The 57,671-nt window shown below is 42.3% G+C and carries 51 protein-coding genes and 1 pseudogene (2 of these 52 only partly in view); 43 read left to right on the top strand and 9 right to left on the bottom strand.

Annotated elements, in window-relative coordinates:
• The 3 genes from MHH63_RS20745 to rlmD all read left to right on the top strand — a co-directional run.
• Positions 1 to 555 carry the 3' portion of a sirohydrochlorin chelatase gene (locus MHH63_RS20745; RefSeq protein ID WP_036680721.1) on the top strand. 216 nt of this gene lie to the left of the window's left edge, so the window shows 555 of its 771 coding nt (coding positions 217-771); its start codon lies beyond the left edge, outside the window; its stop codon occupies positions 553 to 555.
• Positions 556 to 785: 230 nt separating this feature from the next.
• On the top strand, positions 786 to 1,676 hold the full coding sequence (locus tag MHH63_RS20740; protein WP_036680719.1) for a diacylglycerol kinase: 891 nt from the start codon (positions 786 to 788) through the stop codon (positions 1,674 to 1,676).
• Between the two features lie 63 nt (positions 1,677 to 1,739).
• Positions 1,740 to 3,290, top strand: coding sequence for a 23S rRNA (uracil(1939)-C(5))-methyltransferase RlmD (gene rlmD / locus MHH63_RS20735; RefSeq protein ID WP_341172071.1), 1,551 nt, complete (start codon positions 1,740 to 1,742; stop codon positions 3,288 to 3,290).
• A 9-nt stretch (positions 3,291 to 3,299) separates the two neighbouring features.
• Here the strand turns inward: rlmD and MHH63_RS20730 are convergent, their stop codons facing one another.
• The gene (locus MHH63_RS20730) at positions 3,300 to 4,661 is read right to left on the bottom strand and encodes a recombinase family protein (RefSeq protein ID WP_341172249.1); all 1,362 of its coding nucleotides are present in this window, start codon (positions 4,659 to 4,661) and stop codon (positions 3,300 to 3,302) included.
• A 665-nt stretch (positions 4,662 to 5,326) separates the two neighbouring features.
• Here MHH63_RS20730 and MHH63_RS20725 point away from each other — a divergent pair.
• Positions 5,327 to 7,420, top strand: coding sequence for an AIPR family protein (locus MHH63_RS20725; RefSeq protein ID WP_076306664.1), 2,094 nt, complete (start codon positions 5,327 to 5,329; stop codon positions 7,418 to 7,420).
• A gap of 524 nt (positions 7,421 to 7,944) precedes the next feature.
• Here MHH63_RS20725 and MHH63_RS20720 read toward each other — a convergent pair.
• The gene (locus MHH63_RS20720) at positions 7,945 to 9,735 is read right to left on the bottom strand and encodes a flavocytochrome c (RefSeq protein WP_340033937.1); all 1,791 of its coding nucleotides are present in this window, start codon (positions 9,733 to 9,735) and stop codon (positions 7,945 to 7,947) included.
• 272 nt (positions 9,736 to 10,007) lie between these two features.
• On the opposite strand from MHH63_RS20720, the gene MHH63_RS20715 reads away from it, so the two are divergent.
• The 5 genes and pseudogenes from MHH63_RS20715 (at position 10,008) to scfB (ending at position 14,841) form a co-directional block, all read left to right on the top strand.
• Positions 10,008 to 11,594 carry a histidine kinase gene (locus tag MHH63_RS20715; RefSeq protein ID WP_341172070.1) on the top strand — a complete coding sequence of 529 codons (1,587 nt, stop codon included), beginning with the start codon at positions 10,008 to 10,010 and terminating at the stop codon, positions 11,592 to 11,594.
• On the top strand, positions 11,569 to 12,351 hold the full coding sequence (locus MHH63_RS20710; protein WP_339281660.1) for a response regulator transcription factor: 783 nt from the start codon (positions 11,569 to 11,571) through the stop codon (positions 12,349 to 12,351). The genes MHH63_RS20715 and MHH63_RS20710 overlap by 26 nt, the downstream gene beginning before the upstream one ends.
• A gap of 55 nt (positions 12,352 to 12,406) precedes the next feature.
• Positions 12,407 to 12,780 (top strand): annotated as a pseudogene (locus MHH63_RS20705) (SF0329 family protein); the annotation flags it as partial.
• 394 nt (positions 12,781 to 13,174) lie between these two features.
• Entirely contained in the window at positions 13,175 to 13,324 is a 150-nt protein-coding gene (gene scfA / locus MHH63_RS20700) for a six-cysteine ranthipeptide SCIFF (protein WP_076098734.1), read from the top strand.
• 122 nt (positions 13,325 to 13,446) lie between these two features.
• Positions 13,447 to 14,841, top strand: a complete 1,395-nt coding sequence (scfB, locus tag MHH63_RS20695; protein ID WP_341172069.1) for a thioether cross-link-forming SCIFF peptide maturase — start codon at positions 13,447 to 13,449, stop codon at positions 14,839 to 14,841.
• Positions 14,842 to 15,294: 453 nt separating this feature from the next.
• Here the strand turns inward: scfB and MHH63_RS20690 are convergent, their stop codons facing one another.
• Positions 15,295 to 15,540 carry a helix-turn-helix domain-containing protein gene (locus MHH63_RS20690; protein ID WP_341172068.1) on the bottom strand — a complete coding sequence of 82 codons (246 nt, stop codon included), beginning with the start codon at positions 15,538 to 15,540 and terminating at the stop codon, positions 15,295 to 15,297.
• A gap of 151 nt (positions 15,541 to 15,691) precedes the next feature.
• Here MHH63_RS20690 and MHH63_RS20685 point away from each other — a divergent pair, with 151 nt between their 5' ends.
• The 19 genes from MHH63_RS20685 (at position 15,692) to MHH63_RS20595 (ending at position 35,582) form a co-directional block, all read left to right on the top strand.
• Positions 15,692 to 16,189 carry a hypothetical protein gene (locus tag MHH63_RS20685; protein ID WP_341172067.1) on the top strand — a complete coding sequence of 166 codons (498 nt, stop codon included), beginning with the start codon at positions 15,692 to 15,694 and terminating at the stop codon, positions 16,187 to 16,189.
• 248 nt (positions 16,190 to 16,437) lie between these two features.
• Positions 16,438 to 17,127 (top strand): nuclease-related domain-containing protein, encoded by a 690-nt coding sequence (locus MHH63_RS20680; RefSeq protein ID WP_341172066.1) that lies wholly within the window; start codon positions 16,438 to 16,440, stop codon positions 17,125 to 17,127.
• On the top strand, positions 17,124 to 18,146 hold the full coding sequence (locus MHH63_RS20675) for a restriction endonuclease (protein ID WP_076098730.1): 1,023 nt from the start codon (positions 17,124 to 17,126) through the stop codon (positions 18,144 to 18,146). Before MHH63_RS20680 ends, MHH63_RS20675 begins: the two co-directional genes overlap by 4 nt.
• Before the next feature lie 69 nt (positions 18,147 to 18,215).
• Entirely contained in the window at positions 18,216 to 18,365 is a 150-nt protein-coding gene (locus MHH63_RS20670) for a hypothetical protein (RefSeq protein WP_176462595.1), read from the top strand.
• Positions 18,366 to 18,546: 181 nt separating this feature from the next.
• Positions 18,547 to 18,654, top strand: a complete 108-nt coding sequence (locus MHH63_RS20665) for an NERD domain-containing protein (protein ID WP_081382388.1) — start codon at positions 18,547 to 18,549, stop codon at positions 18,652 to 18,654.
• A 110-nt stretch (positions 18,655 to 18,764) separates the two neighbouring features.
• Positions 18,765 to 21,005, top strand: a complete 2,241-nt coding sequence (locus MHH63_RS20660) for an MrcB family domain-containing protein (RefSeq protein ID WP_341172065.1) — start codon at positions 18,765 to 18,767, stop codon at positions 21,003 to 21,005.
• The gene (locus MHH63_RS20655) at positions 20,977 to 23,391 is read left to right on the top strand and encodes a restriction endonuclease-like protein (RefSeq protein WP_341172064.1); all 2,415 of its coding nucleotides are present in this window, start codon (positions 20,977 to 20,979) and stop codon (positions 23,389 to 23,391) included. The genes MHH63_RS20660 and MHH63_RS20655 overlap by 29 nt, the downstream gene beginning before the upstream one ends.
• Positions 23,392 to 23,654: 263 nt before the next feature.
• Positions 23,655 to 24,464 (top strand): ABC transporter ATP-binding protein, encoded by an 810-nt coding sequence (locus tag MHH63_RS20650; protein WP_248549468.1) that lies wholly within the window; start codon positions 23,655 to 23,657, stop codon positions 24,462 to 24,464.
• Between the two features lie 74 nt (positions 24,465 to 24,538).
• Positions 24,539 to 25,309 carry an ABC transporter permease gene (locus MHH63_RS20645; RefSeq protein ID WP_248549469.1) on the top strand — a complete coding sequence of 257 codons (771 nt, stop codon included), beginning with the start codon at positions 24,539 to 24,541 and terminating at the stop codon, positions 25,307 to 25,309.
• Between the two features lie 154 nt (positions 25,310 to 25,463).
• The gene (locus MHH63_RS20640; protein ID WP_341172063.1) at positions 25,464 to 26,471 is read left to right on the top strand and encodes an ABC transporter substrate-binding protein; all 1,008 of its coding nucleotides are present in this window, start codon (positions 25,464 to 25,466) and stop codon (positions 26,469 to 26,471) included.
• A 137-nt stretch (positions 26,472 to 26,608) separates the two neighbouring features.
• Positions 26,609 to 27,967 carry an LLM class flavin-dependent oxidoreductase gene (locus tag MHH63_RS20635; protein WP_341172062.1) on the top strand — a complete coding sequence of 453 codons (1,359 nt, stop codon included), beginning with the start codon at positions 26,609 to 26,611 and terminating at the stop codon, positions 27,965 to 27,967.
• Positions 27,967 to 28,500, top strand: a complete 534-nt coding sequence (ssuE, locus tag MHH63_RS20630) for an NADPH-dependent FMN reductase (RefSeq protein ID WP_076185145.1) — start codon at positions 27,967 to 27,969, stop codon at positions 28,498 to 28,500. The genes MHH63_RS20635 and ssuE overlap by 1 nt, the downstream gene beginning before the upstream one ends.
• Positions 28,501 to 28,783: 283 nt before the next feature.
• Positions 28,784 to 29,362, top strand: a complete 579-nt coding sequence (locus tag MHH63_RS20625; RefSeq protein ID WP_081387731.1) for a sigma-70 family RNA polymerase sigma factor — start codon at positions 28,784 to 28,786, stop codon at positions 29,360 to 29,362.
• Positions 29,355 to 30,212, top strand: coding sequence for a hypothetical protein (locus MHH63_RS20620; RefSeq protein WP_341172061.1), 858 nt, complete (start codon positions 29,355 to 29,357; stop codon positions 30,210 to 30,212). The genes MHH63_RS20625 and MHH63_RS20620 overlap by 8 nt, the downstream gene beginning before the upstream one ends.
• Before the next feature lie 213 nt (positions 30,213 to 30,425).
• Entirely contained in the window at positions 30,426 to 31,538 is a 1,113-nt protein-coding gene (locus MHH63_RS20615) for a helix-turn-helix domain-containing protein (protein WP_341172060.1), read from the top strand.
• 112 nt (positions 31,539 to 31,650) lie between these two features.
• Positions 31,651 to 32,667 carry an ABC transporter substrate-binding protein gene (locus tag MHH63_RS20610; RefSeq protein ID WP_341172059.1) on the top strand — a complete coding sequence of 339 codons (1,017 nt, stop codon included), beginning with the start codon at positions 31,651 to 31,653 and terminating at the stop codon, positions 32,665 to 32,667.
• The gene (locus MHH63_RS20605; RefSeq protein ID WP_341172058.1) at positions 32,664 to 33,485 is read left to right on the top strand and encodes an alpha/beta hydrolase; all 822 of its coding nucleotides are present in this window, start codon (positions 32,664 to 32,666) and stop codon (positions 33,483 to 33,485) included. Before MHH63_RS20610 ends, MHH63_RS20605 begins: the two co-directional genes overlap by 4 nt.
• A gap of 70 nt (positions 33,486 to 33,555) precedes the next feature.
• Positions 33,556 to 34,596: a FecCD family ABC transporter permease gene (locus MHH63_RS20600; protein WP_341172057.1), complete on the top strand. Its 1,041-nt coding sequence runs from the start codon at positions 33,556 to 33,558 to the stop codon at positions 34,594 to 34,596.
• Complete coding sequence (locus MHH63_RS20595) at positions 34,596 to 35,582, top strand: FecCD family ABC transporter permease (protein ID WP_162164281.1); 987 nt, start codon at positions 34,596 to 34,598, stop codon at positions 35,580 to 35,582. The genes MHH63_RS20600 and MHH63_RS20595 overlap by 1 nt, the downstream gene beginning before the upstream one ends.
• A gap of 80 nt (positions 35,583 to 35,662) precedes the next feature.
• Here the strand turns inward: MHH63_RS20595 and MHH63_RS20590 are convergent, their stop codons facing one another.
• Both MHH63_RS20590 and MHH63_RS20585 read right to left on the bottom strand, forming a co-directional pair.
• Positions 35,663 to 36,202: a PadR family transcriptional regulator gene (locus MHH63_RS20590; RefSeq protein WP_076128531.1), complete on the bottom strand. Its 540-nt coding sequence runs from the start codon at positions 36,200 to 36,202 to the stop codon at positions 35,663 to 35,665.
• Between the two features lie 46 nt (positions 36,203 to 36,248).
• Complete coding sequence (locus MHH63_RS20585) at positions 36,249 to 37,436, bottom strand: YhgE/Pip domain-containing protein (RefSeq protein ID WP_341172056.1); 1,188 nt, start codon at positions 37,434 to 37,436, stop codon at positions 36,249 to 36,251.
• Positions 37,437 to 37,605: 169 nt separating this feature from the next.
• On the opposite strand from MHH63_RS20585, the gene MHH63_RS20580 reads away from it, so the two are divergent.
• Complete coding sequence (locus MHH63_RS20580) at positions 37,606 to 38,727, top strand: NAD(P)/FAD-dependent oxidoreductase (RefSeq protein ID WP_341172055.1); 1,122 nt, start codon at positions 37,606 to 37,608, stop codon at positions 38,725 to 38,727.
• Between the two features lie 158 nt (positions 38,728 to 38,885).
• Positions 38,886 to 40,052: a DUF4317 domain-containing protein gene (locus MHH63_RS20575; protein ID WP_076185135.1), complete on the top strand. Its 1,167-nt coding sequence runs from the start codon at positions 38,886 to 38,888 to the stop codon at positions 40,050 to 40,052.
• A gap of 73 nt (positions 40,053 to 40,125) precedes the next feature.
• Here the strand turns inward: MHH63_RS20575 and MHH63_RS20570 are convergent, their stop codons facing one another.
• Positions 40,126 to 40,659: an NAD(P)H-dependent oxidoreductase gene (locus MHH63_RS20570; protein ID WP_076185134.1), complete on the bottom strand. Its 534-nt coding sequence runs from the start codon at positions 40,657 to 40,659 to the stop codon at positions 40,126 to 40,128.
• Between the two features lie 191 nt (positions 40,660 to 40,850).
• Between MHH63_RS20570 and MHH63_RS20565 the strand changes: the two genes are divergently transcribed.
• The 4 genes from MHH63_RS20565 to MHH63_RS20550 all read left to right on the top strand — a co-directional run bounded on the left by MHH63_RS20565 (position 40,851) and on the right by MHH63_RS20550 (position 43,615).
• Positions 40,851 to 41,216 (top strand): winged helix-turn-helix transcriptional regulator, encoded by a 366-nt coding sequence (locus tag MHH63_RS20565; RefSeq protein WP_076282561.1) that lies wholly within the window; start codon positions 40,851 to 40,853, stop codon positions 41,214 to 41,216.
• Positions 41,198 to 41,767: an SF0329 family protein gene (locus tag MHH63_RS20560; protein ID WP_076305255.1), complete on the top strand. Its 570-nt coding sequence runs from the start codon at positions 41,198 to 41,200 to the stop codon at positions 41,765 to 41,767. Before MHH63_RS20565 ends, MHH63_RS20560 begins: the two co-directional genes overlap by 19 nt.
• Before the next feature lie 113 nt (positions 41,768 to 41,880).
• Complete coding sequence (locus MHH63_RS20555) at positions 41,881 to 42,603, top strand: MBL fold metallo-hydrolase (protein ID WP_076305254.1); 723 nt, start codon at positions 41,881 to 41,883, stop codon at positions 42,601 to 42,603.
• Positions 42,604 to 42,856: 253 nt separating this feature from the next.
• The gene (locus MHH63_RS20550; RefSeq protein WP_076305253.1) at positions 42,857 to 43,615 is read left to right on the top strand and encodes a hypothetical protein; all 759 of its coding nucleotides are present in this window, start codon (positions 42,857 to 42,859) and stop codon (positions 43,613 to 43,615) included.
• Between the two features lie 14 nt (positions 43,616 to 43,629).
• On the opposite strand, the gene MHH63_RS20545 is transcribed toward MHH63_RS20550, so the two are convergent.
• Positions 43,630 to 44,571: a helix-turn-helix domain-containing protein gene (locus MHH63_RS20545; protein ID WP_076279451.1), complete on the bottom strand. Its 942-nt coding sequence runs from the start codon at positions 44,569 to 44,571 to the stop codon at positions 43,630 to 43,632.
• 422 nt (positions 44,572 to 44,993) lie between these two features.
• Between MHH63_RS20545 and MHH63_RS20540 the strand changes: the two genes are divergently transcribed.
• A complete protein-coding gene (locus MHH63_RS20540; protein ID WP_076128555.1) occupies positions 44,994 to 46,013 on the top strand; it encodes a glycoside hydrolase family 88/105 protein in 1,020 nt (339 codons plus the stop codon).
• A gap of 12 nt (positions 46,014 to 46,025) precedes the next feature.
• On the top strand, positions 46,026 to 48,188 hold the full coding sequence (gene gnpA, locus MHH63_RS20535; protein ID WP_076279450.1) for a 1,3-beta-galactosyl-N-acetylhexosamine phosphorylase: 2,163 nt from the start codon (positions 46,026 to 46,028) through the stop codon (positions 48,186 to 48,188).
• A gap of 83 nt (positions 48,189 to 48,271) precedes the next feature.
• On the opposite strand, the gene MHH63_RS20530 is transcribed toward gnpA, so the two are convergent.
• Positions 48,272 to 49,795 carry a flavocytochrome c gene (locus tag MHH63_RS20530; protein WP_076279449.1) on the bottom strand — a complete coding sequence of 508 codons (1,524 nt, stop codon included), beginning with the start codon at positions 49,793 to 49,795 and terminating at the stop codon, positions 48,272 to 48,274.
• Between the two features lie 484 nt (positions 49,796 to 50,279).
• Here MHH63_RS20530 and MHH63_RS20525 point away from each other — a divergent pair, with 484 nt between their 5' ends.
• The 3 genes from MHH63_RS20525 (at position 50,280) to MHH63_RS20515 (ending at position 52,602) form a co-directional block, all read left to right on the top strand.
• Entirely contained in the window at positions 50,280 to 51,167 is an 888-nt protein-coding gene (locus MHH63_RS20525) for a spermine/spermidine synthase domain-containing protein (RefSeq protein WP_254848973.1), read from the top strand.
• 141 nt (positions 51,168 to 51,308) lie between these two features.
• Positions 51,309 to 51,698: a VOC family protein gene (locus tag MHH63_RS20520; protein WP_076190099.1), complete on the top strand. Its 390-nt coding sequence runs from the start codon at positions 51,309 to 51,311 to the stop codon at positions 51,696 to 51,698.
• Positions 51,699 to 51,825: 127 nt separating this feature from the next.
• Positions 51,826 to 52,602 (top strand): aminoglycoside phosphotransferase family protein, encoded by a 777-nt coding sequence (locus MHH63_RS20515; protein WP_341172054.1) that lies wholly within the window; start codon positions 51,826 to 51,828, stop codon positions 52,600 to 52,602.
• Between the two features lie 226 nt (positions 52,603 to 52,828).
• Here the strand turns inward: MHH63_RS20515 and MHH63_RS28635 are convergent, their stop codons facing one another.
• Positions 52,829 to 52,903: a putative holin-like toxin gene (locus tag MHH63_RS28635; RefSeq protein WP_370510810.1), complete on the bottom strand. Its 75-nt coding sequence runs from the start codon at positions 52,901 to 52,903 to the stop codon at positions 52,829 to 52,831.
• A gap of 371 nt (positions 52,904 to 53,274) precedes the next feature.
• Here MHH63_RS28635 and MHH63_RS20510 point away from each other — a divergent pair, with 371 nt between their 5' ends.
• From MHH63_RS20510 to MHH63_RS20495, 4 genes are all read left to right on the top strand, one after another.
• On the top strand, positions 53,275 to 54,831 hold the full coding sequence (locus tag MHH63_RS20510; RefSeq protein WP_248549423.1) for a glycosyltransferase family 39 protein: 1,557 nt from the start codon (positions 53,275 to 53,277) through the stop codon (positions 54,829 to 54,831).
• A 31-nt stretch (positions 54,832 to 54,862) separates the two neighbouring features.
• Positions 54,863 to 55,111, top strand: a complete 249-nt coding sequence (locus MHH63_RS20505; protein ID WP_076306694.1) for a hypothetical protein — start codon at positions 54,863 to 54,865, stop codon at positions 55,109 to 55,111.
• Between the two features lie 96 nt (positions 55,112 to 55,207).
• The gene (yaaA, locus tag MHH63_RS20500; RefSeq protein ID WP_076279447.1) at positions 55,208 to 55,960 is read left to right on the top strand and encodes a peroxide stress protein YaaA; all 753 of its coding nucleotides are present in this window, start codon (positions 55,208 to 55,210) and stop codon (positions 55,958 to 55,960) included.
• A 175-nt stretch (positions 55,961 to 56,135) separates the two neighbouring features.
• Positions 56,136 to 57,671: the beginning of a HEAT repeat domain-containing protein gene (locus tag MHH63_RS20495; protein ID WP_341172053.1), read on the top strand. Its footprint extends 1,830 nt past the window's final position; 1,536 of the gene's 3,366 nt are visible here — the first part of the coding sequence; the start codon lies at positions 56,136 to 56,138; its stop codon lies beyond the right edge, outside the window.

The following is a 57,671-nucleotide window of genomic DNA, read 5'->3' as shown; positions in this document are numbered from 1 at the left end:
TCGGGAAGCACACATGTCGATGAAATAGAATATGCACTAGGGGCTAAACCTGCACCTGAACGTGAGACCGATTTAGAGCCGTTCCACGTGAAGGCTAAGGTTCACTATGGTTATCCTGTCGACGATGACCCGGACATCGCTGTGATGATCTGGGACAAGCTCCGTAAGCTGTCTACGGAACCTGAACGTGAGACGATTCTGTTGGTAGGTCACGGCAGCATTTATGATGGCTTCCGCCAGCGTTGGCAGCAGGGCATCTCTTCACTGGCAGGACGTGTACGTGAGGTGAGCGGCGTAGCGGCGGCCGATTATGGTCTGCTGAATCCGGACAGTGTAAGAAGCAAAGTGGAGTATTGGCAGGAGCAGGGTCACGAGGTATTGGTGGCGCCGCTTTTTTTGAGTGAAGGTTATTTCACTAAACATGTGGTTCCGAACAGACTTAAAGGGTTAACCTATAAGTATTCTGGCCAGACGCTTTTGCCGCACCCGCTTCTTCCGCATTGGATTGAGAGACAGGTAGAGACACTCCTCGAACAGATTCGAAAAAAGAGTTAAAAAGCTTCCTTTTTAGCCCACTTAATCATGAAAAATAGTGCCCATTTCCGTGGATAATACGGGATTTGCTGCATAGACATATATATAGTTGTTTTTGCCTAATAAGGTGTCGTGAATTGTTGTATAATGGAATATTTACGATTAATGTCCTCTGACATTGATTGTAGTGGTCCGAATTAGGTATAATCAATTAGGTTATTCTATTATAAAAAACAGGTGGCGTTCCGGTAATGAAAACTGCGAGATTGATTTATAATCCCACTTCTGGACGGGAAGAAATGAAGAAGCGGCTCGCCGACATTTTGGACCGGCTGGATACGGGTGGCATTGAAGCCTCCTGCCATGCAACGACCGGAGAAGGCGATGCTATGTTAGCTGCTGCAGATGCAGTAGAGCGCGGTTATGATCTAATCATAGCAGCCGGTGGGGATGGCACTTTAAATGAGGTTATCAATGGTATGGCGGAGAAACCTAATCTCCCCCCGCTTGGCGTATTGCCACTTGGGACTACCAATGATTTTGCACGTGCGATGGGGATCCCGAAGAATTGGGAAGATTCCGTTGATTTGATCCTTCGTCAAGAGTCGCGTCCGATTGATATCGGTAAAGCCAATGATCGTTATTTCATTAATATAGCAGGCGGTGGCAGTCTAACCGAACTGACCTATGAAGTTCCAAGTAAGCTGAAGACCATGATAGGGCAGCTTGCGTACTATTTAAAAGGTATTGAAAAAATGGTCAGCCTATCTCCTCAGGAACTAATCATTCGTGCCAATGGGCAGGAGGTTATTCATGATGAGTTCATGCTGTTCCTGATTGCAAATACGAATTCTGTTGGCGGCTTTGAAAAGCTTGCTCCCGGCGCTCGAATCGATGACGGTCTGTTAGATGTTATTGCGGTTAAAAAATGCAACCTGGCAGAGTTTGTCCGTTTGGTTAGATTGGCCCTTCGTGGCGAGCATTTGCAGGATAAAAAGGTTGTGTATTTCCGTACGGATGCAATGGATGTAATCTCTCCAGGGCATGTCCAATTGAACTTGGATGGAGAACTTGGCGGAGAGCTGCCGGGTCGTTTTCGGATTTTGCCGCAGCATCTGCGGATTTTTGCTCAGAATAATTAGGGTTGTTTGAAAGTAAGAGTGGGATTATACAGCGATGATAATGAAAGAAGTGAACAATAAATAATGAGTAAACACCGCAGTGGACGCAGCACCAGCCGCCCAGCCGACAAGGCGCCTGTCGCCGGACTGCCTGTGAATAAAAATGATGAGGTTATGCTCGATATTATCGGCATGACCCATGAAGGTGAAGGGGTAGGCCGCGTAGAAGGCTTTACCCTTTTTGTGCAGGGAGCCCTTCCCGGAGAGAAAGTCCGGGCAAGGGTGCTCAAGACCAAAAAGCAGTATGGCTACGCCAAACTGCTGAATATAGTAGAAGCGAGCAGCGCCCGCATCGCGGCGCCTTGCGAGATCTATGACCAATGCGGCGGCTGCCAGCTGCAGCATATGGACTACACTGCTCAGCTGGCGTGGAAACGGCAGCTGGTGGTGGACAACCTGGAGCGGATTGGGAAGCTTCGGGTGAGTGGTGGCGGGGATAGCGGAAAGAGCAAAGAGAATGAAGCTGTTGAGAGTCAGACGGACAGTGCCAACTATGGCGGCATTGCAGATGGTACGACTGATGGCGCTGGAGTAGCTCATACAGATGGCATTCTTGTCCGCCCCACACTCGGCATGGACGAGCCTTGGCGTTACCGCAACAAGGCTCAGGTACCAATTGGTGTAACCGAAGGCGGTCTTGTAGGAGGCTTCTATGCACGCGGAAGTCACCGTATCATCGATATGGAAACCTGCTTAATCCAGCATGAGGATAATGATGACGTTGTGCGCAAGGTGAAAGACATCGGCAGAGAACTTGGCATCTCTGCTTATAGTGAAGAAACCGGTCGCGGCCTGCTGCGCCATGTCGTCGTGAAGAAAGCTTTCCGTACCGGTGAAATGATGGTTGTCCTCGTAACCAACGGCCGCGACATCCCACACCTGGACGCCTGGCTCGGCAGCATCCGCGAACAGCTGCCGGATGTAGTCAGCATCTGCCAGAACGTCAACACTCAGCGTACGAATGTCATCTTCGGTGGCGAAACCCGCGTCCTGTGGGGCAGAGACGTTATCTATGATTACATCGGCGATGTACAGTTCGCTATCTCAGCGCGTTCGTTCTATCAAGTGAACCCGGCACAGACTGAGGTGCTGTACGGTAAAACCGTTGAATATGCCGGACTGACTGGCAACGAAACGGTTATCGATGCCTATTGCGGCATCGGTACGATCTCCCTCTTCCTGGCACAGCACGCAGCCAAGGTATATGGAGTAGAGATTGTGCCTGAGGCAATTGAGGATGCTCGGGCGAATGCGAAGTTAAATGAGATGAAGAATGTAGTGTTCGAGGTTGGTGCCTCTGAGGATGTAATCCCTAACTGGAAAGAGCAGGGGATTACGGCAGATGTTATCGTGGTCGATCCACCGCGTAAGGGTTGCGATCCGCGACTTTTGGAGACGATCCTGGCGATGAAACCGGAGCGTGTGGTGTATGTGTCTTGTAATCCATCGACACTAGCAAGAGACTTGCGGGTGCTCGAAGATGGCGGATACAAGACAGTGGAGGTAACTCCGGTGGATATGTTCCCGCATACGGTGCATGTGGAGTGTACAGTGTGGCTAAAATGGAGGGGATAGGATTAATTCCTATGCCCCCTGTATAAGATTTGGATTAGTGATATTGTAATGTATCTTTAAACTACCATCATCAAAAACTTCAATCTTCTGAATGAGTTTCATAACGATTTGTTTGAGTATCTGCTCATCCTCAATATCAAGATGCAGCAAATTCTTTACTTGTTTCTCAAAGACTTGGATATTTGTATTCAGGTCTTTTTCCTTTTTAACCTGCATCATCAACTCAGACTTACATTCAGAAAGTAATGTGTTCTCATTTCGAACGAGTGTATTCTGAATGCGCCATTCCTCTTGTGTAAGTTCCCCCTCATTTAGAAGATCAAGTAACCTACTCTGCTTTTTTGTGAGCTGGGCGAGTTTGCTTTCAACTTGCCGTAAATCTTTGTCATGGTTGTCAGCACTACATCCAGATTCTTTTTTGAATATGTCAACGAGCCTACGGGTTTTAATCTGGGTTCCGGTAGTTAATGGCTTTAGATGTTGCTTCACTTTAGTGAGTAGATCGTCTGCCTTTATATAGTGCGAGCTACAGTACTTCTTTCCATACTTACCGTATTTCCCACAAGTATATCCGCCCCTGTCCTTTTTAAAATGCATTCCCATGCCGCAATCAGCGCATACGGCGATGTGTGCGAAAAAACTCTCCTGATCGTTACTTCGACGTTCCCCCTCCTTTTTCAGCTTTTGTTGAGCCTCATGAATGTCTTCCATCGAAACGAGTGCCGGATGTGTATTAAGAACAACGGTCTGTTGATCAGAGGGAATCAACTTGCGTTTCTTGGTTCTTAGACTGATAGTCTCACTCCTATTCTGCACCATGTTCCCTGTGTAGAGTGGATTAGTGAGTATCAGCTTTATAGTGCTTTGTTGCCAAAGTAATCCGGCATTTTTAGCCCCTGCTATTGTCCTTGGTGTCGGAATGCCCGCACTATTTAGATACTGTGATAGCCTGTATAGTCCCATATTTTCATATAGATAAAGGCGAAAAATATCCTTTACAACGAGAGAATATCTCGGGTCTAGCTCTAATATACTTTCGTTCCTTATATAACCGAACGGAGGTAGGGAGCCATTAAATTTGCCTTTGGCTGCTTTTTCACGCCTACCGAACTTGACTCGTTTCGAAATGGCTTCACTTTCTTGTTGAGCAACAGACAGGTGGATTGAGAACATCAACTCGCCATCGGCGGTTTTAGTATCAATGTTTTGTTCTATGAAAATCATTCCGATTCCCAGACTGTCTAATTCTCGCTTCATGTTAATCCCATCTTGAATGTCGCGGGCAAATCGGGAGATGAACTTGAACAATACGTATTCAAAACTTGCTCTAGCATCTCTAAGTAGACGCTGTAGATCGCTTCGGTCCTTAATATTCTATCCGCTGACACCTTCATCTTAGTAGACATCGTAAATCATACCAGACCTTTCCTCGATATAACCTTGCGATTTGGTGTCCGATGCTTTCCTTTTGACTATCATGAGCAGTACTTACGTGTGCATAAATGGGGTATCACGTAGGTGTAGTCCTCCTTAGAGAGTTTCTAGTGCCTTATATGTGCTCCCGCTATGAATTTAGTTGGGAAATAAATAGTGGTTGTTAGTGAGGGGGAGTAATTTACAGAAAAATTTAAATTATTTTAACTTAAATCCGACCTCAATCATGGAGGATTTAGATGGAAGTTACTTTTTATGTAGACCTATAATGTATGGAAATTGAAATGAATTGATCATAAAGAATACTATTAAATAATAGTCCATTGAACCAAATTGGTCCCAACATCTGTTATAATATGGAGTATAATGTCGATTTTTAGAAGGGGATTGATATAAACTAAATTTTGCGAATCAACAACAAAATAAATCGGAGTATGTGGGAATTCACGTTCCGTAATATTTATATACTTTATACTCGTTTTAACAAATATGTTATTTTAATTATACTTCGCAACGTTGATTGTGATTTACTCATGGCCAATATAAGTAGTAGCTTATTAGTGGGTTTTTTATAAAAATTTTATAATGATAGGGGTAAAGAAGTGGAATTAATAACAAAAAAGTACTTTCAGTCGTTCCTTTCGGATATGGAGATTATGGGAGGGGAAAATGATAGAAACTTCGAGAAATTTGTAAACTATTCTATTTTATTTCCTAAAAATATTGTTGGCTTTGATATTGCTTCGGTTTCAACTGGAGACGGAGGAGATTGTGCGATAGATGGTTTAGCAATTGTACTAAATAATAAATATGTCTCTAATTTGACTCAACTTCAAGATATATTGAGAACAGGTATGGAATTTACAGTTGAATTTTATTTTATTCAAGCAAAAACATCTGATAAATTTGATGGTAAAGAGATGCTGCAATTTGGACATGGAGTTCTGGACGTATTTAATAGTAGCAGTAATAGCACTACTATTTCAAAAGTGAAGAACATTAAAATAAAAGAGAAATGTAAGATGATCGAGTTATTAATGAAACATTATGATTTATTTAAGGATGCCCCGGTATGCTATTTGTATTATGTTACAACTGGTTTATGGACAGATGATACCAATCTTCTTGTAGATGTAAAAAAAGTGAGAGAAGATTTAATAAAATTGGAAATATTTGAAGAAAACATTGAGTTTTATACATACGGATCAAAAGAACTTCGTAAGCAATATAAATTAACAAAAGAACAAAATAGTGCAACTTTTGATTTAGAGAAGAAAATTGATTTGCCATACATGGAAGGAGTTGAAGAATCTTTTTTAGCAATATTACCAATTAAAGAATACTTGAATATTATTGTTGATGAACAAGGTAAAATTAAAAAAGGTATTTTTGAATTGAATGTTCGAGATTTCAATGGAATAGAGAAAAACAGAGTTAATCAAGATATTATAAATACAATTCAATCTAAACAGAGCATTTATTTTGGGCTATTAAACAATGGAGTAACTATCGTTGGGAAATCATCAAGTAAAATAAAAGGAAAATATACGATAAAAAACTTTTATATAGTAAATGGTTGTCAAACATCTAATATATTACATCAAAGTATTGATGATATTGATGAAAATATGTGGGTAAGTTTAAAAATAGTTATTACTGAAAGAGAAGATATTATTAAAAATATAGTTAAAGCTACGAATAATCAAACTGAGGTTCAAGAGATTCAACTACTTTCTATGACAGAGTATCAAGAGCTTTTAGAACAATACTACAATAGTTTTGAGGAATTCAAACTTTATTATGAGAGAAGATCAGGACAATATAATTCTAATAATAACATTGATAAATCACGCATTGTTACACCTGAAATGCAAATAAGAGCGTTTGCTTCAGTTATATTAGATTACCCTCATATTGCTAGTAGATATTATGGTAACTTGTTAGAAGATATAGGATTGGATGATATATCAAGAGGCATATTTGTCACTGGACAATTACCTATTCTTTATTATACTTCTTCGCTATTACTCGTGAATGTTGATAATGCTTTTAATAATGACTTAATAGACAATAAGTATTTTAAATTCAAATACCATTTGCTTTTCGTAATTTCTAAACTTGTTTGGAAAGAGATAAAAAGACCGCAATTAAATTCTAAAAAAATCGAAGAATACTGTTATCTGTTAATAAATCAATTAACAGATAGAGCTTCATTTAATAAACTCTTAAATGAAGCTAAGTTAATTATTGATAAAGTGATTGGAAATTTAGATGATTTAGAAGCAAATAGATCGTCAAGCATTGTTAATTCCCTATTAATGTACGTAGAACTAGGAATTACACATTCAGGAATAAAGGGGATGACTTCATTTATTGATACTATGGAGAATATTTATTTATGTCCTTTTTATAGTATGAAAATTGATGGGGATCTAAGATTTAATTTTCATGATAGATTAGAGGAATTAATCGCGAAAGTTAAAGCCTATAAGATGAAGAGTGTAGCAGATATTTTAGAGAGTTATTACTCTAAAGTTGATTATGATTCAAGAGAAAGCAGAAGAATAAATGCTGCAGAAATTTATTCGTATATAGGTGGATTCTGTAAAGTTTATAGAACAAAAATTGATTTATCTAGAAAATATACAAGTAATAAGGCTGAAAACAAACAAGTTTCAGTTGTAGTTGCTGACTGAAAAATTAGGGATCTGAACTTTGCAAATTAACCCAAGATCATAGTTAAAAACAACAGTCTGACAGACTGAAAGTTCGGTTATCAGGCTGTTGTGGTTAGGGCACATCGTAATAAGGTTTGTTCATACTGTGCACTCCACACATGTGGAGTCGGTTGCGTTGTTGGTGAGGGATATAACAGTGATTCAGCCCCCTTTACTTACTTGAGTTTTCCAGTGTCTAGGAAATTTGAAGGAACCCTTGTCAAGTAGACACTAAATAATTGCTATAGTTTTAGTGATAGTACCAGAAAAGAAATGGGCAATTTTAATTCCACTAACGGAGAACGACAAAAGAGCCGCGAGTTAGACGAGCGTAGCCCCTAGGCTCCACCATAAAAAACCGCCCTGTCAGCAACATTGCGAACAGGGCGGTTTGCTATGTCATAGAGGGCAGCTTGAAAGTTAGAGTCAACCTGCACATTACGAACTATCTTGCACGTTTTTAAGGCTAACTTATTAATAGAGCAGTTACACAAAAAATAAGATTACTCTGCTACAACTTGTTTGCCTGCAATCCGGCCGAATGTGAAGATATCAGCGATGGCATTACCGCCAAGACGGTTTGTACCATGAATGACCCCTGTTACTTCACCTGCAGCGAACAACCCAGGGATGACTTCGCCTTTTTCATTCAATACGCGAGTCTTCTCGTCGATCACCAAGCCGCCCATTGTATGGTGAACGGAGGGTACAGCTTTTTCGATGTAGTAAGGGCCTTTTTCAAGAGATTTCAATCCACCGCGATGTTTGAAATCAAGGTCTTTACCTGTTTTCGCATAATCATTTACTTTATTAATCGTTTCTTTCAAAGTGTTCACGTCAATTTTAAAGAAATCAGCGGCCTCTTCAATCGTATCGGCTTTAAAGAGCAAGCCTTGTTTAACGAGTTGATCGTATTCGTCTTGATGAACTTCTATCGTTTTACCGATATCCTCAATGCCTTGATTCCATAATTGATACGTATATCCACCCGTTTGGGCAAGAATTGCTTTAGAAATAACGTCACGACGTTCTAATTCCTCAACGAAGCGCTTGCCTTCTTGGTTAATCAGGATCGCACCATCGAAGCGGGAGTCTGCAACCAGGGAAATAACACCTGTCTCAGGATTACAGATTGGATACGTTTGAATACTCTCCATGTTTGTCAGTTTGGCGCCAATCGTTTCTGCCATAACGATACCGTCACCTGTAGATCCTGGTGTATCGGTAGTCATATATTTTTCATCCATTGTAGGGTTATACTTCTTACGCATCTCTACATTGGATCCAAAACCACCGGTAGTGATGATGACGCCTTTGTTCGCATGGAATGTGATCTTGTCGCCAGTACCCGAAGTCGCAGTTACACCTGTTACTTTGCCGCTTTCGTCCTTCAGCAAGGTTTCGGCTTTCATATTCGTTTTGATCGTGATTTGATCAGCGTCTGTTTTGGCTTTTAACTTAGTAATCAATTCAACACCTGTATGACCTACAGGAATCAACGCACGTTTTCTGGAATGGCCACCAAATTGGAACAGATGATCAGGTAAGAACTCTACCTTGATATCATCGCGCAGCCATTCGGCAGATGCTAGAGCATTGTCGGCAAGAATACGAACCATCTTTGGATCCCCGAGGTTGTCTCCGCCTTTCATCGTATCATTATAGAACAAGTCAGCCGTGTCATCTGTGATGCCAAGAGCACGTTCAACCCAGTTGTCAGGCGCATTCATCTCACCACCGGAGATCAATGTGTTGCCGCCAACAGCTGGCATTTTCTCGAGCAGAACTACATTAGCTCCAGCGCTCTTCGCTTCGATAGCCGCACTAAAGCCAGCACCCCCGGCACCGATGACGACAACATCATAGGTTTGCTCGACTTCTTCTTTGTCTTTGCTTCCACTGACTGCAGCGCCAGCGACAAGGGTAAGTCCAGACTTCGTAATTGCATCTTGAATGGCTTCGAGATATCCTTTGCTTGTAACTGTAGATCCGCTAATGGCATCAACTTTTGCGCTGTTAGTTGCCATGACCTCTTGCTTGAGCTGCGTATAAACAGGTTCTGCAAGTACTTCATTTTCCTTATGCTCTGTCACTTTAATGTCAGTGATCTTGTTATCTAATAAGGAGACTTGTACTTTAATATCGCCGTGTTTACCTTGCCCAACTCCTTCAAAGACTTGAACTCCGTTTGCATCTGCAGCGGGCTCTGCATCTTTACTGCCGCAAGCAGCAAGCGTGAACATAAGACTGAGGACTAGTAGAATAGATAACAGCTTTTTCGTGTGAGTTCGCATAATATCTCCTTCATTCTGTTGTGGATTGGTTACATACACTAGGGAGAGGAAGATTTGCTAGGCAAATCCTTTATCTCTAGCCTAGACATGAATGTTATTTCATGTGAAAATATGCACAATACCTATTATAGATTTAGTACAGCATTATGTATTTGCACAGATTAGTGTTTTTTTGTCTTTTTCGGGCATGTAAGAAACGGATATTGTGAAGGGCTATGATTACAATGAAATCAATTCACTTAAAAATTACGTTAATCGCAGGAGGCTGCTTCTTGCTGCTGTTCGTTGCATTGCTTGTAACAATATATTTGGAGATGAACCATACGGTTGTCCCTTTGAATAAGAACTTAACGCAGCAAGTGGTTACTGCACGCAGCGACCAGATTGATTATTGGTTTAATCAGCGCATTGGAGAGATAGACATGCTTGCTTCTCTAGCTTCGGACCATCAGTGGACACGAGATGAATTGCTGCAAGAGTTCGATAAGTTCGAGGCGAAGAAGAAAGTAGAGTACGAATCCATACGCGTGGTGGATATTCACGGAAATTCCTGGTCAGCAAGGGACAAGCCTTTTTCGATACTAAACCGACCCTACTATCGAAAACTGCTGAATTCAGATTCCAATTATGTGGTAAGCAATCCGATCGTATCCAAAGCGAATGCAGCCGAAATCGTCGTCATTCTTTATCGCGTGAATCCATCGGTGAATGATGAGGTAGCTTATATTGCCGCAGCCGTCTCCGTCAAGAAGATGAGGGAGATTGCTCAAGATGTAATGCTATATGACCAGTCAGGCCAGCTTATCGTCGATTGCAGAGAGCTGGGTGAAGAAGATGGAGCGGAGGATACAGCAGATAAGAAGAACATGAGTGTATTTGAGGCTCCAATTCAAAATGTGGAAGGCTGGAAGTTAGTACTCAAAGTACCGAATTCAAGTCTATCGTTAGCGGTGATCAAAACCCAGCGGACTGCATTGCTGGTAGGCGTTCTTATCGGTAGTGCGTTTATCGTCTTTCTGGTGCTGCTTGCTTCTTCCATTATTCGTCCAATTCAGTCGCTTCGCCAGGTAATGGAAAATGTGCAGAACGGCAACCAAACCATACGAGCAGATGTTACGCGCTCGGATGAGATCGGCGATCTTGGACGAAGCTTCAATGACATGCTTGTTCAATTATACGCTGTGGAGCAGGACCGAAAGGAGATGGAACTCAGACTGATTCATGAGCAGATCAAGCCGCACTTTTTATACAACACATTGGATACGATCCAGTGGATGGCAACGGAACATGGAGCAGACAATGTGGTGGAGATGGTGGAAGCGCTTAGCGCGTATTTCCGATTAGGGCTTGGCACAGGCAGTCCATACATTCTGCTTGATCAGGAGTTGTACCATGTCGAGAGTTATCTTCATATTCAAGGTGTGCGATATGAGGAGATTCTGGACTACGAGCTTCGATATGATGAAAAGCTTGCTCAGTGCCAAGTCGTTCGCTTCATGCTGCAGCCTTTGGTGGAAAATGCGATTTATCACGGGATTAAGCCACTTGGGGATCAAAAGTGCAAAATTTCGATTACAGCATATAAACAGGCCGATTACTTGGTCATTAAGGTTGAAAATAATGGGGTTATGATTCCGGAAGAGAAGCTTGAGCAGATAAATCAAGCCCTTCTTGATGATACATATGATCGTTCTGCCACAGGCTTTGGGCTATACAGTGTAAACCATCGCATTCGACTAGCTTACGGAGTGCCATATGGCCTTGCAGTGAAGAGCGAAACTGGCATTACCGTTATGGTCATTCGAATACCTTTGGACGGGGAGTGGAATGAAGATGTGGAAGATTGTCATCGTCGATGATGAAACGATCATTCGCAAAGGCTTGCGACAATACATTGAGGAGAGTCCGTATCTTTTTGAGGTTGCAGGAGAAGCGAAAAGTGCAAACGAAGCATTGAATATGGTGGAGGAAGCCCCACCACATGTATGTCTTGTGGACATCAACATGCCGAATATGAATGGGCTCGATCTGATGAATATATTGCGCGAACGCTGCCCGTCGGTTCTGGTTGTCATCATCAGCGGGTACGATAACTTTGAATATGCTCGTCAAGCCGTGCAACTGCAAGCATTCGATTATGTATTGAAACCTGTGCCGAAGAGTGATCTGAACAAGCTGCTTCATCGGATCGATGAGCATCTTCAGGTAAAATATCCTTTGCATTCACATGAAGGCAGGGTGGATAAGGAGCCGGAGCTTCCCGGGTATACAGGGGATGGAACAGTGCTTATCCAAAAAGTGACCGAGTATATTGACAGTCATTATCAGGATCCGGAGCTGTCTATTACTCGAGTAGCAGCACTATTTCATATCAACCAAACCTATCTTAGTAAGCGTATGAAGCAAGAAATCGGTGCTTCATTCCTTGACTATGTCACCGAGCTTCGGATATCGAAGGCGAAGGAGATTCTGGATGACGTAATGCCGAATATCAAAATCGGGGATCTGGCCGTGAAGGTAGGGTATAAGAGCCAGTACTATTTTAGTCGTGTGTTCAAAAATAGAGTCGGCTCAAGCCCCTTAGAGTACAAAAAGCATCCGTTCGGTTATGGATAGGAGGGCTATTCTCGTCCCTCTGCAGCACGCCATAGATGCTATGCTCGGTTCAGATCTTCAAATTCCTATCAACCATGAAGAAATTGAAGCGGTTAGAAAAGATAGTAAGGGGATCATCCCGGAGGATCGGCTAATAGTCATTGCAAGAAGCAGAAAATATCAGAACTTGCAAAGGAGCTTTTGTCAGCTCAGACATCATTAAGTAAATCGAACTTTATTGTTATAGCTACTAAGTATTTATCTATTTCCATAGAGAAGAGCTTAGAAAGCGACGATATCTTATAGAATATTCTAGCCTTAGTGGACAGACGAGTTGGGAAAAAGCGGATATTAAACATGAGCGAGAAGATGAGGTTAAAGCATCCAATTGTGCAATATTTTTATGAACTAAGCCGTCAAGAGCAGATAAACTGTCCGGAAGTGTCTTAGGACTCCTCATATAAGTTTGTTCACATTGTCCACCCACGCATGTGGAGAGTGTCGCTCTACTGGTAAGGAAGGATACAGTGCTATGAGATTCTTATATTTATTGGATTTTACGGACACAAGTATGAGGAAAAATCGTTATTGAAGAGATGGCATCATTGCCGTCTCTTTTTTGTTTCACTTTTTTTAGCATTGCTCTGACTCTGGTTCCCGCTACCCCATCCTAGGATCACAAGCATGAACGACTGCACGAAAATTAACGTTGATGCTTATGTTTAAGCCCTCTCTACTCTGTTAGGTGACGGGCATCATAGACGTACTTACGTGAGGTTGCTACGATGTTCCATGGAAATTAAGTGAAAGTGATCACAAGAAATTACAGAAGGAGTCATTTATCGTGAAAAGAATCGTAACCCTAAGCACCCGCAAACTGATGGATACCGCAAAACACGGCGGATGCGGCGCATGCCAGACCTCTTGCCAGTCCGCTTGTAAAACTTCCTGCGGCGTTGCAAACCAGAAGTGTGAAAATGCAATGAACAGATAGGATCTGGAATTTTACCGCCCATTACTCTGCTGATGGGCGGCTATTTTTAAGAAACGGATGCTAACTCTAAAGGAAGGCAAAGCCGTTTCTACTTGTGTGTAAAAGGAGCTTGATTAGCAAGTATGATTCATCAATATAAACTAAACGGATACAATATCGTGCTCGATACCTACAGTGGCTCGGTGCATGTTGTTGATGACCTAGCATATGAAATTATAGCGGATTATGAGAAAACTTCTGTCGAACAAATCGTGACATTGATGTTGGATAAATATAAGCATGATTCAAATATCTCTGAGAGCGACATTCGAGAAACCATCGTGGATATCGAGGCACTTATAAATGATGGACAGCTTTTTACAAAAGATGAGTATGAGAACCTCTCGCTTGATTTAAAAAAACGGAAAACTTATGTTAAGGCACTCTGCCTCAATGTTGCGCATACCTGTAATTTGTCATGCGATTATTGCTTCGCTAGCCAAGGGAAATACAACGGAGATAGGGCAATCATGAGCTATGAGGTTGGACAAAAAGCTATCGATTACCTGCTTGAAAATTCGGGTCATCATCGTAATCTTGACATCGACTTTTTCGGCGGGGAACCGCTCTTGGCTTGGAAAGTGGTTAAACAGATCGTAGCTTATGCAAGAAGCAAAGAACAAGAATACAAAAAGAAGTTCCGCTTCACCTTCACGACGAACGGGATGCTGCTGAACGATGAGGTCACCGAGTTTTTAAATCAGGAAATGTACAATGTCGTATTAAGCCTGGATGGAAGAAAAGAGGTTCATGACCGGCTTCGCCAAACGGTTAACGGAAAAGGCAGCTATGATCATATTCTTCCGAAGTTCCAGGAATTCGTTCGTAAGCGCGGAGACCAAGAGTACTATGTACGAGGAACTTACACTCGTAACAATGTCGATTTCACCAACGATATATTTCATATCGCAGACCTTGGTTTTGACAAAATTTCGATGGAACCGGTCATCTGTGATCCAAAGGAGCCCTATGCACTTACCGAGGAGGACCTGCCGGAGATATACAACCAGTACGAAATTCTCGCGAAGGAAATGATCGGTCGCGGTGAACAAGGCAAGGGTTTTACCTTTTATCACTACATGCTAGACCTCTCGGAAGGACCTTGCATCCAGAAGAGAATCACTGGCTGTGGGTCAGGAACCGAATATCTTGCCGTCACCCCTTGGGGAGAGCTTTTTCCTTGCCACCAGTTCGTAGGGGATGAAGAGTATAGCATGGGGAACCTCTGGGATGGCATCACAAAACCTGAGCTGCAATGTCAATTCCAAGAGAGCAACTGCTACTCGAAGCCGGAATGCAAGGACTGCTGGGCAAAACTCTACTGCAGCGGCGGTTGTCCCGCCAATGCGCTGCACGCGACGGGTTCCCTGGTCGGAACCTATGACTTCAGCTGTGACGTCTTCCGCAAGAGGGTCGAATGTTCCATGATGGTGAAGGTGGATGAATCCATTAGAGCGATGGAAGGGCAATCTAGCTAGTTAACGTAACGGATGAAAAAACTCTAACCGAGAAATAGACACTTTAATGAAGTGCCTTTCTCGGTTTTTTTGTGCGGAGAAGAAGGACTGTAAGACAAGAGAGACGATCAGTTTTTGCAAATTGCAGATTACTGATCGTCTTTTAATCTGAATCTATGGAATAAATTCCGTGCGATAGGTTGGTATATCGTTGTTATAGCTATGTATTATTTGATGTCTACATACATAGCACGATGAATGTTACCTGAAAGCGGACCGAAGGATAAAAAGCTGAGGGTCAGATACTGCCTCAGTCCTCCATTTTATTGGACGTCGTAGGTACGTGCCTAAGTCTGAATAATAAACCCCCTCAGGGGATTCTGCATAAAAAATTTGCGGATTTATGTAGTATCTATTTAAATGAAAATAACGATCGCTTCCAAAAATAGAGAGTTATCTCCCGCTATCACTTCACTAACCCTCCCCCAACAACTCCCCAACAGAAACCTCCAGTGCCTTAGCTATAGCAACCACCTCATAATCCTGCACAAGCCTATATTGACCCTCCAATCGCGATAAACTGGTTGGGCTGATGTCTAAGCCGAAGGTTTGCAACCTGGCAAGGAAATCCTTTTGCTTCATTCGCTTAGCTTTTCGAATAGCTATAACTCGGGTCCCGATGATGTTTTTGTCACCTGGGGGCTCTTTTCGATGTCTCATTTCCGTGTCACCTCACAATTCAACCAAATTGTATGCGAGGTAAAGGTTGTTTTAATGCGAATATCGAATTAAAATAAAATAAACCGATAAACGCATTAAAGTCTCTGCACATCGTCTACAGACATAGCTTTTCCAGGAAGGTGGGGGTGCAATGCAACATCTGAAGCACAAATATGAGGAGGAAAAGCGAAAGCTGAATGTACTCGGACAGAAATCACTGGAGCAGGGAATTCCGTTAAGCAGCAATGAAGCGGTTCAGGCTCAGAGTCGTAAGGTTGACGAACTCATTAATCGGATGTACCAAGAAAAAAACGGACATGCAGTGTCATTTCGTTTGAGTTTCTATCTTGGAGGGGATATGTTGAGCTTTCCTGCATGGTTTTTACAGACGATTCAAGGTCGATTGGATGAGGTGACCGCACAGATTGAACATCAATCCGAGCCTAGGGATGTTTTTGAAGAAGAGCGCAAAGCTTTTCAAGCGTTGTTTGACTCCATGGACATTGCAGGTATACCAGAGTTTGAGTACTGGGAGGATAAGCTTCAATTGAAGCAAGCCGTTCTTTATGAACGTCTATATCTTCAAGGACTAAAGGATGGCATGCAGCTTGCAAATGCCCTTACTGCCCCTTCAGTTCTCTCGGACTAAGACATGCCCTGTGGGTAGCGGAGTAGCACATAGGTATCGGAACCAAAGGGGATATATGTATATCTTATCTTCAGACTGCCAATGCGACAGTCTTTTTTATTGCGTATATATTTGGAATTTTTGTTTTTTTTAGATGCTGTTCATCCAAAAGAGGGCAGACCTCCATTCATGATTTGAATAAAGGGATATCTTCCCATATTGTCGAATAACCATACATATTGTAAATCTATATCAGACGAGGTTTTGCTATGCTTAAAGCGGTAAAGTCCTTCTTTAAAAAATCCGAAACTAAGCCACCACAGGCAGTGCGTAAGACACAAACTCCCAAGTCGAAACCGAAAGTTGTTTCCACACGAATTGGAGAGTTAGGTGAGCATAAAATCAATATCCAACTTGACCAGCTACCTAAGGAGTGTAAATCGTTAAGCGATCTAATGCTCCCTAATCCCAAGTCTCGAACAGGTTACACCCAGATGGACCATATCGTTATTTCCCCGTATTGCTTATTTGTCATTGAGACAAAAAACTACAATGGGGAAATTAAAGGTGGGCGAACGGATCAACAATGGTCAGTGAGCAACCGTTACAAGATGTATAATCCGCTGAAGCAAAACTATGGACATATAAAGGCCATTGAGAACCTGATACAAGGTATAGCTGCAGTGAAATTTATCTCTATGATTTCATTCACTATGAGATGTCGGTTCAGTATTGATCCGGATCTTCGGAAAATCCACTCGGACGAACTGGTTGTCTATGATGTGGAACTAAGTGAGTTTATCTCTAGGAAGCTGATTAGTTTAAAAACGGGAACCCCTGAACCTCCTATTTCTGCGGCGCAGGTCCAAACCATATATGATCGTTTGGCTCAGGCTAATGTTACCGATTCCGAGATTCGCAAACTTCATGTACAGAGAATAAAGGGAGGTCCACTATGAAAAGTATGTGGCTTGTTCGAGCAGGAGAAAGGGCATATCTTATTAATGAATTTAAAGATAAGCAAGCTGTAGCGATTGGTTGGGCTCCATTGGGAGATATCGGTGGGGTAAATACACTTCAAGAGATGAAGAGGCTTTTGAAGGTACGGTATCCTGGATATAAAGAGGGTAAGATCAATATTACTGCTGGTCAGATTTTTCGTTTTGTAAGTGAATTTAAAATAGACGACCAAGTAATCACATATAATCCTGAAGAGCGACTCTATTACATAGGAAGAATCAAGTCGAATTATGAATTTAAGCCAAATTATATTACGGATAAGCCTCATATTCGCAGAATAGATTGGGAGGGGACTGTATCTAGAGATGTTTTGACGGCAAGCGCCCGGAATACTCTTGGTTCCATAATGACTATTATATCTATCCCGAATGATGTTCAGAAGGAATTGCTCAAACAAATGGTAATCGGACAGACCGATGGTAATCAACCAAGTCAACCCATAGAGTCTGTGCAAGCTGAGACGGAGGAAGAAGCCGAAGAATTAGAGCTAATTAAGGAAGACGTCATTGAGAAGTCCAATGAATTTATCAAAGATAAGATTGCTAAGTTAGACTGGGAGCAAATGCAGGAACTTGTTGCGGGCATCCTTAGAGGAATGGGCTACAAGACACGAATATCACCCAAAGGGCCGGACCGGGGAAGAGATATATTTGCATCCCCAGATGGTCTAGGGCTTGAAGAACCCAGAATTATAGTGGAAGTAAAGCACCGTTCAGGCAGTATGGGATCTAATCAAATACGTAGTTTTACCGGAGGATTAAGAGTAGGAGATCGGGGGATTTATGTATCTAGTGGTGGATTCACAAAGGAAGCAAAATATGAAGCGGAAAGATCGAATATTCCTTTATCGTTAATAGACTTGGATCTGCTCGCGGAGTTAGTAACACAATACTATGATCAATTTGATTCAGAGACACGGACATTAATACCGTTAAGAAAAATATATTGGCCGTTATAAATTTGAATGTTTTTCTATATAGACATTCTTTTGAAGAAGAGCAAGGCCTTCCAAGCGTTATTTGTCTCCATGGATATTGCACGTAAGCCAGAGTTTGAAAATTGGGAGGATAAAGTTTCTTTAAAGCAATCTGTTGTTTATGAACTTTTATATCTACAGGGGCTTAAGGATGGCATGCAGCTTGCTAATGCATTTGCTCCTTCTGTTCTCTCGGATTAAGACGGAATTACAAGGTATACGTTAACTATATGTTGGGGCTGTCCATGCGACAGTCCTTTTTCTTATATGAATGATTGGAAGGAATACATTCCCATATTGTCGAATTACCAAATATATTGTAAATCCAGATGACTCCGTATTGCTTATTTGTCATTGAAAGACGAAAAACTACAATGGAGAAATTAAAGGTAAGCGGACGGATCAACAATGGTTAGTAGGTAACCGTTACAAGATGTATAATCCACTAAAGCAAAACTATGGCTATATTAAGGCCTCAATTACAGGTTGAATCGATCTATGACCAACTGAGCCAAGCAAATATTACAGACTCAAAGATTCGTAAACTTCATGTAAAAAAATATGACTACTAGAAATCGTTAACTAGTCTTGGAGGTCAACATGCCATTACCGGAGTCAATCACGCAGATTTTCAAGCGTAAGCAAAAATCATACAAAATGGTCCTCATTCTATCCTTAATCGAAGAGCTGAGAGCAACCAATCTGGAGCGTGTTTCGTTCGATCATGTTAAGGATCGGTTTCTTGATTACTTTATAGCTGAACAGCAAAGAGGAAACCGGGTGGATCAGCCTCCAGGACGGGAGCTATGGAAGGATGCACCTAAAAGTCAGCTTAAAGATATTATTAACAGTCCAGTTAATGCGCTCTCGCATATTTTGTTTGTGAACTCGGAGGATAACACCATAGGTTTTCATAGCCAAATTCAAAGACAGCTAGGGGAAGAGGAGCTATTGCAATTAGAGAGAATAGCTAATGACGAACTCCAGTCTTATAATACCGCTTTGCAGCATTTCTCTTTGCAAGGTTATCTGGAGAAGATCATGGCGGAGTACACTTCTGCCAAAAAAGAAACCTTTGCAAGTCATGCACTAGGTACGTTATTTCGTCAGACGCTTCCTTCTGAGCTCAAAGCGTTACCATTCTTAGATGATCAATATAAAATTCAAGGTTCTGTTGGTCAAGGGAATTGGGCAACAGTTCCTTGGCTTGCAATACTGGATAAGCGGATCACGGAAACGACTCAGCGTGGGGAGTATGTTGTGTATCTGTTTGCTGAGGATATGAGTGCTGTCTATCTTACTTTTAATCAAGGAGTGACGGCGCCTATCCAAGATAAAGGGCGCAGAGAAGGCTATGCTTATCTTCGAAACCGAACACAAGAGATTCGAGAGCTCCTTTCTCTTGCACATATGAATAAGGATGATAATATTCACCTAGTAGATAGCGGTCTAGGTCAAGATTATCAGGTGTCTACTGTGGCTTACATCAAGTATGAAAGAGGAGCCGTTCCGAATGACGAGCAACTAATCCAAGATCTCGAGAATGTGATGGAAGATTACCGTCTATATATGGACACTGTGACTTCTACAGGTAATGTAGCTGATAATGAGGAAGTGGAAGTAGTGACACAAGAAGCGGAGCCCTTACAGGATGAACAAGTAACAGGTATCCTCCACCAAATCCAATCCCACATCCGTCGCAAAGGTTTCTTCTTCCCTGAGCACCTTATCGAGAATTTTTACCTCTCGCTAAAGACTAAGCCTTTTGTCATTCTGGCAGGCATATCCGGAACAGGGAAGACTCGGTTGGTGAAGCTGTTTGCAGAAGCTCTTGGTGCAACGGGGAATAACGGACAGTTTACCTTGATCCCAGTGCGGCCGGATTGGAGTGATCCTGCGGATCTGCTGGGGTACAAGGATCTTTCGGGCAGGTTCAAACCGGGTCCGCTTACGGAAGTATTAGTAGAGGCGCGGAAGCCGGAGAATGGACATAAGCCATATTTTATCTGTATGGATGAGATGAATCTGGCGCGGGTAGAGCATTACTTCAGTGACCTGTTAAGTGTGCTGGAAACGCAGGACTGGCGGGAGGGGAAGATCCAGACTCAGGATCTCATATCTTCTACCATGCTGGATACGTCTGAGGATCAAGTGAAGTTTGGCAGCCTAGGTGTCCCGGAGAATGTGTTCTTGATCGGGACTGTGAACATGGACGAAACGACACATCCTTTTAGCAAAAAGGTACTGGACCGAGCTAACACACTGGAGTTCAATTACATCAATCTGCAGCAGTATCCGGACATGAGTGAGCAGGAAGAGACGGAAGATCCCGCTGATCTTGCCGAACTGAACCATCTTTTTCTGCGCTCCGATTATTTGCAGCTAGTGGATGCCTATGATGCCAACAAAGAGCTAGTTGTCCGGACGACAGAGAGATTGGTTAAGATCAATGCTTTGCTTGAGGATGTCCATGCTCATGTAGGTTTCCGGGTACGCGATGCGATTTGCTTCTATATGATCTATAACGAACGGTACAAGCTGATGAGTGAGGAAGAAGCTTTTGACTGGCAACTGCTGCAAAAGATACTGCCGCGCATTCAAGGGAGCCATTCTTCGGTTCGCCGGGTATTGTTGAACTTGATGAAAGGGGCTCTTGGTACAGGATCTGGTGTGACGGTAAATATTGAAGATCTTATGGACAATGATGCTTCTCCACTCTACCTGAGATGGGCTGCTGGACAAACTCCCCCTACAGCCAAACATCCACAAAGTGCGCGTAAATTGGCTTTTATGCTTAGGAGGCTGGAGGAAGATGGATTCACCTCATACTGGCTCTCTTAATCAGGCGGTAGAATTGCTCCGTGTAGAAACGGAGCTTTTTACGCTTTTTCTGCAAGGAAGGCCATATCATCCTACTGTGGAGACCTTGCAGCTTCATCGTTCTTCTAGTCAGGAGTGGGTAAATGCTCAGTTTGGGATTATATGCTCCGAACGGCTTGGTAATGTTCAGATTAAAGTGTTTTCTCCTGAAGCTCACGGAATGGTGGACTGGCAGCCGGGGGAGTCTGTTTTTCCTTGTTTTTATGAGACACAGTCGTATGAGCTGGTGATCCAGAGGAAGACCGCTGCTAACCTCTCTTTTTATCATGAAAATGTGCTGCTTCGGCAGGCAATTAAGCCCCTAGGTGAGTCTATTCTTGCGGGTGTGCTGAACTTTGGGAATGAGGTCGGTTTGACGGAATGGGAGATCCGCAGTTCGGGACAGGCTTTGCTGCGGGTAGAGATGGAGATCTTCCCCTCTAAAATGGATTACAAGCTGGATTACCAGAATATTTTAAATGAAGTGAATGAGCATATTTATAACTTGGCTTTTGATTTTTTGCGCAAAACCTACCAACTAACAGGCTTGCGGGAGACGCAGCATCAGAGCCTGACGGAGTTTTTCACCATACTTCAGCATGTGTTTAGACAGCTCTTGGATGCCGTTGAGCGGATTAACAAGAATCCCAATTACGCTCTGCTTCAGGACTGCCGACTAGTGGATGCCAATCGGGTCAAAAAGGCAGGAAGAGAGAACATCCGCGAGCTCGCGAAGCATCCCGAACGATTAAGAGAAGACATGAACCATGGATTCTTGACCATCGGCAGCCGAAATTACACAGCCACACATTTAATGGAGACACGAAGACGCCTCGCCTATGATACTAATGAAAACCGGTTCATCCGCTGGATGCTGGAAAGCATTCATGGAAAGCTGAAAGAGCTCAAGGGTCGCTGGAAGATTAAAAACCGAACCCCAGATCCATTACTTATAAAAAGGTTAGACAACATGCTCACTCAACTAGAGCGGGTGCTCAAGATGGATTTTTTGCGTGAGGCTGGAGTACTGAGGCAGATGTCCGTTACACTGGTGCTGCAGATGGCCCCTGGATACCGCGAGGTCTATCGCTGTTATCTCATGCTGCTCAAAGGCTTGTCGATCCAAGGTGATCTGCTGCGCCTGTCTATGAAGGATGTCGCGCAGCTCTATGAATACTGGTGCTTCCTCAAGTTGAATCAGCTTCTGGGTCAGAAGTATAAACTGGTGAAGCAGGATATTATTAAGGTGAATCGAAATGGTATTTTTGTTACCCTTGACCGCTCGCAGAGCGCTAAGATGGTGTACGAGAATCCAGTTAACGGAGAGCAGTTCATCCTGTATTATAATGCGATTCCTAGCTCGGATAAGGCACCGACGCTCAATCAGCGTCCGGATAATGTGCTGACACTGAAGAAGAAGGATGCTGGCAAAATCAAAGAGTATAAGTATGTTTTTGATGCGAAATATCGGTTAAATCCGGCTTATGAAGGGACTTCCTATCACCGCACTTATAGGCAGCCTGGTCCTGAAGAGGATGACATCAACACCATGCACCGTTATCGGGATGCCATTGTGTATCAGGAGAAGGGATCGGGAGAATATGAGCGAAGCATGTTTGGCGCCTATGTGTTATTCCCCTACCCGGATGAGGAGCGGTATAAGACCCACCGATTCTACAAAAGCATCGAGCTATTGAATATTGGCGCTTTGCCATTCCTACCGAATTCTACAAGCCTAGTGGAGCGATTCTTGGATGAGATTATTCAGGATAGTCCGGAAAAAGCTTACGAGCGTTCCACCCGTCCACGCGGCACGAAAGAATACTATACCAACCAACTCGCGGGCAAAAATGTGCTTGTTGGTTCTGTCCGGGGACCCGAACAAGTGGAGGTGGCGCTGCGGAAAGCTTTTTATCATATGCCGTTAAGGAATCTTGCAAACCAGAAGATCCTAACGCAAATTGAATACGTAGCGATGTGCCAATCCCGTAAAAAGTTCATTGATCCTGCAAAAACGGGGATTCACTGGGTAGGGAAAGTAGCGGATTGGAAGGTGCTGCGGCGTAATGAGATTAAAGAGGTTCCTTGTCGCCCGGGTACTGAAGAAGATCTGTATGTACGATTTACGGTTGAGGAATGGAAAGCAATTACGTCTCCTATCATGCTAGGTGGTCAAAGAATACAAACGGTGCTCTATACGAGTAAATATATTCTGGATCGTGCCTTGGAAATCGCGGAGCTTCGCTTAGAAACGGAGGGAGATCTTCGTGAATGGCGTGAGAAACGCCGAAGGGGCAGAGTGAAGGTGAAGTTGGATCATGAGCAGTATGTGGACTTGGGGAAGGTTGTTGAAGTTCGGAATATTTAAGGTTAGTGAACATGAAGTAAGGTTTGTCTAATGAATTCCATAATTATGAATTTATTGTTGACAACCCCAGCGGATTAAAATATAGTAATCCCATCAGATTAATACAAATTATTGATGTTTAAATTTTAGTGATTGTGAGTACGAAACGGAATATGCTGACTGGTTCAACCAGAGGCTCAGGGGACAAACGCTAGTCGTTGTCATCTGAGCCTTTTTGGCGAACGGTCACTTTGCCGTAATAATAACTAACAGAGGTGAAGTCAATGGCTGCTGCTGAAAAAATTAGATTTGAGAGTGTCACCAAAACGTTCAGTGTCCGAGATTCTAAGCAAAAGGAGGGGACGCAGCAATTCACAGCGGTAAAAGAGTTGGACTTTTCCGTAAGAAAAGGTGAATTCATAACGATAGTGGGGCCAAGCGGGTGCGGTAAGTCAACTTTGCTTGATTTGATTAGTGGTTTATCATCCCCCACACAGGGTCGCATTTTAATAGATGGTCACACAATAACAGGTCCAGGGCTTGATCGAGGTATTGTGTTTCAGCAGTATGCTTTATTTCCGTGGAAGACCGCGCGTGGCAATATTGAATTTGGGTTGGAAGCAAAGGGGATCCCGAAGCATGAACGTAGCGAACAGGTTGGACATTTTCTTTCGTTAGTTGGGCTTAGTGATTTCGGAGACCGTTATCCACATGAGCTTTCCGGAGGGATGAAGCAGCGTGTAGCCATTGCCAGAAGTCTTGCCTTTAACCCGGACGTCTTGTTAATGGATGAGCCTTTTGCCGCACTGGACGCCCAAACACGTGAATCCCTGCAAAGTGAGCTTTTACGGATTTGGCAGAAGACCCAAAAAACCATCATATTTATTACGCATGGCATTGATGAGGCCGTTTATCTTGGGGAGCGGGTAGTCGTCCTGACACCAGGGCCCGGGACGGTGAGGAAGATTGTAGATATTCCGCTTCAATCACGATTGGAAGATGCGGATATTCGCTCACATCCTGATTTTGTGAAGGCTCGACATGAGGTATGGGGTTATTTGCATGAACCTGAATACAAAGGTGCATATATTTAATCGATAAAGGGGGGATTCCCATCGAATCCGTTAAGTCTGTTCATTCAACATTACAGCTTAAGAAACGAAATCCTATTTCTTTTTCCGGCGTGCTTAAGGTGTTCAAACAGTCCATTGTCTTAGTCTTATTGTTCTTACTATGGGAAGTCGCACCACGGACGGGCTTAGTTGATGCAGCATTTTTCCCGCCTATTTCTGAGGTAATCACTGCTTTGTGGAATTTGATTGTCTCAGGTGAGCTTTTCACTCATTTCTTAGCAAGTATCATTCGTTCGTTCAGTGGATTTGCATTAGCTTTATTGATTGCGATCCCGTTAGGATTACTGATTGGCTGGTATCCATTGGCCCGAGAGCTGTTAAATCCAGTGTTGGAATTGTTCCGAAATACGGCTGCGCTCGCTTTACTTCCGGTATTTATGCTGCTGTTAGGGATTGGTGAAACCTCTAAGATTACAATCGTCCTATTTGCTTGCACATGGCCTATTCTTCTAAACACGATTGCTGCTGTAGGTAACGTCGATCCCTTACTTATTAAAGCGGCTAAATCCATGAATATTAAGTCGTTCAAATTATTTCTGAAGGTGATTTTGCCGGCATCCGTGCCAACTATTTTTACAGGGATTCGAATGGCAGGAACAGGGGCGATATTAGTATTGATTGCTGCAGAGATGGTAGGGGCAAAAGAAGGCTTAGGCTATTTAATCACTTATTCTCAATATAACTTTCAGATCCCTCAAATGTACGCCGGTATATTAACCATTGCTTTGTTGGGTTTGCTAATCAACCAAGGCTTGACCATGCTCGAGCGTAAATTTTCTAAATGGAAGCAACCGGTGAATGAATAGAATGGGGATTATGAAGTGATATTTTTTATGAATAATACCAACTAAACAAATTGAATTAATTGTACTTAAAACAATCTAAAAAGGAAGAGTGGCGGAGGGAAGTTTGGAACTGTAGCTCAGAAAAATAGAATTCATTTGGAAAAGGAGAAGTGAGATGAACAAAACAGTAGCAATGCTTATACTTGTAGGCTTGGTTAGTGGTATTTTATCTGGCTGCTCAGAGGGGAAGTCCTCCGCCAAAAGTGGAGAAGATCAGATCCTGCAATATCAGTCTGCACCTGGAAGTGTGTCTTTCCCAGAGCTGGCCGCCGATTTAGGTTACCTAGGAGATTTGAAGTTAGAGTCTATAGGTGACAGCGTGGGTGGTCCGGAAAGTATTCAATTAACCGCGACGAAACAAATTGACTTTGGTGCAGCATTCAATGGAGCCATTATTAAATCCTACGCCAAGAATGTAAAAATAAAGTCCGTCATTGGCTCCTACGGCAGTGATAAAAATACGTATGTAGGTGCATATGCCCTCGAGGGGGGAGCTATAAAGTCGGCTAAAGATTTTATTGGTAAAAAAGTAGGGGTGAATATTCTCGGTGCCCATTCGGAATTCGTCATTAAAGATTATTTACGCCAAGGCAACTTGACCGAAAAGGAAATTGAACAAGTAACCTTAGTGACAGTTCCAAGTTCTAGTGCAGAACAGATTCTGCGAAATCATCAGATCGATGTGGTTATGTTAAGCGGGATTGCCCGGGATCGGGCTTTAACAACAGGTGGGGTCGCAGAAATTTTTAAGGATATTGATGTGTTTGGCACAGAGTTTACTGCGGGTGATTATTTCTTTACAGATCAGTATATCAAGGAGAATCCGAATACCGTCAGGCAATTTGTAGATGGAGTTGCAAAAGCCATTGAATGGGCCCGAACGACACCTAGGGAGGAAGTAATTAAACGATTCGAGGAAATTATTAATAAGCGTGAACGAAAGGAAACCATAGATAATCTTAAGTTTTGGAAGAGTACGGGTATCTCTGAAAAAGGCGGCGTGATTACACCCTCGGAATACGATGTCTGGATTGATTGGCTTGTGGCAAATGGGGAGCTAAAAGAAGGCCAAGTGAAACCGGAAGAGTTATATACGAACGAATTTAATCCATTTGCTAAATAATTTTTTATATAAGTTGACTCTACAACAATCTAAAAAGGGAGAGTGGCAGAGGGGAAGTTTGGAACTGTAGGAGCGTGAGCATCCGCCTTTGTGTACGGATTTCCTTAATAGAAAATCAAACAATAGGAGTGGTTAACATGACAAAAAAACAAATGAAATTAGGGGCATTCATTAATCTACCCGGTCATCATGTAGCAAGCTGGCGTCATCCTTCTTCAGGGGCAAGTCGGGCATTTGATTTGGAGTATTTAACGGAGATTGCACAAACGGCTGAGCGTGGCAAGTTCGATATGATATTTTTTGCAGATGTATTAGGTCAAAAGCTGTCCGGAAATGCACAATCATCATTAAAGCTAGATCCCGTTATTATTATCTCCGCACTTGCAGCAGTGACTAAGAATATCGGGCTAACGGCCACGTTGACTACTACCTATAACGATCCATACCATGTAGCGCGTAAATTCGCAGCGATTGATCATTTGTCCAAGGGGCGTGCCGCCTGGAATGTAGTAACATCAGCCAATGAGGGTGAAGCTCTCCTGTTTGGTAAGGATAAACATTTGCAGCATGCGTCCCGCTATGAACGTGCTGAGGAATTTGTGGAGGTTGTCAAACAACTCTGGTTGTCTATTGAGTCTGAGGCGCTGGTCATCGACAAGGAGCAAGGTCGGTATTTAGATGTAGAAAAGGTACATCCTGTTGATCATCAGGGAGCTTGGTTTAAGGTACAGGGTTCACTGGATTCATCAACCACACCACAAGGGCATCCCGTGATTGTTCAAGCCGGATCATCGGAATCTGGAAAAGAGTTAGCCGCGAAGACCGCAGAGGTTATTTTTACAGCATGGCAGACGCTTGAAGAAGCGCAAACCTTTTATCGTGATGTGAAAGGGCGGTTGGCTAAATATGGACGTAAACCGGAGGACTTGAAGATCATGCCGGGTGTATTTATTACTGTAGCAAAAACAGAGGAAGAAGCTTTGTTGAAGCAGCAGCAATTAAACAGCTATATTTTATCTGAAGTAGGATTATCGTATTTGTCGTCTTTCACTAACATTGATCTGTCAGGGTATGATGTCGAAGAACCACTTCCGGAATTCAGTTCAATTGAAGATGACACCAATCCGCGGATCCGCTACAACATTATTCGTGATATCGCCAAACGTGAGAATCTGCAATCTATTCGTGCAATCTATGAGCGTATCGCTGGAGCACGCGGACACCGGGAAATCGTTGGAACCCCTGAACAAATCGTAGATCAATTAGAAGAATGGTTCTTAAACGATGGTGCAGATGGATTTAATGTGATGCCTCCCCATTTCCCGGAGGGCTTTAACGATATTGTTGAATTAGTGATTCCTGAATTACAGCGTAGAGGCTTATTCCGTACTGAATATGAGAGTTATACGCTTCGAGGAAATTTAGGGCTATCTGTACCTGTTGTAACAACACTTGAAAAAGCACTAACCGGTGCGAGCACAGGAGGGAATGTGTAATGAGCAAAGCAGTCATTATTAATGGAGGAAATACTAGAAAATCTCGATTAACAGCTATTCATCAGCAGGTTGAAAGATTTCTAACGCAAGAGGGGATTTGGCATCATTCGATCTATGTACATGAGTTACCAGCGGACGATTTGCTTACGGCCAATTTCGCCAGTGAGGCGATTCTGCGGGCCAATGCGCTAGTGGAAGAAGCGGATATTGTCGCCGTATTAACGCCTATCTATAAAGCCTCCTATACGGGAATCTTGAAGACCTATTTAGATCTCCTTCCGCAAAAAGCGCTGGTTGGTAAGCGAATTGTACCTATTGCTATTGGGGGTTCGTTAGGCCATCTTCTAGCGATTGAATATGCATTAAAACCCGTCTTATCTGTACTGGGTGCTACTGAGATTTTAAATACGGTTTATTTCTTGGATCGGCAAATTGAACGCTTAGAAGCTGATGGGTATCGTATTGATGAGGAAGCGGAGCAGCGGCTAACCGTGGAATTACTAAAGCTTGCACCTGCAAAAATAACTAATTAGATTAGGGAGAACAGGAAGTTAGGGGTTAACATTAACGCAGCCTTTCGGGGTTGCGTTTTTTGTGTTGTGATTGTTAATCTCATGAACCAACGTTGAAAAAGGTCCCCAGTCTCCATTTGGTGAACTATAAGTTGTATGATGGTTTCTTGCCATCCCACGATTATATCAAAAGATTTGTTAATGGTTTAGGCGTTTCTCCGTATTAACATATGTAAGTTTCTTCACAACAAATTGCGCAATTTGTTTAGCTTTTCGATGAAGGTGAGGTGGAAGGAGGGTGGAGATGGAGGTTATCCAGGGTAAAGTGGAGCGTTACATGAATAACGAAAGATCACGTGAAGCTATCATGTCCAAAGAGGAATTTACCCGGATGTATGATACGTACTACCAACGTGTTTACAAATATATCTGTTATCGAATTAATAACCACCATGCGGCAGAGGACATATGCAGTCAGGTTTTTGAGACCGTGATGTGTAAGTATTATAGTTTTTCACAAGAAAAATCGAATTTTGAGGTGTGGCTGTTTGCCATTGTAAGAAATGCTGTGACGGATTACTTTCGGGCGCAGAAGAAGAGAAGCTATACCTCACTGGATTCGTTGCTGGAGCTTATATTTCCCAAGCCGTCTCCTGAGGAGCTGGCGATCCGTGAGGATAATAATCAAGCACTGTTCAAGGCGCTCTCCAAGCTGCGTGAGAAGGAACGAAATATCATTGCAATGAAATATGGGGCTGGGCTGAAAAATTCCGAAATTGCACAGATCATGGGAGTTAGTGAGTCCAATATCGGTGTCGTAGTATATAGAAGCTTGAAAAAACTGCATATTTCCTTAAAGGCAGGAGGGTTCAAAAATGAATAAGAAAGATGATCTCACCAAATTCAGCAAAACCATAGAACTGCTTGAGAATGCCGAACAGGGCAGCACTACCGCCAAAGAAAGAATCTATAACCGCTTGATATACAAATTGGACCATGGGGCACTTAACCCCCAATCAGAGATAAAGGACGGGATAACGATGAAAAAAAACAGCTGGAGAAATGCAATAGTGATTGGCAGTGCAGTAATTTGTCTGGGTGGAGCATTCTCTGCAACCTCCTATGCACAGGATATGTTCCAGTCGATCATGGCAAAGTTTGAAGTGGGAAATCTCGAAATCACACAATACGATAAGGAAATCCCATCGGCAACACAGTCAATGACTCCATCTGAAGATGCCCAAGGTGGGGAGAATGCGGTCATTGAATTGCCGGTTGCAGCTAAGTTGAGTCTAGATGAAGCACGTGCAGCACTTGGCATGAACTTCCCGGCACCCGATTGGATGGGAGACTATGAGTTTGTGAATTGTGTTCTTCAGGGGACCAGCATGGTTGAAGTGCAGTATAATTCCGGTGAGAATGCTGTGAATTTTCTAATCTCCAAGGGCGGGGACAATGGGATCAGCACTACGGAAGAAGTGAAGACAGAAGTAATTAACGGGACTAAGGTTTATTATGCAAATGGAATTGTGATTTGGGAAGAGGATGGCTATACAGTAGAGTTGTATTCCCAAGTAGACTTTGACCAAGCTACACTAGGGAAAATCATTGATAGCTTTAACATTGGTGCTCCTGTTCAGCCTTTAGAGCAAGGTCAAGTGAAGGAGAACTCGCAAAAGAATGGCGCAGCAGTTGCAGCTCCGGCTCCGGCTCCGGCTGTAGATTCAAAATAAAAGACTTACTCTGGGCAGCAGCAGCCTATAGTTACACACAGAAGACGCGAGGGGATTAGTCCCCTGAGCGTCTTCTTTTTTGAGCACACTTTTATAGAACGTTCCCCAACCATTGCCACCCCCCAAAAACAAAAGTATAATTGATAATGATTATCAATTAATGAATGAATAAAGAGTTAAGTGTATTTATATAAGCAGTAAAGAGGTGACAGCATGCAAAAACAATCGCAAAAGACGGATTTAAGCGAGGTTAGAAAATATATAGAAGAGAATTTCACGAAGCACTTGTCTTTAGCACATTTAGCTAATCTTTCTGGACTTAGTTCCAGTTATTTTTCCTCGGCGTTTAAACAGGAATATATACAAAGTCCAATGGAGTTTGTTACCCAGCTGCGGATTCAAAAGGCTAAACAATTATTGCAAAAGGAAGATGTTCGCTTAAAGTTTATAGCAGAGGCGGTTGGATATAGTGATGAGTTTTATTTTAGCCGAGTGTTCAAAAAGGTTGAAGGGATCTCGCCAACGATGTATTCCAGCCAGCAAAAATCTCATATCGGTGTTGTAACTGGGAATATGATGGGGTATCTACACGCGGCAGGGATCATCCCGTTTGCTGCACCTTTAAGTGCAAAGTGGACACCGTACTACTATAATTTGTGGGCGCAAGAAATCGAGCATAAGGTAACCTTGACGCAAAACAAAAATTACTGCAGCCCCAATGAGCTATTGCATTTGCCAATTGATCTTCTTATTTCTCCCAAAGATTTGTCGTCAGAGCTGGTAAAACGGATAGAGGATCATTTTCCAATCTATTGGCTGGATGATAAGCAAGATTGTTTAGTAGCCTTAACTGAACTTGCTGCCCGACTAAATAAACAAGAAGAAGCGAAACAGTGGATCACACAGTATAGGGCAAGATTGGAAGACGTTCGGCGCAGGTTAGACTGGACCTCTACACCACCTAAAGTTCTAGTTATACGTATCTATCAGCAGCAAATCTTTGCTTATTGTAATACAGGCATTCAGCATCTTTTATTTCAGGATTTGGGAGCGGAATCTAGTTATGAGCAGCCCGGTCTATATAATACTGAGATTACTTTTGATGAATTAGGTAAATTGAAGGTAGATAAGCTGTTTACGATTATCTGCCCCGATGATGAGTCACGAGCAACATGGCATCATTTGCAGAGAGAGGTTGGGTTCAGACAGTTAGAGGCTATTAAGCAGCAACAAATCTATGTTATTCACTCCGATCCTTGGTTTGAATATTCGCCTGTAGCTTTAAAGCGGATGCTAGAGGAAGTTGCAGTAATGATGATACCTTGAAAATGTACATGTCTAATCATAAGATGTTACATGGTCAATGCGTCCTATCTCTTATACACTCAATACTGAGAATGATTATTATTGAGAATATAGGAAAGAGGGAAGGTCTATCATGAAGGGGTTTAATACAAAAACAATAAGTTATGTTGTAATGGTTGGTTTATTATCCATTCTACTGACAGCTTGCGGCGGCAATAATACAGCTGATCAGCAAGCAACAGATACTCCAGTAACAACCAGTGAAGCGAGTGCAACTGCAACGGAGGAACCCGCTGTACAAGAACCGGAAGTAGCGGCTAGAGAAGCGTTTGTAGTAACTGACCAAGTAGGCAATACAGTAAACATTCCGGGGACTGTACAAAAGGTGTATGCCCCTGGTCTAGAGGATTACTTAGTTACCCTTGGTGTAACCCCAGTAGCCCAATGGTCCACGGGTGAAAGACCGCAGCAGTATCTACAGGATACGTTAAGTGGTGTAAAAGAAATCAGCTTCGCTAATGGTGTTCCCTCTCCAGAATCTGTAGTAGATTTGGAGCCGGAATTAATTATATTCCCCACTGCTTTTTATGCACAAAATGGTGTTTATGAAAACTACTCGCAAATTGCTCCAACTTACGTGTTTAAGAATGCACTCGGCAATGTAGTGGAGGCCACAGAAACGATTGCGAAATTGCTAGGTTTAGAGGATAAAGCAACAGAAGCTATTGCTGCTTACGATACAAAGCTAGAAGCAACTAAAGCACAGTTAGCCAGCGTTTCTGCCGGTAAAAAAGCAATTTATATTAATGCGAATGCCCGTGCAATCTTTTTAGTGGGTAACTTCCATTACGGGGGTTATGTGCTGAGTGAGCTAGGCTTTGCTCAAAGTGCTCTTGTAGAAGGTGAAATGTCCGCTGATATTTCGCTGGAAATGTTGTCTGATTTAGACGCGGATTATATCTTTATTAACGATAATGATGGTCTGGGAGATGCTTTCCTGGCAGACATTAAAGCTAGTCCTTTATGGAAGGCGCTGCCTGCAGTTCAAGCAGGTAAAGTGTTCGAGGTGGATGGCGATCACTGGAGATCCAGTGGATTAATTGCTTATCAAAAAACGATGGACGATATTGTAGCGTTCCTGCTGCCATGATTATCAAACCGTACGTAAAACCAAACTATGAAACGATGTTGATCACGAGTAAAGCTAATCATAAGGACTATGAAATCTTTATTGCCAAACCTTTGGATGAGTCTGCAAAAGATGGCTACGGCGTCATTTATGTTCTTGACGGCAATGGGCTTTTTGAAACCGCTGCTGAAATCACCCGATTGCTGACGCGTAAGCCTAAAGGCTATCCACCCGCGATTGTTGTTGGCATTGGTTATCCTGGAGGTGAGGCGTTTGATACCGTGCGTCGAACCTATGATTTAACCATGCCAGCTGAGCTCGCGAATTTACCGAAACGTCCCAATGGGGAGCCTTGGCCTGAATTTGGCGGGGCAGATGAGCTGCTAGCTTTTTTTGAAAAAGAGTTAATGCCAGCCATTGCCCAGCGGTTCGTTATCAATAAGCAGAAGCAAGCATTGTTCGGCCATTCCTTTGGCGGATTATTTGTTCTGCATGCGTTGTTTACTCAACCCACCTTGTTCTCACATTATATTGCAAGTAGTGCTTCCATCTGGTGGAATGATTACGCACTTTTAAAGGAGTATGAGAGTTTTAAAGCTGATTTACACAGCAATACACTAAGTCAGTTACCTAAAACGCTTATGATTGCCGGTGGAGAAGAGCTGGATTATATGGTCAAGGATAGCTTGGATTTATGTAACAGCATGATAGCCTTACACCTTCCAAGCTTCGAAGTAAGCTGGGCATTGCTTGAGCAAGAGGAGCATGTGAGCGTAATCTCGGGTGCGATTAGTCGGGCCGTCAAATTTTTGCTTACCACATCCTCTGACTTAAGTTAGATAGAAATCATATTCGTTTGCATCTGAGCTGGCCCTTGGCTGGCTCTTTTTGTAAAGTGAAGGGAAAGGGTTGGAAACATTGGCCGCAAATGTTCAGAAATCTTCACTAGCAGGAGAAAAAAAGTTCTCCTTTTTATTATTGCTAATCCTCATGCTCCTCCTATTAATAGGCGTATTAGTGCTTGCTCTGGCCCTTGGCGCGAAAAAAATACCCTTCGCAGATGTATTCATGTCGATCATCGCTTTTGATGATAAGGCGTCTACTCATCAGGTGATCCAGTCGATTCGTTTACCCCGGGTACTTGCCGCTATGGCAACAGGCGCTGGATTTGCAGTAAGTGGAGCGATTATTCAAGGGATTAGTCGCAATCCTTTAGCCGATTCGGGGATTCTTGGATTAAATGCTGGGGCAGGGGTCACGTTAGTTATTGCTATGGTTTTCCTGCCGACGATTTCATTCACAGGTACACTTTGGCTCTGTATTCTAGGTGCGGGATTGGGAGCGGGTTTAGTCTTTAGTGTTGGTTTATTAAGTAAACGAGGCATGACGCCTATTCGGCTTGTATTGGCGGGTGCTGCCATCTCTGCTATGCTAACTGCCCTAAGTGAAGGAATAAGTATCTTTTTTTCAGTGGCTCAGCAGGTGGCTTTTTGGTATGGAGGAGGTTTAAGTGGCATTAGCATGGCTCATCTACAGCAAATGTTGCCTTGGATGCTTCTTGCGCTATTACTTGCCATCGTAATTTCAAAGTCGATTACTATACTTTCTGTAGGGGATGAGACAGCGGAAGGGTTAGGCGTTAATATAAAACTTATCAAAAATCTTTCGCTTTTAGCCGCATTCATGTTAGCTGGGATTTCATGTGCTTTAGCCGGATCTGTAAGCTTTGTGGGCTTAATTGCTCCGCATTTGGTACGTTACATAGTGGGTGTGGATTATCGTTATATTATTCCATTATCCGCAATTCTGGGAGCCACCCTTGTTGTGCTTGCTGATTTAGTGGCACGAATCGTAAATGCCCCTTATGAAATACCTGTAGGTGCTGTAATTGCGGTTATTGGTGTTCCGTTCTTTCTATATTTGGCTCGTAAAGAAAGGCGGGAGCTATAGTGAAGCTAAGATGGAAGTTTATAATTATAGCAATCATTTTACTGCTAGGCTTTATATATAGTGTATCTACTGGTCAAAGCAGCTTAAGCTTACAAGAGTTATGGCAAACCGTATTGGGAAATGGAACACCGAGGCAGGAGCTTGTACTTTTTCAGTTCCGTATTCCACGTATGATCTTGGGTTTTCTAGTAGGTGGCGCGTTGGCAATAGCAGGAATGCTGCTGCAAGCCATAAGCCGAAATGCTTTAGCAGACCCGGGCATATTGGGGATAAATGCTGGTGCTGGATTATCCATGATGTTATTTTTGCTGTTACAAAATAGCTCAACCGGCTTACATACTTATGTTCAGCCACTGTATGCTTTATTGGGCGGATTTATCGTTGTTGCTCTATTATTTATGCTTTCTTATGATCGCAATCAAGGCATTATTCCCATTCGATTAATTTATACTGGTATTGCTGTTGCGGCTGCGATTAGTGCATTTATGATTGTGTTAACCTTCGTACTAGATCCTTCGCAATATCAGATGATTAAGGTGTGGCTGGCAGGGAACATAGGGAATAGTAATTGGAGTCACGTGTATGCTATGCTGCCTTGGTTACTTCTTATTGTGCCTTTATTAATTCGGAATCATCTTATATTGGATGTACTAAGGCTTAACGATCCTGTAGTCATTAGTTTAGGGGTATCTCTAAATAAGTATCGTGTTTGGTTTTTAGTGTGTAGTGTATTATTGGCGGCACCAGCGGTTGCTGTCAGTGGGAGCATTGGATTTGTAGGACTAGTAGTTCCACATTTAGTTAGACGACTCTTTCGTGGCCATAAAATAATGATTCCCGCATGTTTATTAATCGGTGGCGGATTAGTTGTTATTGCAGATGCGCTTGGTAAAATGGTAGTAGCCAATACTGAAATACCAGCAGGAGTAATCGTGGCTTTAATCGGAGCTCCATACTTTTTATATTTATTGATTAAAAGTGAATAACTGAAAAAAGCTATTGTGTGATTGGTGCTGGAAATAAAAAAAGAATGCCTTGATTATGCTATAATCCAAGGCATTCTTTTTTATATCGTTTTCGTTTTCAGCTTTTCTAAAAGAACTTTCCACCAGTGTATAGATTGCTCAAGTTGAGAAGCGTAGTAGCTTTCCATGAAATCTACACTTTCACGAGTGGAGCTATCTACATCTATTTGCTGGTAGATTTGATTTAATTGATCTTTTTTTATAAGTGACTGTTCAATTTTCTTCTCGATAATCGGGATCACTTTATCAGTCTCTACAAAACGAAGATTCACAAGAGCGACAATCATATCTGAAATAGATTCTGCATCTTCTATTACCTTATAAATTTTGAGCGGGAGCTGCTTGCGCCCTTTATCGGTAATGGAAAACACCTGTTTGTCTGGACGATGTTCTTCTTTGATAATCTCTACCTGTTCAACTAAGCCCTGTTTCGTAAGAGATTCAAAGTGATAATACAGTTTGCTTTCAGATAGATTGAGCAATTTATCAAAAGGAATAGGGGTGGATAGTTCTTTTTTTAATTTATAAGGATAATTATTTTCATCCATTAACTTACTTAAGATATAAATTTGAATTGACATCACAGAACCCACTCCTAATTGTTGGCTAAACTCTATCTTACCAAACCTAGGCGGTTATTTCAGCTGTATTTTTAACTTCAACGGGCAGTATAGTTTCTTTAGTCACAGGTACAGGTTTATGAACAAACCGGACGATTACAATGTTAATCATCATAGCCCCGGCAAATACGCCTGCTAATCCCCATAAGAAGGGTGCTGGACTAATAGAACCAAACATTTGTGCCAAATAAGCTTGCACAGAATAATACATCGGGGTGATGCGGCCGAACCAATCGTATGGTGTATACATCATATCACGAGGCATGGTAGCACCATTGGCGATGGTTTGCATGAGCAGGATTGGAATATTTAAGACCATACCGCCTTCGCCAACTAGGAAGACCATAATCGCACACACGTTGAATGCAGCCATATACATTAGAATTTGTTGAGCAGCAACTGGTAACAGTAAGGATAGGTCTACATCTGCAACAGAGAAGGCAATGGTTAAAGCAACGACTGTTGATAATACAGCGATTAATAAAGCTGTGAATTGAACGAACATAAACAGTTTTGTCTTGCTTGCTTTCCCGCGGTTCGCTTTAAAAGAAGCAACTAATTGCATGGAGGCAATCATTGCCCCAACATAACCAGCCATAGTTAAGAACATAGGTAACATGTTGTTGTGCATGCCGTCCGGAACATCATTGATGACAACATAATTCCCGACATAGCTATTTTCAATTTGTGTAGCCATTGCGGTGGCTTGTTCTTCTGGTACGTTAAAGTTCATTAACACACCTTTTGCGGTTTGCTCTGAGAAGTTCGCGCTTAATTGTTTGTTAATTTCTCCTACAACGGAAGACATGGCTGAAGATACCATGGTGGCAGAAGCTTCGTTGACTGTGAAAACAATACTTGCGGATACCTTACCGCTTTGAACGTTGGCTGAAAATTCTTCTGGAATATGGACAACTAGAGCTAACTTATTATGTTCTAATTCATCCATCGCTTTTTTATTCGATACATCGGTTTTTATCGTTTTGAATGGTAAACTCTCCGAGAACTGACTCGAAATCTGAGCCCCATATTGACCTGCATCATCATTGACAATAGCAATTTTTAAATCATCCATGTTCCCTGGAAGTGCTGTATACCCTGGTAAGAAAATACCAAGCATCGCAATGGCATAGAACACACCCATAAAAATAGAACCAATGGCCCCTTTGGACTTCAAAAACTGTGAAAACTTCAACTGTATTCCTTCTTTCTTCTGAATAACACTTTTATTTTAGTACTTCAATTAAAGTACTTTTAACTGAGTGAAATTTATAGTACGATAATTCATTAGAAATGTCAAATTTAAGATACAATGGGTAAGTAGTGAATGATTAAAAAAATGAATAACTGAAGGGACTTCGAACATGAACAAGGTTATTGTAATTGGTGCAGGCATATTAGGGGCTTCAGCAGCTTATCAGCTAAGTAAGTTAGGTGCTGAGGTCATCATTATAGATCGTAAGGATATTGGACAAGCAACGGATGCAGCAGCAGGGATTATTTGTCCATGGTTGTCTCAACGCAGAAACAAAGCATGGTATCGTCTTGCTAAAGCGGGAGCAAGCTTTTATCCGGCACTTATTCAAGAGTTGGAAGAGGCTGGAGAAACCGAGACTGGATACGCAAAAGTTGGAGCGATATGTATCCATGAGGATTTGAAAAAGTTACTCGCGATGAAAGAAAGAGCGGAGCTGCGCAGAGAGGACGCCCCTGAAATAGGGGAACTTACGATGCTGACGGATCTTGAAGCGCAAGAGAAGTTTCCATTATTGTCGGAAGGTTATCATGCGCTTCATGTATCCGGTGCAGCAAGAGTGAACGGACGTGAATTACGTGATGCTTTGCTAAGGGCTGCTCAGCGTAATGGTGCGCAAATGATTGAGGGAGATGCTATTTTAGAACATGATGAACATGAAATTAAAGGGGTTAGTGTAGGAGAACAGACATTCACAGCGGATGAAGTGATTGTGTGCGCAGGGGCTTGGTCTAACGCTTTGCTTCATCCGCTTGGGATCATGCTTCAGGTGCGTTATCAAAAAGCTCAAATTATGCATTTGAAGCTTGCTCAACAAGCGAGTACAGAGCAATGGCCTGTGGTAATGCCGCCTACAGATCAATATATACTCGCATTTGCGGATCAAAATATCGTGGTAGGTGCTACTCACGAAAATGATGTCGTAGGTTATGATACTGCTGTAACCGCAGGAGGAATGCAAGAAATTCTAAATAAAGGTCTTCAAACGGCTTCCGGTCTTGCGGATTGTAGCCTAAATGAGATAAGAGTAGGGTTCCGTCCATTTACAGCAGATTTTCTTCCCGTGTTGGGCAGGGTTCAAGGATGGAATAAACTAATTGTTGCTAATGGACTAGGGTCATCCGGATTAACGATGGGACCCTTTCTTGGTGAACAGCTAGCCAAGCTGGCCATGAATCAACAGGTAGATATTCAGCTTGAAGACTATACATTAGAGCATGCGATAAATTGATTAGTACGAGCACGTATGGAGGGAAAGTCCAAACATTCACCGGAGTCACGACCTTACCTTAATAGAAAAATCTTAAGTTCAACTAGTATAGCGAAGCTTTTTTTTATCCTTTATACTGAAAAGACCAATTAATCTTCCTAGGAGTTGTCTAACGAATCATGATAAAGAAAGAAGTCGCGCATATACGCAAGCAATTTAAGCTGGATCACGATTTAATGAGTATTTACGATATTCTCAACGTGTATATTATGAAGGAAAGCAACGAGATCTATCATTGGGAGCGCCAGCCATTTGGAATGGTGGACAGAGAGAAGCAGGAGCTGTATATGGGCAATTTCAAAAAACTCCTGACCGGTGAACTGGATCAGAAATTGTTCGAGTTGAAGTTTCAAGCGGAAGCGGAGGAGCCAGCGCAGGTGATGCTTCATCAAGCTTTGGTGACAGGGGATCCAGATGAATGGCAGGACCTGATGCTACTGTTGGTGGACAGAATGATGGCGGATACTCATTATGAACGGGATACGGTGATCACTTTCGTTCGAGGACAGTATTTCCGCCCGACTAAAGATAGAAACGATGAAGCCGAGGAAAGTGAGAAAAACGAACTATTCGCGCATCCTTTTATCCTATGCAGCGTGAATTCCACGGAGAAACAACGGAAGGCTCTCTTGTTTGATTACGTGGAGCGGGAGTTCAAGTACAATGTCATTGTAGATCCGATCGTCAAGTTAAGCACACCGGAGCAAGGTTTCTTTTACCCAAGTGTGACGGACAATTATTCCGATGTGAACCGTATTCTGTATTGTACGGGGAAATCGAACTTTCCAGATCCGCATTTTGTCGGAGAGGTCTTGAATGCCGAAAGATCCATGACAGCACTGGAAGAGAGAGCTATATTCGAAGACATCGTGAAGGAAGTGGCGGGCGAACAGCTTGATGCAACCACTCTCGCACAGGTGTACGAGGAGATCCATCAGGTCATCGAAACCAACGACGATAAGGAAGAACCTCCAAAGCTCGATTATAGAGATCTGGAACGTGTACTCACGGTAAGTGGCGTAGAGAACGTGACAATGGAAAAAGTGGAACGGGCGTTTGAAACGATCGTTGACGATAAGCATTATGAGATGAAGGCGAGCAGCGTAATGCCGAAATTCACTACCAAATCGATTAAGATCGATACAAAGGTAGCTACGATTTCGGTCAGCCCGCAGGATTTAAAATATGTGAAGCAAGTGAATTATCATGGGAGACGCTGCATTTTGATTGAGGTTGACGAAGATGCCGTGATCGAAGGATTCACCCTTACTACAGAGAATCTTTAGACCGCTTCAACAATGCTATGGGCTATCCTTAAAGTCTTTGAACAAGACTAAGGATAGCCCAATTTGTTTTGTGTCAAATACGGTGATTAAAGATATATTCGATATATTCTTTTGCGCTAGTATTAATTTCTTCATCGCTGGCTTGGAATGAAGCTCCAAAAACAGCAAAGTACGGTAGGGCTTCTGCGCCTACATGTTTGGCACTGGCTTTAAAGGGTGCGATCACTGCGTCTACGGTAAAAGAAACAGAGCCCGCTGGCTGATAATTTTCTTTTTTATCACCGATGGACAGGGCCAGCCCTAACTTTTTCCCGTTAAGCTTGTTCCCGTTTGATCCATAAGCCCATCCGTAAGCCAACACATCGTCAAACCATTTTTTTAATAGCGGCGGATAACTGTACCAATACAACGGGAATTGAAAGATCACATGGTCATATGTTTCCATTAGATTCTGCTCTCTAGGAACATTAATATTCCAGTCAGGGTACTCCTTATAAATCTCATGAAGGGTAATATCGTTGGGATATAACAGCAGTTCTTCTTTCCAGCGCTGGTTGACCCTCGAATTCTCAAGGTTCGGATGCGCCAAAATCACTAGTGTTTTCATGATGAATCTCCATTCTCGGGCCTATATTATTTATGAATATTATTATTATCTTGCAGGTTGTAAAAAAAGAAAATACACACAATAAAGTAAGATGGTTACTTCGAGGTGTGTACTGGACTCCGAAAAAAATATATGCAACAATGAAGTTTTGAGTAAGCTTAATTTGATCAGCATGAACGAGGTGTTATTCTATGAAACAATATCATTTAGGGATAGAGGCAACACTAGAAATCATCGGCGGAAAGTGGAAAGCTTTGATCATTTGCTTTTTGATGTCCGGTGCCAAAAGAACAAGTGAATTACAGCGTAATATTCAAGGCATCTCACAAAAGGTTCTGATCCAGCAGCTTCGTGAACTTGAGAGGGATGGGCTTGTCAAAAGATTCGTGTACCAGCAGATGCCGCCAAAAGTTGAATACAGCCTCACGGAATATGGCGTTACAGCTAATAAGATCGTGGATGTTATGTGTGCTTGGGGAAAAGAAAATATAAAAATAAGGCAAAGACGAGGAGAAGAGATCGTCTTGTTGGAGGATACATGTCCTGGAGCAAATTAAAGCAACAACTGGAGAGTTTTCTCTGTCCTGCGTTATCTGGCAAGGTTGAATATCGCGCAAGCAGCTACCGTTATTTACCTGATAAATCAGGGAGCTGTTATATTTCGGTAGATAAAAAGAACGTACTCAATATGAATGATAGAACTAGCTCAATCAGATGGTATCAGACGGAGCAGGAGATTAAGAGTGATTCAGAACTCCAAATTCCAATCCACCCTGAAGACATTGAAGCGGTTAGAAAAGATAGTAAAGGGAACATCCCGGAGGATCGTCTAATAGTCATTGCAAGAAGCAGAAAGATATCAGAAGTTGCAAAGGAGCTCTTGTCAGCACAGACGTCATTAAGTAAATCGAATTTTATCGTTATAGCTAATAAGTTTCTATCTACTTCTATAGAGGAAAGCATAGAGAGCGATGATATCTTATTGAATATTCTGGCTTTAGTGGACAGACGGGTTGGGAAAAAGCGGATTTTAAACATGAGCGAGAAGATGCAGTTAAAGCATCCGATTGTGCAATATTTTTATGAACTACGGCGTAGTACATTGTGAATATAACTAAACTCTCCCTTGCTCAATGGCACCTGCTTCATCCATTATAAATAGGTAATCATCTCCCCCATAGAGCGTATCTTTACCTGTATCCATAAAGGAGAGAAAATAGGATGGAACTCAAAAAAATAAATGACTCTATTTATTATTTAGAAAACGTCAGAGAAACAGACAGACCTGTTTTGGGATATGTTGTAGGTGACAGCTTTTCAATTATGATTGATTGTGGTAATTCAAAATCGCATTTAGATGCCTTTATAAAGTGTTTAGATGATAACAATCTGCCACGTCCCAAATATGCTTTGATCACGCACTGGCATTGGGATCATACCTTTGGTATGCATGCTTTTGACGGGGGAACTATAGTCTCTTCAGCAACGAATGAGGCACTACAGCGCCTGAAAGAATGGGAATGGGATGAAGAAGCTGTTGTAAAACGCTTAGAGACCAAAGAAGAAATAGAATTCGCCTATAACTGTATGAAAAAAGAATATGATACGTTTGATAAGATTAAGGTTAGCACAGGAAATATTATGTTCGAGGATGCTTTAACGCTGGATTTAGGGGGCACCACTTGCCAGATTATAAAGGTAGGAGGGCCACATGAAGATGATTCTTGTGTTGTATATATAAAAGAAGCGGGAGTATTATTCGCAGGCGATGCACATAGCGGGGATTATTATCATGGAGAAGGTAAAATTGATCCGATAAAAATGAAAGAATATATTGTGTTTTTATCCACTCTTTCATTTACTACGTATATCCCGGGGCACGACGCCCCTATGAGCAAGGAACAAATCATTCCCTTGTTAAATAGATTTTGTGAGGTCAAGTAAAGGCTAGCCTTATCACATAACAGCTTATTTTATTAGGCGACTTGTTAGGTATGAATTCGGTAGTGTACCGGACGCATGCCTTTTTGTTGTGCCTGATGGGGCAGTTCAGAGGGGGGGGCTTATTTGCGTTTATTGGGAAGCAGGGTTACGATTAACCATAAGCAGCCTTGCTTCAGACCCCTTCCGAGCTATTAGAAATCTTAGACGAATTATACATCGATGGCTGGGGACTTGTACAGAAAGGGAAACAGAAATGGATAAGAAAATAAGCGTAGAGAATCTAAAACTGACACCACAAAATGATACTTATTATATTGCTTGGAGTATCGGAGTCGATAAGAAGTATAAAAAGCATATGAAAAAAGAAATAAAGAGCCAACTCACAGACGTTCTAGGATCCATGACTCAAAATAATGCTGTGGAGGATATTTCAGTTTACAGTCATAACAAAACAGCCGAAAAACATGGAGAATTCATTATATGGGATTATCTTATCCTAATGCAGATCAAGGAAAAAGAAGATGCCGAATTCATTTTACCTAACTTAAAAAATGTGAATATACCTTTCGTGCTCGAAACAATCCGTATGGAGTTACTTGTAACCACACCAAACAGCACGTACCCTACACCAGGGGAAGGCGCGCGAAAACGGCATGTAAAGCCATTTTATGCAATTGAATATGTCGATGTTCAGCCTAATCATTTAGATGAATTCCGAGACATAATGATTAACAATAACGGACCGGCAATGAAGTACATAATGGAGGAAGCGAGATGGTGTCATAATTTTTATGCATTAGAAACGCTGACTGTCTTCTATCATCATTCAAGTTATCCTACTTGGAATCAGATTCATGTCATAGGTTTGTATTTGGAATCAATTTTTCTATATAAAAAAGATTTCTCAAAAGGGCTGGCACTGACCCACAGCATTTCATTTGAAGAAAACTTTGCGCAGTTAAAGAAGATAAGAACCATGTTATATAAAACAATCGGGAGAAAGATGATCTAGAATAGATCAATGGATCATACCCACCCCGTAAACTCCAATATAGACGCTTTAGCGGATTGTGCTTCGGATTGTGCGCCTTTACGCCATTGTTTAGGTGAATCACCCATAAGCTTGGAGAAACATCGGTTGAAGCTGGATATGGACTGAAAACCTACTTGCTCAGAGATGGAGAGAATGGAATCATCCGTACTTTTTAACTGCTTGCAGGCCTCTTCAATACGGGTACTGTTTAGGAAGTCGAGAGGTGCGGACCCCATAATCTCATGGAATTTCCTGCGGAAATGAGTGGTACTTAGGTGGCACAGATCAGCTAAAAAATCGATGGTAATCGGCATCATGTAGTTTGTAGTGATGTATTCCAGAACGGGTGAGATGACAAAATCGCCCTTCAGGCTATGCTCTGTGTCTTGATTAACCAAGGGTTCATTCCGGGAATGAATTCTAAGAAGCTCTATATAAAGCGATAATAATAAGCCGTAAGCACTTTCTTGATAGTAAGGATTTTTTTGTTTCAATTCCTCTACGACCGATGTCGCAAGGGTATATACCTTGGGATGTTCCTCTTTATTCAAAATACAGTTTGTTCCCTTAATTGCCCACAGATTCGGCTCAAAGTTGCTGTAAGCGCTTTTGAAGGATTGCTGAAAAAGATCCTCAGGCGAAAAAAAGATATAAGACCACAGACTGGCTTCATTCGGCGAACTATAAGTTGTATGAGGGAGATACCTAGGGATGAAGGTCACATCTCCGGCTTTAAAAGGCACAGATTCTCCTTTGATCTCCATGATGCCGCTATCCGAATGGCAAATGCCAATCTCCAAATGATTATGGAAATGCAGATGTTCACTTTTAATATCAGAAATCTTCCAACGTTCACCACTTAACAGCAAGATAGGAAAGTTTATCGGTAAGCTGTAGTGGCGGTATTCAATGATGGGTTTCTTTTTTCTGGGCATATTCTCAATACTCCCATTCTTATTACGTAGGTTGAGTAGATTATAGGTTAACGTTATATCAAATTCAACTATATAAAGAGAACTTGATATTATACAATTTGAGGAAAAGTGGCGGAGGAGAATCTTGGAACTTTAGGGGCGTAGCGTCCGCCTTTGTCTCCGGATTTCAACCGCTAATAGCGTTACAAATCAAGAAATTCTTACGACAACAGCGGTCGAAAGTCCAAATATTCTCTGTAGTCACGGCTAATTCCAAGATATAGCGAACAAAAGTTAATGGTTGAAATTGCACAGTTTAGTTATGAATATGCTTAGAATCAGACCATTTTACTACTTACAATAGAGTTAGTAAAGCGTTTACAATATGGACGGACAGCTCTCAAGCGCCTTTGGGGGCGTGTGCGAAAGAGAGGAGAAACAAGATGCTTCAATTAACTTATGACAGAGAAGAGATTTTAAGGGTCATCGACAAAGTGGTCAGAAAAACAATGGCGATGGATTTAACATGGGACTGGCCTTGTGGTGTGGCTTATTATGGGGTAACCAGAGCTTATGAAACTACAGGAAATAAAGAGTATTTGGATATGCTTGTCCAGTGGGCAGATGAATATATCGAGCTGGGTCTGCCGGATTGGACGGTAAATACCTGTGCCATGGGTCATATGCTGATCACTTTGTATGAGGAAACAGGCAATCAGAAATATTGGGATATTGTGATGAGCAAAGTAGATTATCTGCAGAACAATGCGCTTAGATTCGGAGATCATGTGTTGCAGCATACCGTCTCTATTTCTAATGATTTTCCAGAACAGGCATGGGCGGATACCCTGTTTATGGCGGCATTTTTCCTGCTCCGTGTAGGAAGCAAATTAAAGGATCAGGAAATGATTCAAGATGCCTTGAATCAATATTATTGGCATATCAAATACCTGCAAGATCCTAGCAGCGGGTTTTGGTACCATGGCTACAATAATGTGAAGCAGGATCACATGTCTGGACTATTCTGGGGCAGAGCGAATGCTTGGGGCGCATACACCATGTCGCAAGTCAAAAAGCTTTTAAAAGAATGGTATCTGTATCCGCAGTGTATGGACGTGGAGTGTTCGCTGCGCGATCAGCTGGCCGCACTCAAGCTGGTGCAAACGGAGAACGGCCTGTGGCGGACAGTACTCGATGACGAGGAGTCTTATGAAGAAGTATCCGCGTCTTGCGGCATTGCGGCTGCTATGATCAATAACGGCAATCCGCTGCATACCAAATATGTGCAAAAAGCCCTGAAAGGTATTTTGAACAATATCAGCGAAGATGGACGGGTACTGGGTGTCTCTGGCGGAACAGCGGTTATGAAGGACCGGGAAGGATACCGCAATATTCCAAAAGACTGGATTCAAGGCTGGGGGCAAGGCTTAGCATTAGCTTTTCTATCCGATATGCTTAAATAGGAGGGATCCAAGTTGTCCAAACAAACAACGGGGGCCTTTACACTGCCGGGAGAATCCGGTTATGAGGCATTGACCCTGGAATTAGCTGAACGTTGGGGTGCCGATGTCATCCGTGACAGTGACGGCACACAGTTGTCCGATGAGATTATCAACGCAGGATACGGCATTTATTCTACAATCTGCATCATCAGAGATCATAACGAATGGGCGTCCCAGAATTCAGACAAGCTGCAGCAGAGCTTTTTAATAACTAATCCGAAGGTAGCGGTACAAGATTATTTATCCATCTATCTGATGGAGGATTTTTTTGCTGAACAATTCCGAGTGAATGATTCCAAAGAGGCGTTTAAGTACTGGCAGGTTTTTGACCGAACGACGGGCGAAGAGGTTCCAAGAGAACTGTGGAATTATGAGCGGGAATCGGGAAATGTAGTCATTACTGGAATAACGCCTTGGCATAAATACACAGTCAGCTTCATGGTCTACCGGATTTGGGAAGAGATCTCCATGTACAATCACACCACGAATCACTGGGAAAAAGAGCATCTGATGCAGATTGATCCCATCTATGTAGAAACGCAAAAATATTTACTCCATTGGATAGAAGATTGGTGTCATAAGCATAAGGAAACAACAGTGGTTCGGTTCACCTCCCTCTTTTATAATTTCGCCTGGATCTGGGGCAGTGATGAGCGCAATCGCCATTTGTTCTCGGACTGGGGTTCATATGATTTTACGGTAAGCTCAAGGGCGCTTGATCTGTTTGCCAAGAAATATGGGTATTCGCTCACGGCCGAGGATTTTGTGAATGGTGGGAAATATCGGGTCAGTCATATCCCGGCGCAGCAGCGGAAGCTGGACTATATGGCATTTATCAATGATTTTGTCATCGAATTTGGTAAGCAATTAATTGATATTGTGCATAAGCACGATAAGCTGGCGTATGTCTTCTATGATGATAGTTGGGTTGGCATGGAGCCTTACAATGACCGTTTTGAGGAGTTTGGTTTTGACGGGATGATTAAATGTGTGTTCTCAGGGTATGAGGCAAGGCTTTGCTCTGGTGTAAAAGTAGATACCCATGAGATTCGGCTGCATCCCTATTTATTTCCGGTTGGATTGGGAGGGCTTCCTACGTTTATGGAGGGAGGTAACCCTACGCTCGATGCCAAAAAGTATTGGATTAATATCCGGCGCGCCTTGCTCAGAGAGCCTATAGATCGGATTGGACTGGGCGGATATTTGCATCTTGTAGAGCCTTATCCGGATTTTTGTGATTATATCGAAAAGATCGCGGATGAATTCAGAGAAATTAAAGAGCTGCATCATAAAGGCAAACCGTATCACATTAAGACGAAGGTAGCCATTTTGCACGCTTGGGGCAAATTGAGATCGTGGACCTTGTCCGGGCATTTCCATGAAACGTATATGCATGATCTGATTCATATCAACGAGGCTTTGTCCGGGTTGCCGGTTGAGGTGCAGTTCATTGATTTTGAAGATATCCGTAAGGGAGTATTACAAGAGTGTGATGTAGTGATCAATGCCGGCTCGGCAGGTTCAGCATGGAGTGGTGGAGAATATTGGAGTGACCATAAGTGCGTGGACTTACTGACAGAATGGGTTTATGAGGGCGGTACTTTTATAGGTATCAATCAGCCTTCGGCGCTTGATGGTTATGACAGCTTTTTCAGAATGGCACATGTGCTTGGTCTGGATGAGGATACAGGCTCCAAGGTAGCTCATGGAAGATGGACATTTGAGGCTAGAGATGAGCAAGGTTTAGTGCCTGAAGGAGCCAGCATAACACCTAAAAATAACATCTATCTTACGGATGGCTCAGCGGCGGTATTGTGTGAAAAGAGTGGGATGATAACATTGTCTGCCCATGCCTTTGGTAAAGGAAAGGGGATCTACCTGCCTTCTTTCACCTTAAGCTTTGAGAATACAAGATTGCTGTTAAATGTGATTCGTTATGCAGGGAATGAGTTAAAGGACACAAAGTATATTACGGATAATTTATATACAGAGTGTGCGTATTATCCAGAAAGTAAAATACTCGTCGTGATTAACAATAGCGACCAGCTTCAAAAAACTACGATTGATACGGAATATGGACAACAAACCCTGGAATTAGATCCGTTTGATACTATTATCCGAACTATTGGCGATTAATCCCATTAAAAAAGCTCAAGCCAGCGGCTAACTTGCCGATGCTTGAGCTTTTTGCTGTGAGGCCTATAGTATCTGTTATCTACTTATTTTGCTTTTATGAATTCAGCAGATTTGATCCCAGCTTGACGACCAAAAATAATGATTTCTGCAACAGAGTTGCCGCCAATCCGGTTTTGTCCGTGTAAGCCGCCTGTAACTTCGCCTGCCGCAAACAGACCAGGGATAGCTTCACCGTCTTTATTTAGAACCTCTGTGTTCGTATTGATCTTCACGCCACCCATGGTGTAGTGAATCCCAGGAGCAATTTTAATAGCGTAGAAAGGACCAGTGGACAGGTCATTGTCCATTCCTGTAGTTCTGCCAAATTCGGCATCCTTTTTATTCTTAACGGCGCTGTTCCAAGTATCAAGCGTTGTTGCCAGCTTATCCTCTGGAACACCGATTTCTTTGGCCAAAGCTTCGATGGAATCCGCCTGAATCACGAAGCCCATTTTGTCATATTGTTCAACAGCCTTCACACGGGATTTAACACCGGAATCAAAGACCAGCGTAGCTGCTTTATTAGGTAGTGTATTGATGGAAGCTGTTACTTTATCACGGGTATCCAATTCATTGGTGAACCGTGTACCTTCACTGGAAACAAGGATAGCGCCTTCCCCACGAACAGCTTCGCCGATGAGGTAGGATTTTTCTTGCTGCACAGTCGGGTGAACTTGGATTTGATCCATATCGACGGTTGTGCCGCCGAGTTTCTCAATCATCTTGATGCCGTCTCCGGTACTGCCGATTTGGTTAGTAGTAACGTAGCCTTCCAAGTCAGGTCTTACTTCGGAGATCAAATCCATATTGGCACCGAATCCGCCAGTGGTTACAACGACAGCATCTGCCGTAATTGTTTTTTCCTCTGTTTGGTTAAAGAGGACCTTGACGCCATTTACTTTGCCATCTTTTTCAGTGATTTCTTTGACATCAGCATTCACGAAAAGTGGGATTTCTTTCTCTTGTACGTTTTTTACTAAACCTTTGACAAGGTATTGACCCACAGCAGAGCCATCTTCAGGACGGTGTGTACGTTTTTCGTTCATGCCGCCTGTAATGGTGATATTGTTCAAGCGGATTCCGATGGAATCCAGCCAATCGATCGCACTCGCGGAATTATCAACGAAGAAACGAAGCATTTCTTTGTCGTTAGTGTCATGGCCACCTTTTAATGACTCTTCATAAAATAAATCATTGCTGTCTTCAATGTTTTGTTCTTTTTGGAATTTCGTTTCAGAAGCGTTCATTCCCGAAGAGGATTTGGTTGTGTTCCCGCCGGCAACCGGCATTTTTTCCAAAATAACAGGGTTCATGCCTTTCTCTTTGGCCTCAAGCGCCGCGGACATTCCCGCACCACCCGCACCAACAATGATGATATCATATTTATCTTTTAATTGATCGAATGGTGTGTAGCTTGCTTCAGATGCCCCGGAGACGGCTTCAACTTCTTTTTTCTCGTTGTTATTACTCTTGCTCTCGTTCACCTTGTCGTTTCCATTACCGCAACCTGCGGTAACGAGCATGACAGAGAGGACGAGACTCAGAGCACCAGCTGCTTTCTTTTTCATTGTTAACCCTCCACTTTTATATTTCTCTATTAAGATGTACCAAAAGAACCCGACAAAAAAGAAAGGAAGTATCAGAGGGAGTTGGAAGTGGAGAAGCGCGCGCGTCGCTGTTGTTCTCCAAACTTCAAATCTTCTACGGTTACGTCCACAGTTTCCATCGTTATTCTCTTTAGTTCATCTTCTTATTAAGTATACCATCAATCATGACTATTAGTGAAAGTTTTCACAAATTATACAAGTCGTCTATTCTAACATAGGTTAACGAAATATTGAGCAGATTAGCTGAAAAATGGACCATAAACCTTGCAATTAGAAGATTTTGACGTAAGATTTTCTCACTGTAGAAGTGGTAACTGTCACGGATTAGTAAAGCGGTTTTTGTTCTTCTGGATTTTTAAATGGTAAAATGAGAGTATTGCCTACTAGTCAATCTGGAAAGACTAACATGAGACATAGAAACAAATTCTAATTAATAGGTGAGAATATGGAATTTAATAATGTAATAAAAGAAAAAGTAAAAGAAGATAACTATAAAGTGTTTGCTTTACTAAGCCGCTATTTGAATAATACCCCCGACTTTATTAACAAAGAAGAAATTGAAGAAATCGTAAACTGTGGTGTATCTTATGAATACGCTTTTGGTTTAATGCTGGCTGCTGCTTTTGGGATGGATACGGTTGATAATGTTGATGATAAGGAATTGTTCAACCAATATTTTAGCAATATGCTTCATAAGCTTGATGCAAATGAATATTATGACAATCCATATTATAAAAATATCAAGATACCAACTATAAAGATTAATAATAGTGAATTAAAATATGAAAAATATAAACCTTTTGAAGGTTTTGTTTGCAATGATATCATCCGGACAGAAGAGGGAAGACAAATTCCTCAGGTTGGTTTTTTTCAAACTGAATTCATGTTCCCGGCTGTCTTGGAGAATGACAGAATCTGGATGACGATCACGCCAAATGAAATAGAAACAATGAAAGAAGCTGTTGATAAAGCGTTTGGGAATGTTCTTACGTTTGGGCTTGGACTTGGCTATTATGCTTATATGGTTTCTGAAAAAGTTAATGTTGAGAGCATAACGGTTGTTGAAAAAAATCAAGATGTCATTGATTTATTTAATAAATATGTACTGCCACAATTCAGTAATGCTCACAAGATCAGGCTTATCCAAGCAGATGCTTTCGAATATGCAGAACAACATATGTCTAAGGAAAAATATGATTTTGTATTTACGGATTTATGGCATGATGTTTCTGATGGAATGGATATGTATTTAAAAATGAAAAAGTTTGAAAAGGAAAGCCCGGATACTGTATTTATGTACTGGATAGAACAATCTATTTTATGTTATTTGTAAAAATACTTTTGCCCAGTAACTAAGCTCTGTAGAGTTTCTACAGGGCTTTTTATTATTTTATAGTTCATTTCATAATTTTTAAGCCTATGTTACTATTTCTATAACCGTAAAAGGAATATTTTAGAATAGTAGGTGTATTTTATGGAAATCGGCGCGATCACTTTTTTTGTGAAAGACATGGAAAAGATGGTTACCTTTTATCGTGACGTCATGAAGATAGCTATAGAATGGGATGGTGGCGTATTTACCGGGGTTCAACTGAAGAGTGGTGTATTCTTTAATTTGTGTCAGCGGGATGCACTGAATATGTCACAGCTAACCTATCCCAGAGGGATAAACGGGACTATGGAAATTTCATTTGGCGTTCCCTCACCTGAGGACGTTGACAAGGAATTTGAGCGTCTGGTAAAGGCAGGAGCGACTCCTGTAAAAGAACCTATTTCGCAGCCCTATGGGTTGCGTGAATCTGTTGTAGCTGACCCAGAAGGAAATTTGCTTGAGATCGTAGCGGGCATTCCAGAAGAATCATAGAGTCTATACAATCATGCGAAAGGAAGACCCATTTTTGAAAACTCCTATATCTATCATAAATTGGCTAGAGCACAACGAAATCATAAACGACTTATTAAATCAGGAAGACAGCTTAACTGCGCATACAATGGATCAAGGATTTGAAGCTGAGGTCATGAGGATTAATTCTGATCAAGAGAGCTATGTACTGAAAACATGGAATAAGGAATCCAGACCGGATGTCCAGTTTCAATATCGTTTATTGGATGTTCTATCCGAACGAGGAGTAGCCGTTTCTAAACCAGTGGGCTGGGGAATCAATCCGGAGGGACATAAGGTGTTGTTAACAAGTTTTGACGGAACCCCTATTCATAAAATGAATACCAGGAAAATGAAGGAACTCGCAAGCCTATTAGCAAAAATACATAAAATTCGTGTTGAAGAGATTGGAAATATACAACTGCCAAAATACGATTTCATCGGCTACTTTTTCCCTGAAGCTAAAGAACAATCTGATATTTATAATGTATTGACTTCTCTGGTTGAGCAAACTCCAATGAAGCAAGACTGTATCATTCATGGGGATTTTCATATCGGAAATATAGTGGAGGATAAAGAGCGATATACCATAATCGATTGGACGAACGGCCAGTTGGGAGACTCTAGATATGATTTTGCCTGGTCACTTATTCTGCTGAAAATATATATCTCTGAGCGTTATGCTGATGTGTTCAGAACTGCTTATCTATTGGAAAATGATATGGATCAGGAAGAACTTGAGATCTTTGAAGCTTGGGCATGTCTACGGTGGATTTTGCTGAGTAGAAGAGGTAGCACACCGAAAGGGCCTAATACAACGAAGAGAGTGAAAGGCTTAATCGCTAATAATCGGTTTTTAAAAAAGATGGATAGTAAATTGTTCTGATGTACGCAAGGATGGATGGATTTTCTGGGAGATTGGAAATGTAATGTAACACCGTACATTATTACGTTATTAAATTATTTGTGGTATATTAAAGGTAGAAAAGACGTAAAATGCAAAGAGAGCCGTGCTGTAACACGACTCCCAAGGCAATAGCCGCTTTTAAGGGCGGTAGGCTTCAGCAAATAGGACACGACAGATAGACCGCATGCCTTTGTGAGTGGGCGGTCTATTTGCGTTTATTGGACAGCAGCGCTACGATAAGCGAACCAAAGGTTAGCATAAACATCATTGCTTCAAACACTGTCACAAGGCATCCCTCCCTTCGGTGAGAGGTAGCCGACCGACCCTTTAAGCCTATTCTATTTGCTCCACCAGTATAGCATAATCGTTTGAAAGAGAATTAAGACTCTTGTCATAATACTCCCTAGGATTGGAGTAGTTTTCCATTTCCTCTCTTTGTCTCCGCAACTCTCTCCATTTTGAAACTTCCGTATCACATTTGCGATTTTTTGATTCCCAATTGTAGGACGTACCTCTCTTTCTAAATCTCTTCTTTGCGAATTCCCAAACTTCCGATTTTCATTGGATTTTCAGTTTGGGTGTTTATAATGCTTTTTATGAATCGGGGCAGCGGATTGTAAAGGGCTTTCGATTGCGCAAAGGAGGTTTTCCATGATAAGAGGAATTCAAAAAACATTGTATCTCATACTTGCATTCTTTATCGGTCTTTTTATCGCATCCTCCTTTTTTATTAGGGCGAAATATAATTATTTCGTATATGGGGACACGCCAATTTTGGAGAGACAACAGCTGGGTCTTTTTATTCTAGTGATCGCAGTGGTGCTGGCATTAAGCGTTATTTTGTATAAAATGTGCCTGAAGCTTAATAAGTACAGTTGGAAAATAGTCATTCCAGCCATACTGCTGTTTTCTTTTGCAATCCAGATGGTGATTATCTTTCTGTTTCCACGCATGCCGACGGATGATTCGCAGACAGTGCTTTCATTGGCACTCGACATGCTGTACAGGAATGATTATTCGTCGTTTGACACGAACGGCTATCTGCATATGTTTCCGTTTAATTTTTCGATCGTTTTATATTTAAAGACGTTGTTGTTGATCTTTCCGGATAATTATCTGGTAATCAAAATATTTAATATTCTGTTTACACTCTTAACCTCATTAATGATTTACATGCTGTATAAAGAGCTCAATTATAAGTCCAAGGATAAGGATTATGGCATCCTCGTGTTTGCTGCAACCTTTATCCCTTCATTGTTTATGAGTAATTTTATCTATAACGATGTGATCGCTACCGCCTTTCTGACAAGTGCTTTATATTTTGCCATAAGATTTATTAAAAGAAGGTCCATTAAGGATATTCTCTTCGCAGCTCTCTTACTGGCAATAGGCAACTATTTCCGCAGTATCGGTGTTATTTTTCTGATTACCGTGGTGGCGGGTCTTTTATTTAACATACGTTCTATCGGGGTGAAAAAGGTTTTTAGCGCTTTGTTTATCACGGCCATATTGTTTAATGTTCCCGGCTGGACGCAAAATGCTGTGCTGCAGGCGACGAATGTTGTAGATGAACCGATGAACGAAAATTCCGCACCTGTCTACATGTGGCTGAATATGGGGATCAATCTGGAGACGTTTGGGTTCTGGGACAACCGGGAGAGCTACGCTATCTATCAGCAGGATGCAAATTATAATAAGGCAGAAAGTACGGAGTTATTTAAAGAAGAAATCAGTAATAAACTCTCCGAGGCGGGCCTAAGTGACTTAGTGAAGATGTATTATAAAAAAATCGTTTGGACCTGGACGGAAGGAACCTACCAGATGGAACGATATGGGCTCGGAAATGACGGATCATCCAGTAACGGGGGAAGAATGGGCTTTGTCATGGACCGTTATAGCTACACTAATGCTGCTACGGATTTGTTTAAGGCAGACTCCAATTATAGAAGCGGAATGTTGTGGCTGCTGTATGTTCTGAATTTTCTGATGTATGTATTTATACTCGTTCGCTTAATGGGTGGAATAAGAGCCAAAAGATTTGAAGAGACCTCTTTGATTCTTGTGGTGCTGGGCTTTATCGGATTCTATCTTTTATGGGAGATCAAGTCCCGGTATATTTACCCGGTGTATCCGCTGCTAATCGTATTATCCTACATGGGTTTTAAGGACGTATACGATTATATGTTAAAAAGATATTTTCCACGTTAACTATGTTCGCTCGGAAAGAGGGGATTCAAAGATGCGGATCAAGCGGTATTTCGCTTTGCTCATAGCAGTGCTAAGTTGTTCCATGGTGCTCGTCTCCTGCGATGCTATTACCGCACAGAAGATAACGAGTACTGACTCCGGGTCAAGAGCGAACGGGGGACAGGGCTTCACCGGCGGACGGGGGAAAGATGGGGGCGGATCTCCCGGCATGAATGGTGGGTCAAGGAGAAACGGCAACCCAGGTACAGATGGCGGTGGCGCACAAAGTGGGCGGCAGTGAACAAATTTCATGAACTTGCCCCAAGCCTACGAAGATTAAGTGTGATAGGATAAGGTTACATTTAAATTCCCCGCGGGGGTAAGAAAAGGGAGCACCATGAGAATCATTATATCGCCTGCCAAGAAGATGAAGATGGATACGGATTTCTTGGATTGCCGCCAGATGCCGCAATTCATAAGCGAGTCGCAGACTCTTCTGGCCTTATTACAAAAGTTGAATTATGAAGAAGCCAAATCGTTATGGAAATGCAATGATGCCATCGCCACGCTGAATGTGGAGCGGATTCGGGATATGGATGTAACACGGAATCTTACACCGGCTATTTTTTCTTATGAGGGTATCCAGTACCAGTACATGGCACCAGGGGTACTTCAAATGGAGGAGCTGGAATATCTTCAGCAGCATTTACGGATATTATCCGGATTCTATGGAATCGTCCGGCCATTTGACGGCGTTGTGCCGTACAGGCTGGAGATGCAGGCAAAGCTTAGCGGACCTGGTTTCAAGTCTATCTACGAGTTCTGGAACAGGAAGCTGGCAGATCAGCTGTTTTCGGAGACTGACATCATTCTGAATCTGGCCTCTAAGGAATACAGCAAGTGCATCTCCCCTTACATTGGCGGGAATGTTCGAATGGTTAGTTGTGTATTCGGGCAGGAGATCGGCGGTAAGGTAGTAGAGAGAGCGACCCTGGTCAAGATGGCCAGAGGTGAAATGGTACGCTTCATGGCTGAGCGGCAAATCAGCTGTGTGGAGGATATCAAAGGCTTCGACGGATTTGATTTCAGCTTTGCTGATGAGCTGTCGGATGAGCGTACGTATGTGTTTATTCAGAAAAAGAATGACTAGAGCAAGCAGTACATGATGGGTAATTCTGAAGGGGGTTGAATAACCTGCTTCAGGGTTACCTTTATTTTTTGGTCAACGAAACCAGATGCTGAATTCTAGTTTTTTTAAAGGGGATAGATTAGGGTATAGAGAATAAAGTTCGGGTGGAATAAGAACAGGTTAACGAGGAGGACTTATGATTTTCAAAAGAGATCCATTGGATAAACAGAGCTTACTTAAAGAATTGGATTCGCTAGGCTATTCCGACAGAATCAAAAAAGTAGCAATCCTAGGCCGTGATCATCTCGGATCTGTCCAGTACTCCCAATTACTAGCCTCTTTGCTGGAGGAGGGTGTTTATGAAGCACGACTTGCCTTAATCGGCGCCATTGCAACACAAGATGCTGCTATTATTCTATCAGCACTGCGGCATCCCAAGGCAAGTATCAGAAATACGGCTGCGGGTCTTTTGGCAAAGGTGGCTTCGGATGCTGATATTGAACGTGAGCTCCCCCATTTATCCCATGATTGCCGCCGCAAGCTTCTGCACAGTATTTCACAGATTAACCGTCAGGAATTGGCGGAACGTTTATTGCCTATGGTGTACGCCCGGTGGGGGGCGGAGGAAGCCGCGATTATATTGCCGGCCTGTTATTCGGCAACGGTAAGTAAATGGCTTGCTGATATCGGATATGCCATAAAAGACTGGAAGAAATTATCCAGCCGACATCTTAACGTAGTAGCAGAATACTTTGCAACAACACTGGAAAGCACACCACTTAGGGAAAAAGGCTATGTCTGGTGGAGATTCTCATCAGCTCTGGAGATCCTATGCAATCTGCAGGCAGATTTGGTGCTGGAGTGTGCGCTGAACCATGGACCTATGGGCATCATACATCCTGCGTTAAAAGAACAGCTTGGCACGCTTGTACGCCAAAATCCTAATAAGGTATATCAGCTGTTAACACGAACGGAGTCGCGGAGCGATCTGATTTCTTATGGTGTTCCTGAAGCTGTTCTTAAAAGGAAAAAATATTTATCCATGGATCAATGGATGGAGATAGCGAAACTACTCGCAGATCACCCTATGCACATAGCAAAGCTGCTTCAGAATATTGCACCCTCTAACCGCAAGGTCATTTTCGATGCTGTGTATGAAGAAGATAAACGCAATGAACGCATTTTTCCGGAAAGATTACTATATGTATTACCACATGTCTTGCGTGACAAGGAAGCCACCCGGATGCTTGGCCTTCGTGAAATCAATGATGACCGGGAGAGAACAGTCAGATTTACTGCTTGCCGTTCTATTCTTCATTCAAGAGCGGGACTTGAACAAGCAACACAGGTATCCAGTGCAGACGAACGTGCCACGGCGCTTATGCAGCTGATCAGAAGTACCGTTCTGTCGAGACAGGGCATGAATGAAACTTTGGTGTACCTGGGCCGGATTAAAAATGATCAGGATCCTGTCCGGGGCGCTGTGTTTAAAGAGCTATCGGAAAGTCCTGCGTCTGTGTTCACGGATGCCCATGTACAAGAACTTACTTTGCTTGTTGATAGTGTTATAGAGGCTAGAGATACTTCATATGGTACAAAATTTTCCGTTCAACAACTGGCGTTTGCTATTCTTCGGCATAACGCATTACATCCTCACGGTGAGCTGTTCAAGTTTTCTTTAAAAACGATTCAGAAATTGGCCAAGCAGAATGGGCAGCTTTCCCTTCCATCC

The organism is Paenibacillus sp. FSL H3-0310 (genome assembly GCF_038002785.1).
Classification (GTDB): Bacteria; Bacillota; Bacilli; order Paenibacillales; family Paenibacillaceae; genus Paenibacillus_AQ; species Paenibacillus_AQ odorifer.
Note: the sequence above shows the minus strand (reverse complement) of the source record. Positions and strands in the feature narration are given on the sequence as shown.

Bases quoted from the DNA above. Each gene is read 5' to 3' on its own strand.
- MHH63_RS20610 (WP_341172059.1), top strand. From the start codon at position 31,651: ATGAAGGGGTTTAATACAAAAACAATAAGTTATGTTGTAATGGTTGGT.
- MHH63_RS20680 (WP_341172066.1), top strand. From the start codon at position 16,438: ATGCTTAAAGCGGTAAAGTCCTTCTTTAAAAAATCCGAAACTAAGCCA.
- ssuE (WP_076185145.1), top strand. From the start codon at position 27,967: ATGAGCAAAGCAGTCATTATTAATGGAGGAAATACTAGAAAATCTCGA.
- MHH63_RS20620 (WP_341172061.1), top strand. From the start codon at position 29,355: ATGAATAAGAAAGATGATCTCACCAAATTCAGCAAAACCATAGAACTG.
- MHH63_RS20575 (WP_076185135.1), top strand. From the start codon at position 38,886: ATGATAAAGAAAGAAGTCGCGCATATACGCAAGCAATTTAAGCTGGAT.
- rlmD (WP_341172071.1), top strand. From the start codon at position 1,740: ATGAGTAAACACCGCAGTGGACGCAGCACCAGCCGCCCAGCCGACAAG.
- MHH63_RS20670 (WP_176462595.1), top strand. From the start codon at position 18,216: ATGGATATTGCACGTAAGCCAGAGTTTGAAAATTGGGAGGATAAAGTT.
- MHH63_RS20510 (WP_248549423.1), top strand. From the start codon at position 53,275: ATGATAAGAGGAATTCAAAAAACATTGTATCTCATACTTGCATTCTTT.
- MHH63_RS20625 (WP_081387731.1), top strand. From the start codon at position 28,784: ATGGAGGTTATCCAGGGTAAAGTGGAGCGTTACATGAATAACGAAAGA.
- MHH63_RS20720 (WP_340033937.1), bottom strand. From the start codon at position 9,735: ATGCGAACTCACACGAAAAAGCTGTTATCTATTCTACTAGTCCTCAGT.
- MHH63_RS20605 (WP_341172058.1), top strand. From the start codon at position 32,664: ATGATTATCAAACCGTACGTAAAACCAAACTATGAAACGATGTTGATC.
- MHH63_RS20615 (WP_341172060.1), top strand. From the start codon at position 30,426: ATGCAAAAACAATCGCAAAAGACGGATTTAAGCGAGGTTAGAAAATAT.
- MHH63_RS20545 (WP_076279451.1), bottom strand. From the start codon at position 44,571: ATGCCCAGAAAAAAGAAACCCATCATTGAATACCGCCACTACAGCTTA.
- MHH63_RS20530 (WP_076279449.1), bottom strand. From the start codon at position 49,795: ATGAAAAAGAAAGCAGCTGGTGCTCTGAGTCTCGTCCTCTCTGTCATG.
- MHH63_RS20660 (WP_341172065.1), top strand. From the start codon at position 18,765: ATGCCATTACCGGAGTCAATCACGCAGATTTTCAAGCGTAAGCAAAAA.
- MHH63_RS20540 (WP_076128555.1), top strand. From the start codon at position 44,994: ATGCTTCAATTAACTTATGACAGAGAAGAGATTTTAAGGGTCATCGAC.
- MHH63_RS20675 (WP_076098730.1), top strand. From the start codon at position 17,124: ATGAAAAGTATGTGGCTTGTTCGAGCAGGAGAAAGGGCATATCTTATT.
- MHH63_RS20650 (WP_248549468.1), top strand. From the start codon at position 23,655: ATGGCTGCTGCTGAAAAAATTAGATTTGAGAGTGTCACCAAAACGTTC.
- MHH63_RS20550 (WP_076305253.1), top strand. From the start codon at position 42,857: ATGGATAAGAAAATAAGCGTAGAGAATCTAAAACTGACACCACAAAAT.
- MHH63_RS20505 (WP_076306694.1), top strand. From the start codon at position 54,863: ATGCGGATCAAGCGGTATTTCGCTTTGCTCATAGCAGTGCTAAGTTGT.
- MHH63_RS20570 (WP_076185134.1), bottom strand. From the start codon at position 40,659: ATGAAAACACTAGTGATTTTGGCGCATCCGAACCTTGAGAATTCGAGG.
- MHH63_RS20555 (WP_076305254.1), top strand. From the start codon at position 41,881: ATGGAACTCAAAAAAATAAATGACTCTATTTATTATTTAGAAAACGTC.
- MHH63_RS20565 (WP_076282561.1), top strand. From the start codon at position 40,851: ATGAAACAATATCATTTAGGGATAGAGGCAACACTAGAAATCATCGGC.
- MHH63_RS20690 (WP_341172068.1), bottom strand. From the start codon at position 15,540: ATGAGACATCGAAAAGAGCCCCCAGGTGACAAAAACATCATCGGGACC.
- MHH63_RS20640 (WP_341172063.1), top strand. From the start codon at position 25,464: ATGAACAAAACAGTAGCAATGCTTATACTTGTAGGCTTGGTTAGTGGT.
- MHH63_RS20525 (WP_254848973.1), top strand. From the start codon at position 50,280: ATGGAATTTAATAATGTAATAAAAGAAAAAGTAAAAGAAGATAACTAT.
- yaaA (WP_076279447.1), top strand. From the start codon at position 55,208: ATGAGAATCATTATATCGCCTGCCAAGAAGATGAAGATGGATACGGAT.
- MHH63_RS20710 (WP_339281660.1), top strand. From the start codon at position 11,569: ATGTGGAAGATTGTCATCGTCGATGATGAAACGATCATTCGCAAAGGC.
- MHH63_RS20740 (WP_036680719.1), top strand. From the start codon at position 786: ATGAAAACTGCGAGATTGATTTATAATCCCACTTCTGGACGGGAAGAA.
- MHH63_RS20685 (WP_341172067.1), top strand. From the start codon at position 15,692: ATGCAACATCTGAAGCACAAATATGAGGAGGAAAAGCGAAAGCTGAAT.
- MHH63_RS20520 (WP_076190099.1), top strand. From the start codon at position 51,309: ATGGAAATCGGCGCGATCACTTTTTTTGTGAAAGACATGGAAAAGATG.
- MHH63_RS20655 (WP_341172064.1), top strand. From the start codon at position 20,977: ATGGATTCACCTCATACTGGCTCTCTTAATCAGGCGGTAGAATTGCTC.
- MHH63_RS20635 (WP_341172062.1), top strand. From the start codon at position 26,609: ATGACAAAAAAACAAATGAAATTAGGGGCATTCATTAATCTACCCGGT.
- scfB (WP_341172069.1), top strand. From the start codon at position 13,447: ATGATTCATCAATATAAACTAAACGGATACAATATCGTGCTCGATACC.
- MHH63_RS20590 (WP_076128531.1), bottom strand. From the start codon at position 36,202: ATGTCAATTCAAATTTATATCTTAAGTAAGTTAATGGATGAAAATAAT.
- MHH63_RS20515 (WP_341172054.1), top strand. From the start codon at position 51,826: ATGGATCAAGGATTTGAAGCTGAGGTCATGAGGATTAATTCTGATCAA.
- MHH63_RS20560 (WP_076305255.1), top strand. From the start codon at position 41,198: ATGTCCTGGAGCAAATTAAAGCAACAACTGGAGAGTTTTCTCTGTCCT.
- MHH63_RS20580 (WP_341172055.1), top strand. From the start codon at position 37,606: ATGAACAAGGTTATTGTAATTGGTGCAGGCATATTAGGGGCTTCAGCA.